Here is a 51,859-nt window from a genome sequence, read left to right as displayed (position 1 = left end):
GAGACACCACCTGAAATTAATTAACTAAATTATACAGGAAAACAGGGTACCTTTCCTCAGAATTGAGGTAAGGTACCCTGTTTGTATGATTTGGACTTTTTCAGCGGCCTCGCTTAACCGGCAGCCTGTTGTTATTGTGCTCTCGTTCTTCGTCAGCTTAACGCACAAAAGTTAATTTATGGAATATATTTAGGTTGTAGAATCAGGTCATTTTCATCAAGATTTAGCATGGGTAGATTTTTAAGTGGTTTTAGTTTTTTGTCATCGACTTTCGAATTGCAGCAACACTTAGTATAAGGAGCGGATACAGGAGCCCAATGGTTAAAGCGTAGGATACCCATGTTTTGGTATCAAATTCTGTCATATATGCAACATTTGGATAGACTACGAGCGAATAAACAACCAGAATCATCCCTAATGGTAAAACGATAGGACGATAATCTTTTATATTTAAAACCTGAGCGAGTCCCATAACGAAGCTATAAAAATACAAGGTTGTCTTGTAGTAAACAGTTAAAAACCATATCCCCGCTATAAGGATTTCAAAACGTTGCAAAAAATTACCAATGTTGATCTGTTTAGCCAAAGCGTAGCTTGGATACATATGTCTTTCTGTCATATGAGCCCCCAATACTGATATGCATAAAAACGTGATAATGACGAAAAATACTCCGCCCATTAAGGTAGCAATCAGAAAAGCTTTTTTTGCTTTGCGAAATTGATTGACATGAACAGGAAACACCATAAAAAGCACGATAAAAGGAAGGGAAGAAGTACTTGCCACCGATAAGGCTGCTTTTATAAGTGGTTTCCCTCCAGCAGTGAAAAAGGGCTGCATCTTTTCAATTCGAACGTCCGGTAAAAGACAAATAACCAATATAATAAAGAGCATAACGATCCACGGAAAAAAAATCTCTGCAGCACGGACTATAGTTTCGAGTCCAAGACGCACCCCCATTACAACTACGGTTGCAAATATAATATTGATAGCTTGAATAGGCGTTTCTGGCATCACTTGTGTGTTTATAAAATTTCCTAGTTCAAACAAAACTGTAGCTGCTCCGATGAAAGAAAAGAAAATTAAAAATAGGGAGATCAGCTTCCCGAGCCATTTTCCAAACACTTTTTCATTATATTTAACTATGGTCATGTCGGGAAAATAATCACTAACTCTGTTGTATAAGTATACGACTAACAAATTTATGGCAACTCCCAAAATAGCCGCGAGCCATGCATCTTGTTTGGCAGTAGCAGCAAGCCCCGATGGACCAATCAGGATTGTAGTCCCAATTGTAAAGATTACCACGATTACAGCAAATTGGCGCACTGATATTTGAACGTCTTTCAATAAAATTCCCTCACCTAGTGATTCCATTTATTGATACTATTCCCTTATTTCTAACAATCACACTGCAAAATCAGACTATATTTTCAGTTATATTCATTTAGAATCAAAATGAATGGAATTTATTGTTTCATATTCGCTTCATTAATTGCGAACAACTACCTTCGTTTTAACTGGTATGTGATCATACAGCCATTTTGCATCTGAGATTGTTAGACGGAAACAACCATGGGAAGCCTTTTGACCAAGTTTTTTTGCTTCTTCTTCAATTACATTCCCGCTCTTATCCATAGCCACTGTATGGAACAAAAACTCACCGTGGTTCTTCCACGAAACATAGTACTTCGCGCCTTCATGTTCGGACTTGTTATAAAACCATTCTCCTCTTTCTGACTGGACATAGAAAGTACCCTTAGGAGTTGAATTGTCTGGAGACGTATCTAGCCCTGAAGAAGTCACCATGGTGTATAATGTACGTTCACCATCTTTAATGTAAACTCGTTGTTTGTCAATAGAGACATCGATCCATACAGCTTCCTCCTTCAGGAGCTTGGGGTATTCTCCTCCGGAAGGTTGTGTCCAATCTACTACTGGTTGGGAATCTCGGGAAGGTAATTCACTTATAATTTGAGACGACAACGGTTCATCTGAAGAGGTTACGGTTGCATTTGCGGTTGCATTTGCGGTTGCATTTGCCGTTGTCTTCAATTCTGTCACTACCGCTTTAGCGGACTGGCAACCACTCAAAACTGTACTAACAATAATCAGAATTCTAAAAAGCGAATACAAACGATACATAAATTAGCCCTTCCTTTATAGATGAGTAATATTTCACGCATACAGTCTTATAAGGAATGAAATGATTTATAACTTTTTGTGCCCTATGAATATCATGCGTGGAGATAGATTCTCATCATGCGATTGGCCTTCATAACTACCGTAAACTTTATCAACAACTAAATTAGCGCGATTCATCATTTCCAACATCATACGTTTATCGTAGAGCTTAATCTGCTCCAAGTAGTTACGATCAGGTGCTCCTTTTTGAAAAATCGTAATACGTTTGCAAACGAAACCCTCTTCTAAACTCCGTTCTTCCTTTATAACCAGCCCATCTTCTTCTCGTTCAGAAGCAGCAACCAAATGATTTGTCACATAACCTGGGTTTAAAAAATCAAGGATGTATTGACCTCCAGGCTTTAATAGTCTGTAGACTTCATGAAGAACTTTTTGATTTTCATTATCTGATTCAAAATATCCAAAAGATGTAAACAAATTCACGATAGCATCAAAGGATTGTTCCCGCGGTACCGCTCTCATGTCACTAAGAAGCCACTCAACTTTACCGTCCCGGTCATTGTTCTTAGCTTCTGACAATAAAACTTGAGACAGGTCAACGCCCGTTACTAGGTAACCAAATTCCGTTAATGCCATCGAATGACGACCTATTCCACAACATAAATCAAGAATTTTGGCTCCCTTTGGTAATAGCAGCCATTCGACCATTTCTTTTACCTCGTTGTAAGCTCCTTGAATATCCCTATGTTTATAAACCGTTAAATAATCTCTACCAAAGCTTTCATTATACCAATCTTTCATAATGACACCTCAATTAATTTGTGAGCGATCACAATTAAGTGCCTTAATAGCCACTTAAAACCGTAACGGGAATCCTGTCTTTCGAGGTTTGACTAGTCACTCTACCGACGCCTTTCTAAGTATGCTCATCGGTATGCAGTAAACTGCACGCAGTACAATAACCATACACATCGAGTTTGTAACTGATCGGTGTGAAGCTGTTCGTAACCATAGGGAGCTCGAAACGCTCCGTCTTAGCATTAATGGGAATCGTTCGCTCACAGTCAACACAGATAAGATGATATTTAGGATGCTCTGGATCAATCATGCGATAACGAACCTCATCTCCGAGCACAAAGGATTCAATAATCTTTAACTCAATAAAAAGCTTAATGTTTTGATAGACGGTACCATAGCTCAGTCCAAGGAATTGTTTCTCTAGCCTTTGATACATATCAATGGCAGACAGAGGTCGCGCAGACTCTAGAATTAAATGGATCATAGCTTTGCGTTGCTCGGTTAATTTTGAGCCTTTCATTACCAACTTTCGAAACGGCTCCTTCAAATCAAAACGGTGCTCAACCATTTATACGCTCTCCTTCCGCTGTCATACAAGCTCTCACTACTTACAAAATTTCAACCTGCTCCAACCGCCTGTCTTTCACCGGGCAAACTTCTAGGCTTATAAGCTTCATAACCATGAAGAATTTTATCGTAACTCCATTCACTATCTTCTATTATCATTTTACGTTTGGCTTTAAGGATAATTTGCTCGATATCGGCAAAGCTGCAGCCCTGCAACAGATCCTTCGATTGCTCAATGAGCGCGCTATTTGCTACCGAATCCCCGATTAATTTCTTCAGAAATAGCACCAGCTCTTCTTTGCCAGGCAAAGCATAATTCATACGTGTGTCAAACCGGCGCCAAACCGCATTATCCAATTCCTCTTCCAGATTCGTCGCAGCTATAAATGTGCTCTCCCCATGAAATTCATCGAGGCATTGAAGCAGGGTATTCACGACCCTGGCCATCTCTTTCACTTCATCGATCGAATCTCTCGCTCTTGCAATGGCGTCAAATTCATCCAGAAACAGCACGCATGGCGCTAATCGGGCAAATTCAAATATTTTTCGAATATTAGAACCTGTTTCACCAAGATGACTATGAATGATCGCATCCAACCTTACAACAATAAGTGGCAGTTCTAGACGATGAGCCAGGTAAAATGCAGTTAGCGTTTTCCCCGTCCCAGGAGGGCCAAACATAACGATTTTATTCGGAATGGGGACCTCCGCTTCCTCAAATTTCGCTTTCATACTTTGTATCGTTATGAACTCTTCTACAATTTCTTGATTATTTTCTTGGAGAACAATATGCTTAATTTTCTTTAAGCATTCATGGGGTGAATAGACAGTTGCCGTTTCTATCCCCTTGGATTTAGGCAGACGTATGTTTTTCTTAACGGTCACCTTTCTTGCTCCTCACTTCATTTATTGTATTGAACCAGCACTATCCTTAAATTCGAATGTTTCCGCACACTCCTGAAGCAGTCGACAAAAAGAACGGTTGTGACCTATGTAAAAGGATGAAAGATCATATCGATTCCTTCCAGGTTCAAAGGATACCAATACACGATGTCTCATGCGCTTCATGGTTAATTGGATAAATTGCTCAGCTTGCTCTGAGGCTATCATTGTAATATACGCATAGAGGGAATGGTCTTCTGGCTCATCGAGAGGGCTTACACCTGCACAAGAAAATTCAGTCGCAATGTCTTTCTGTTTAAGAAGTGTCAATGCGGGAAACAATTGCAGATCCACATGAATATTTCCAAACAATGTGGTCATCTTCGCCTGCCTGCGCTTCTTATCTCGATCTACCCATTGCAGTAATTCCTCCCCGCGACGATGCCACTGCGTTTTGGAGTGATGGCTCATTATGATTTCTTTATCCTCTTTGGCACTCAACCTCATCAGACAGCCAGACCTCCTTTGGATACCTCTTCATCAAATTCCTCAGCAAACAGAAAACCCGGACATGGTAGCCCGGACTTTCCAAGTTAATCTTATCGTGTTTCACGATGAAGCGTAACTCGATTCAATCGTGGACAAAACTTTTTTAGTTCAAGACGAGCTGGGTTGTTCCTTTTGTTCTTCGTCGTTGTGTAGTTTCTGTCACCTGTTTCTGTACACGCCAATGTAATAACAACTCTCATGCTGTTCACCTCCTATCGGTAATCTCTCTATATTGCTATTTCGGTAACGGACAGGCTTCTTCCAATTCCACCATCGAATTCGGTAATACATCTTCGAACTGATTCCAATCCCCTTGCATTTCAGCATCCGTTAATAAACAGGCATCCAACGAGGCCACGATTTCAGCACGATCCATTTCCATTCCAATAAAGACAACTTTGTTGATCCGGTCCCCATAGGTGTCATCCCAGTGCTTGATTTGATCGGCATCTTCCTCAAGAACAGCCTCTCTTTCGCCGTCCGGTAGCGCAGACACCCAATATCCTGCTGGACCGAAGCGAATGGAAGGACCTGCCTGACTTAAATTCTGAGCGAAATCGTTTCGCGTCGCCAACCACATGATTCCTTTGGCACGTACAATTTCTGCTGGCCAATCTTCCATCCAGTTCATCAGCCGCGATGGCTCGAAAGGCCTTACTCTTTCATAAACGAAGGAGGAAATACCATATTCGTCTGTTTCGGGCGTATGTGTTTCTTTTTCCATTTCCCTCATCCAACCTGCGGATGTACTAGCTTCATCGAAATTGAATAGATGCGTATTCAGAATCTCAGCTGGCTCCACCTGTCCGTTTACGGAACGAATAAACTTAGCTCTAGGCTGTAAGGCACGAAGTACACCCTCTAGCTCCTCCAGCTCCTCTTCTTCCAACATATCGCATTTATTCAATATGAGCACATCACAAAACTCAATCTGATCAATAAGAAGATCTACAACTTCCCGCGTGTCATCTTCCCCAACCGCTTGACTGCGTTCAAGCAATGTTTCTCCGGAGGAATAATCGGTCCAGAAGCGATAAGCATCGACCACAGTCACCATCGTATCCAGTCGGCAAAATTGAGTCAGATCTATACCTTTCTCTTCATCCAAGTAACTGAATGTCTGTGCAACTGGTAATGGCTCACCTACACCAGTTGATTCAATGAGGATATAGTCAAATTTCTCCTCTTTGGCTAGCCGTTCAACTTCTTTCAACAGATCCTCACGAAGTGTACAGCAGATACAACCATTGGACATTTCCACCAAGCTTTCACTCGTTCGAGATAGTCCATTGCCTTCTCTTATCAGATTGGCATCTATGTTGACCTCACTTAAATCATTGACAATGACCGCTACTTTCAAGCCATCCCGATTATGGAGCACATGATTTAGCAATGTTGTTTTGCCTGCTCCGAGGTATCCGCTTAATACCGTGACAGGTATTTTATTATTTGACATATTGCCACTCCTTAATATTTGTAAATTTTACGAATTATACGCAAGCAATAAGCAAACGCACGGTTTGCTTATTTTCTTATTCATTTAATGCTTTCTTCAATGCTTCGAGATTATTGCTCATAACACCAATGTAATCCAGGTTTTTCTTCTTATCCTCATCCGTTAAACCCTCAATTGGGTTAAGTACATCCGTTTTCGCGTTGATTTCTTTGGCTATCGTTTGAGCCACCTTGGGATCGACTAATGTCTCAAAGAAGATCGTTTTCACTTGGTTATCCTTGGCAAATTTGATGATGTCCGCCATCTTATCCGGTGCTGGTTCTTCCTCAGGCGAGAGTCCTGCGATTGGCACTTGTGTTAAGCCATACTCTTTTGCCAAATAACCAAAAGCAGCATGCTGCGTCACGAATTCTGTATGTTTGACATTTTTGAGAGCTGTTCGGTAAGATTCATCTAGGCTTTTAAGCTTTCCGATAAACACATCTGCATTTTTACGATACCCATCTTTATGTGCAGGATCTGCTTGTGTTAAGCCATTTACAATAGACTCAACCTCTTTTTGAGCGAGAACCGGATCGAGCCATACATGAGGGTCCAAGATTTTACCGCCATCTGACTCTTTATGATCCTCTTCTTCCTCTGCCAATCCTTCCATTAAATCAATACCTTTGCTTGCTTCAACAATGACTCGCTTCGTATTCTCGGCACTCTTCAGTGCTTGTTCTGCCCAGCCTTCAACAATACCGTTGTAAACAAACACACTCGCTTCCTTCACTTTTTTCATATCTTTCGCACTAGGCTCCCAATCATGAGGTTCAACACCGGGAGGGATTAAGGCCGTGACGTTGGCATACTCACCAGCTACCTGCTTGGTAAATTCATACATGGGATAAAAGGTTGTTACAACATTAAGCTTTCCATTGCTAGAAACGGTGTTTGAAGCACATCCTGTTAATAAAACAGTTGATAATGCGGTAAATGTGAGTGATTTGGCTACCCAAGTTTTTTTCATTTTGATAATTCCCCCAATTAATTTGAAATGATAAATAAGTTACATCGATTCGTTAGTCATTTGATGCATGCTGCCGAATGTGCTTTCTTCAGCTTGAAGCTTCTTTTTGTTGCTTGCTTTACTGAGCTTCACAACAACTTTTTTGATACTTAAACCAGCAATAAGAACGATAAGTAACAGAATTGCAATTGTTCCTCCTGGAGGAGTACTGAATTCATAAGATGCGGTTAGCCCGGAGAAAACCCCCAGCAAACCAATACCCATTGCAATAAAAAGGGACGAGGTGAAGCTAGGTGCTATGCGTATGGCCAGTGCCGCAGGAAGAACAATGAGTGCTGAAACAAGAAGCACACCAACGATAGGCATAGCGGCAGAGACAATCATACCGGTTAAGACACTAAAACCAAGGGAAATCCATTTCACTGGGAGTCCATTCGTCTTTGCTGTATCTTCATCAAATGTAATCTGATAAAGCGGACGACGAAATAGAAAGAAGAAAACGCCTCCGATCAAAGCAACGGCTAGCATAAGCAGGAGCTCAGTTTTATTCACGGCAACGACAGAACCGAATAAATAAGCAGAAAACCCTTTATTCATACTAGGACTAAGACTCATGATAATTACCGCTGAAGATAAGCCCCCGACCATGATAATCGCAACAGAAATTTCACTATAAGATTTATAAGACCTCCTTACATATTCAACAGCAATAGCACCCAAAGTTGCTACAACAAATCCTGCTAACGTTGGATTAATGTGCAAGTAGGCGCCTCCTGCTACGCCTGCCAAGGAGACATGAGAAAGCATATCTGCCATAAGTGCCTGTCTTCGAAGCATGAGATATACACCGAGAACAGAGGCAATAACAGCAATTAACCCACCGGCGCAAAATGCCCGCTGCATGAAGTCGTAGTGCAACATTTCCATCTGCCATCCTCCTTTCTCTCCAGTTCAATAATCCGATCAAGGTAAGGTGCTACTTCGGCAAGACCATGTGTCACCATGACAACGGTTCGCCCGTGAGCTTTCACTTGGTGGTGCATGAGCTGATAGAAACCGAAGCGACTATCCTGATCCATCCCTGTTGTTGGTTCATCGAGAACAAGCATATCGGGCTCCTGTGCAAGAGCTCTGGCGATGCATATCCGCTGCTTCTGACCGCCTGAGAGCTCTCCAATTTTACGCTTGCGTAAATCCCACATCCCCACCTGCCGCAGCGCATTCTCCGTCAGCACATCATCTTCCTTGTGAAGCTTTCGAAACCATGATCCGCTTGCATATCTGCCAGAACGTACAAATTCCAATATGGTACTCGGGAATCCACTGTTGAAAGCGGAAATCTGCTGCGAGACATAACCTACTTGCAGCTTCTTTCCCTCTTCATTCGAAGGAGAAAGGAAGACATTCCCCTTCCATGGTTGAATTAAACCCAACATGAGTTTAAGCAACGTAGATTTGGCTGCACCATTCGGGCCGGTCACAGCAACGAACTCCCCTGATTTGATCTCTACATTCGCATCTTGGATACAAGGAATATCGTTATAACCAAATTCGACTTGAGTTAAAGAAGACACTAACATACATGTAATCCTCCATTCATATATGTAAATATTACGAATATTAATCATAAAAGAAACGACTATTTTCAAAAGACTTCTTCGTATTACATGTAAAAATTACGATATATAATTACTTATTCGTAAAAATTCTTATTATGATGAGAAATATATCTTTTTTAAGAAGCTGTGTCAATAACCAATTTGAAAATCAGCCTGCTCCATTCCTTAAGTGAATGAAACAGGCTGATCACATCAATCCATTTTTTATTTTTAACCGTTTAATTGTTGACAATCATCACAAATGCCATAGATCTCAAATCGGTGGCTCGTAATTTTAAAATTACCGGGTAATGGCATAACTGCTTCCATTGGACAGTAATCAAACGTTAACGTTTTCTCACAGTGAGTACAAATTAAATGGTGATGATGGTGATTCAAGCAAGTGCTGCGAAATTTTAATCCCCCATCCATGAAATAGAACTGCTCTAGAGCCCCCATATCGCTTAACAAACGCAGGTTACGATAAACAGTATCAAAACTGACACTCGGATAGGGGATCGCCATTTGATCATAGACATACTTTGGAGATAAATATCCGTCGGACTTAGCAAAGATCTCTGCAAGCATGCGTCTTTGCTCTGTTATTCGCCATCCATTTTTCATCATAATTCCGATCATTTCTTCAACAGTTGTTTTGTCAGTCATGTCCCTTTTTCCCTTCTAAGTTGAGCGTATATCTCTAATAGTGATGCTTACGAATAAGTTAGTCAAGAAGGATACAGCTTAATTTGACAATCTGAATTCCGTACACCTATACTGTTAATTGTTAATATTACTATTAAGGAGTGGTTCAATGTCCAATCTATCTCAAGAAATCGATACCCGCATTCCGGTTACCGTATTGACTGGATTTCTAGGTGCAGGCAAAACTACCTTACTCAATCATGTGATGACTGCAAATCATGGTGAGAAAATTGCGATAATTATCAACGAGTTTGGTGAAGTTGGCATAGATAATCAACTGGTCGTTGGTGCAGACGAAGAAATCTTTGAAATGAATAATGGCTGTATTTGCTGCACCGTCCGTGGTGACCTAATTCGCATATTGGACGAGCTTATGGAAGCTAAAAATGGTTTAAACGGCCGTAAACAAGTCCATTTTGATCGAGTACTGATTGAAACTACGGGTCTTGCCGATCCTGCTCCTGTAGCGCAAACCTTCTTCGTCGATGATCAAATTGCTAAAAATTACAGACTTGATGCCATTGTAACGGTTGTGGATTCAAAGCATGCCGAACTGCAGCTTGACCGAGGACACGAAGCACAAGAGCAAGTTGCATTCTCCGATGTACTCCTTGTTTCCGAAGATGAACTTCTTAAGTTAGAGAAACGACTCCGCGCAATGAACCCAGCAGCCAAACAATACCGAACCGAGCAGTCGAGTATTGATATCCGTCATATTCTGTGGCTTAATGCTTTTGAATTGGATAAGAAATTGGAGTTAGATCCGGAATTCTTGGTAAACCACGATCATGACCATGATGATGAAGTAAAATCACTCTTTTTCCGTGAAGAACGTCCACTTGATCTAAATAAACTGGAGCAATTCTTAAAGGTTTGGTTACAAGAACATGGTACGGACACGCTTAGATACAAGGGTGTTCTCCAGATTAAAGGCGTAGAGCAGCGTGTCATCTTTCAAGGGGTACATATGCTATTTGCTTCTGCCCCAGATCGGAAATGGAAACCGAGTGAGGTTCCAATCAGCGAATTTGTTATCATTGGACGTAATCTCGACGAGGATTGGTTTAAGTCTGCGTTTGCAGGTTGCGTAGCTTAGCTTCAAGAAGGCTATATGTACAACGAAGAGGAGCCGAATGGCTCCTTTATTTCAATAACCTAATTTAGAAAGAGGTCAGAACTTATGTTAACCTCTGTGGACATACATCGTAGCGAGGCCCCAAGAAGCGTTACATGCATGGTGATTACAATTTCAGACACCCGTACACCTGAAACCGATCAAAGTGGAAAAATAATGATGAACATGCTCATGGAAGCCGAATATGAAATAGCAGGTTACGCCATTGTAGCAGACGACTACACGCTTATTCAACAAGCTATCCATCAATCTTGTGCCGACCCTCAAGTGGAAGCCATTCTGCTGAACGGTGGCACGGGAATTACCAAAAGAGATACCACATACGAAGCCGTGCGTGATCTTTTAGATAAAAAGATGCATGGTTTCGGAGAAATATTCCGTTACTTGAGCTTTGCAGAAGACATTGGGACAGCAGCAATTCTAAGCCGTGCAATAGCAGGAGTCTGCAACAACAAAGCAATATTCTCCATGCCAGGTTCATCTGGTGCAGTGAAGCTTGCATTAGGTAGAATTATTATACCCGAGCTGCGACATGTTATGTGGGAGATTTACAAGGATATCTGATTTCTCCCTCCTCCTACCTTCAGAGTCTCATTATACGAGGCTCTCCACCATGTTATCTAGAGATGCTTTAATCTCATCTCTGGAAAAGTTCTCTCCAATAAACACAGCTACATTAGGAACAATCGCTTTCGGATTTATTTTAATAAATTCAATTTCACGATAAGCATATTGGAATAAATGGAGGTTCGTTCCTGTCATATCTGCAAAATGCAAGATACCTTTAGCCCTGTAAACTTGTTTGGGGAGCTTGCTTATAACCTCTTCAAATTTATCCATTTCAATTGAATGTTCAAAATAGTGTGTATATACCATCACATGATCATGGGTATGATGATGACCACTCCCGTGATCGTCATGGTGGTTGCTCTCGCAGTCATGTGCATGTTTGTGGTCATGTTCACAGGCATTTCCCTGTTTATGCTCTCCATCACTTGTATGTAGATGCTTATCTTCGCTGCGGCTTAATCCTTCAAGCACATTTATGTCAATGTTGCAGTACACCGTACTATGAATAGATGCATAGGGGTTCCAACCGCGAATGATACTCTCTAACCCGTGGAAATCCTCGGATGATATCTTGTCCATTTTATTGATGATAAGCAGTGATGCACAACGGATCTGATCCTGCATAAGGCGATAGGTTTTGCTATTACTGCCACGGCTTAATGCGAGAAGATGCGGAGCATCAATCACCGTAATGAGCGACTTCAAATCAACTTCCAATATCAGTGAAGCATCCGTAACGCCTTCAATAATTTCGATAGGATTGGCTACACCGGTTGATTCTATAAAAATCACGTCTGGATGATGCTCCAGATATAAACTTTGAATCGTCATAGCCAAATCGCCACGAATGGTACAGCAAATGCAGCCACTGAGCATTTCTGCCATTGGCACCTCATCACCTACGATCATTCCGTCTAGATTGACATCTCCGATTTCATTCATGATAACAACAGGTTTTTTGCCTGATTCGGTGTAATAATCCAGTGCCTTCTTTAGCAAGGTGGTTTTCCCACTCCCTAAGAACCCTGAGAAAATATGAATTGGTACGGTATTGTTCATTTGTTGTTCCCTCGCTCATTTATATTTATTTGTAATTTTTACGATATTGAGATAAAACGAAGCTATTTCCGTTTTCATTCAAGCTATGCCTTAAGAATGCCTTCGGCTGAACTACCTGAAGAGACAAATTGTTCGTTGAATGAATAAACAACCTTCTCCTCCAGCATATCACCAGAAATGTGTTTGCGAACCAATTCTTTAGCTATTTCTGGTGTGATGTTTTTGTACCAAATACCTTCTGGATATGCGATTACCACACAAGCATCAACACATCTGCCATTGCAGCGAGTGCGAGTAGTATGAATCCACTTATTGGCTCCAAGTTTTGCTATTTCTTCCCGAATGGCTTGGGTGACTTCTTCTCCCTGACTATTCATACAGCTTTCCCCGTTACATATGAGCAAATGACACTTTGTTTCCTGCAAATTCCAAGTTGTCATTGTTTAGTTTCAACCTCCTTAATTTTTATTTGATACACATTTAAGCCAGAAACAATAATTATATGTAATAATTACGATTATAATTATCTTACTACGACACGTCAAATATAAGTCACGTCGCTGCTCAAATCTTGCAGCCAACCTGATTTTAGACTACAATTTAATTCGTAAACATTACTTTTAAATCTCGTGTAAAGGAGTCCTCCTCTTGAGCAAAGTTCCCGTAATTGTTATGAGTGGTTTTCTCGGCAGCGGCAAAACGACATTGCTGATCCGCATGCTACAAAAGGCTGCCGACTTCAACCTTCTGCCTGCTGTTCTTATGAATGAGCTGGGGAAACAAGATGTGGACGGACATCTTCTCCAAGAAGTCTCACCTGATGTGAACCTCGCCAAATTACTAGATGGATGCATCTGCTGCTCGAAGAAGAGTGACATTAGCGGTTCCATTAAACAACTGCTAGTACGTAAACCTGATGTCATTCTCATTGAATTAACTGGTGTTGCCAACCCCGAGGAAATCGTCGATGCTCTCACGGAACCCCTATTGCTTCCTTTTGTGAAACTGCATAAAGTTATCACCGTACTTGACGCTGAACATGTACTTGACTATAACAGTATCTTCGCCTCGGACCGTGAGCTTGTTCATACGCTTCGCCGACAGATGGAAGTTGCGGATCTGCTTATTTTAAACAAAATCGATTTAGTCACAGACAAACAACTAAAGACTATTGAAAAAACAATTCGAAAATACAATGAACGCTCTTTGTTACTGCCAACAGCACATAGCAAATTCGATTTAACCTTAATTTTCGGTGATCTTCATCCAAGGCAAACACTGCCAGTTGGTTCATCAACTTTTAACAGAAACTTGACCATGCAAAAAACCTTGAAAACCTTAAAATCAACGGATGAATCTACCACACCTACCGCATCTTTTTCGCGTATTCAGAGCATTTCCATCCCGATTGCGACTGAGCTTCTTATGAACCAACGCTTTATTGAGCGTTATTTAGCCGAGTGGGGTCCTAAACTTCTTCGCGCTAAAGGTTACTTATTCATCGGTACTAAACGTGAACCGTTTCTCATGCAATTTGCTGGCAAACGCATAAACTGGCAACCAACAACCTATCAGGGAACTCCTTATCTTGTTCTTATTGGCTTAGATTTGAATGTGAGAACTCTCGAGGAAGATTGGGAGAGACGTTTAATCGAATTGCATGTGTAAATCCCTTTGAAATAATGCAGCCTCTAGAAACTCACATCTAGCAGGCTGCTATTTTTAATTACATGTAAATATTAAATTAAAACTGTCCTATTTCACTTTATCCTTTCATACGTTATAATAGTAATTATTTTGATTAAGGAGTTAACAATGCCGAATACGATCTATAAGACTACGATGCAAATTATGGCGTTCATTTGCTTCATCCTAATTGTACTGCTTCTAAAAGATATTGATTTTTTTTCTAGTTTTTTTACAATTGAGCATCTACAAACATTTAAAACCATTTTTATCAGCATTCTCCTAGAAGCGATGCCGTTCATTTTACTTGGTGTATTACTTTCTTCTTTACTCCAAACATTCGTGTCTGAGAAAGCGATTCAGCGATTTATTCCCAAAAACCCCCTACTTGGAATCCTTTTCGCATGCCTGCTTGGTATTCTTTTTCCGATGTGTGAGTGTGGTATGATTCCCGTAGTTCGAAGACTTATTCTCAAAGGTATGCCCGTCTACATCGCTGTCGTATTTATTATTACCGGACCGATTATTAACCCTATTGTGTTCGCGGCTACTTACATGGCTTTCCGCAATCATCCATCAATTGCCTATTCTCGAATGGGACTAGCTTTCCTAGTGGCCATTATTATCGGATTAATCCTTTATCGTTTTGTCAAAAGCAATCCGCTGCGGATCAGTCGTACAAGTTTTGCTACCGGGCCAGAGTTGGAAAGCCATCAACATGCGGGAGGCATTTCAAGTAAATTAAACACTTTTTTCGTCCATGCTTCCAATGAGTTTTTTGACATGGGGAAATATCTGGTCTTCGGTTCCCTGCTTACAGCCATCATTCAAGTTTTTATGCAACGTGAAAGTCTGCTTGCCATTGGTCAAGGTCCACTCTCATCTCACATTTTTATGATGGGCTTTGCGTACATACTTTCCTTATGTTCAACCTCAGACGCGTTCGTCGCGTCTTCTTTTCAAACGTCATTTACATCAGGTTCATTGCTTACTTTCCTTGTATTCGGACCCATGCTTGATTTCAAAAGCACGCTTATGCTGCTTTCGGTGTTTAAGTCCAGATTCGTCTTGCTTCTCATACTCTTAATTTCAACTATAGTTCTCGCTTGTTCACTGTTTTGGGAGCATTTTTTATCTTAAAATTAACCTTTAGGAGGTATACCCTTTGAGTCAAATTCGTATAACCAGCTTTCATTATTTCCTTCGTACGATCATTTTACTTGGCTTTTCCGGCTATATTGTGTACCTTTCCAAATCAGATGCTCTTCAATATTACATCGCTCCGCGAATGATGATCTACGTTAAAACGGCTTCGGTCATCTTATATATCATAGCTAACTTTCAAGCCTATCTGGCACTTCGAGCCTACTGGGGTAGGCCCGTTGCCTGTGAATGTGAGCAGCCTGTTACGCGATCAGGCATGCGTAATACAGTTGCTTACGGACTTCTAGTATTGCCTCTGATGGTCGGCTTTTTACTACCAGATACAGCCTTAAACAGCGCCATGGTTGCTGCCAAGGGAATTAATCTTTCGGCAGGCACATCCAGTTTTGCCAAACCCAAAATAACTACAACTGCCGAAATATCCAGCCCGAGTCCAACTGTGAATGGTTTAGGAGTGGCCGTATCCCCGAGCCCTTCAACTGTCACACCCGATGATCCTAGCAAGGTTAAGGTTCTTCCTAAACCTGCTACTAGCGTTAAAACGCCGCCATTCGCTCAGCCAACTGCTCAACCTGAAGCTCCGCCTGTCTCTCAACAAGATACAGAAATCGAAAAATTATTCAAAGCTCCAGACGAATGGAACGAAGATTTTGCGAAGATGGGCATCATCCTCTATAAAAAGGATCGTATCGTTGTACAACCTGACATCTATATGGAAATCCTGTCAACCATTGACCTCTTCAAAGATAACTTTATAGGCAAAAAAATTGAGCTTACCGGCTTCGTTTATCGCGAGGAAAAAATGACAACGAACCAATTTGTTGTTGGCCGATTTGCGGTAAGCTGCTGCTCAGCAGATGCTTCTCCCTATGGCGTAATGGTCGACTTTCCTACAGCACAAAACTACCCAAAAGATATGTGGGTTAAAGTTACCGGAACGATTCAAAATGGAAACTATAATGGTAACGACATATTCAAAATCGCTGCCACCCAAATTGAGAAAATCGCTGCCCCTAGTTCGCCTTATGTTTATCCGAATTTCGAACCGCTTAAAGTGCTGAAGTAGTTGCGGAAGAGTGATTATCGTCTGATTGATAAAAAAGTGACCCGAACTCCTTTAATAAAAAGGATTCCAGGTCATTTTTTTCTTAGGCCCCCGACTTCTTGCGCACCGGGTATAACATCGTAAAGTCGAATGTTTCGATATCCGCATAAGGGATCGGTAAGTGTGCTCCACGCCACCCGCGTCCCGCTCTTGTCAGGCGTCATCCCCGTTCGCTTAATGAGGATCCCGATCGATTTCGCGGCAGCCTGTTTTATTATTGAGCAATAAGTTCTGCTTTTGTTGAATGAACTACAAGCTGACTGGTAAACCATGCAGACACATATGTATACAATCTGTATTCTGTTTTAATGTATTCATTGTTTTAGGATTTGGAAGTTTATATATTACCGAATAATCAACTTCGTGGTATTCTTCCCTCACCGAAAAAGCAAGTTTCTCAACATCTGTAGAGAATTCAGCATTAACACTTATTTTATTTCCCCGTGCATCTAGTCGAACCCATCTATCTATAGATTTCAGGAAAACGGCATTTAAAGCGTGTATGCAATACCCTGTATCTGGTGTATCGCCTAGTGTAAGGTGTTGATAACAAAAACCAGTGGGAATCCCTTTGCTCCGTAAGAGGGCACACAATAAATTAGATTTTGCGTAACAAATACCTTCCTTAAAATAGAGTACTTCCGATGCTTTACACGTTATTCGTGAACTTTGAATATCCCAAGAATGAGATATTTCATCACGAACAAATTCATAGGCTTTTTTCACAAACTCGTCTTCGTTAGATGATGTAGAAAATAACTCAGATGCTTTTTCCATTATATCACTGTGACTAAAATCAACTTCTTGAGTTTCTACCAAATAATCTACTAAAGAATCCGATTCAGTTATTAAGATCATCCCTTATCACCTTCGTAAGTTTATTTGCCTGACAAATTTTATCACATGACTATTGTTAATTTCATTTTCCTACCACCGGTAATTTCGAATCCATTATTTTCATAAAAGGAGATAGTTCTATCGAACTCTGGAAGATGTGGAGTAGCAACTTCTAGACGTTACCAATGTTTACCTTTTCCATATTCCTTGGCGGAAAATAATAATTTTGAGCCAACACCCTTTGAACGATATTCTGGATGCAATCAAATAGTTCGATGATAATAGGATAATCGGTTATTGTAGCTTCTTCGATTCGTAGCATTATAAAACCTCCTATTTTTAGAGTACATATTATCCAACTCAGAATTGAATAATTATACAAAATTATTTATTATTATTCAATCAATCTCATCCAAAAATAAAATTCTTTCTTTGAACTATATGACACAATCTGGTACAAGCTTCGTATATGCATAGCGACAATGAATCAGTATGACCAAATAATGGGTATGCTACCTGGACAAGCATAACCATACGATGAACAAGCGAGGTTATTATGAATCCAATCAATCAAGTGCGTTTATTTGTTGCTGTGCCGGTCCCGTCCGGAATAAAGCATGCGGTCGCCGGCTGGATCGATGAAATCAAACCGCATCTGCCTTTTCGCAAATGGGTCCATCATGAGGATCTGCATATTACGCTGCAGTTTCTTGGAGATACACCGTCAGACCGTGTCCCTCACATTACTCAAGCTCTGCAGGAATTATCGGCAGTATCTAGTCCTCTCTCGCTGCGTGTGGAAACCCTCGGCTTATTCGGCCGAACGACCCAGCCTTCTGTGCTGTGGGCCGGTGTCGGCGGTGACGTAGAAGGGCTTCACAGCTTACAGCAACGGGTAGCCGGCGTACTTACGCCGCTTGGCTTTACGCCTGAAGAACGCAAATTTCACCCGCATCTGACGCTTGCACGCAATTACACGGGTACGACTCCATTTGATCGTAATAAACTGAGTGATTTTCCGGTACCCCCTTCTCCCCAAGGAGACCTCCTCGATTGGATATCCAAAGAAGTTACACTTTATCGGAGCCACTTGAACAAGCGGCCAATGTATGAAACAATTTCGGTAACTTGAGGTTAGAATGAACCTAAAGAAAGGGTGGACGGTTTGAGCGTCCACCCTTTTCATTATTCAACTATCACACACCCATTCATTTACAAGCTTCATCATAAAAATCGAATGAACCGGGGGTGTATTGTAAAGTGAATTGTATTGAGCATATTTTTTATAATTTAGAATTGTCGGTATGGGGTTAACACGGTTGCCCCGGCGGGTCCAAGATTTTTTTGAGCTGAAGCATAAAACATTGAAAACTTGTTAAACTCAAGGTTCCAAATCAGTCATTGTTACGTTACTTTAATTTTCAAAAGTCTGGTTTTCGTGATCATTCCCGCACTCTCTAGAGTCCTCTTAGAAGCTTCGTTATAGTACCAACATCCACTTACAGGCTTAAAACCCTGCATATCACACCATTTCCTTAAGTGTACGATGATGGCTCTCCCAATTCCTTGCTTTCTATATGCCTCATTAGTAAACATACCTATGCTTGCTAATCCTTTGATCATCTTAGACTTCTCAACTACTCCGATTCCGAGCAGCACATCACCTCTATAGTAAGTGAAGAGTTCTCCTTCGGCAATCCGCCGTTCGTATTGGTCCAGAAAATCTCCACAAATTTGTTGTATTTGCTGCAGATCATCTAATTTAGCAGGGCGAAATGATTCATCACCTGAAACATTACTTTCTATTATCTCTGCTTGATTGTCTTGGAAAAAGTAAGCTTGTTTGTTGAACGTGAAGTCCTTATCTAACGCTAGACTTACAAATAGTTCATCGCAGGTCGGAACGAAAAGTGAGTTCACTGTATTACGTTCAAGCACTTGGCTAAACATCTTCTGCGAGTACATTTGGTAGGGGCGACTGATGTAGAATTGGGTTAGAAGTTCGTTATTGTGAATAGCATAGTAACCCACTACTGTTGATCCCTCTTGGATCATGTAAAAAGTCGATGCTAGGATATGCGCCTCCAAGAAGGAATCAAAAGGTGAAGATAACCCGTGGATGTATTCTTCAATAAGATTTTGAATTTCATTGATAAGACATTCTTTTGTAATCATCCCAAGCCATCCTTTCATGAGAGACCATTATTAATTCCATAGTAAATGATGCATTACATAAATTAAAGGGAAAGTATTCGTTAAACTAACCTATTGTGCGTTAGCCGTAACAATAACTATCGATCCCACATATTTTAGATTACTCTTCATATGATTTCGTTTGGCTCGAATATAAGTTACATGTACTTTATCTCTGAAAATAAGTATTTAATTTTTTTAAGAATAGGGTGTGATTCTTATTTTATATATTCAATATGAAGTTGAGCAAAATGAAGGCCTTTGTAATCAACTTATGGGAATTTTCAGAACGATAGGAGAAGCCCTATTTTATTCAACTCAAAATGATTCAATAGGTATTATTATACATGATCTTCAAACCAGAACTTCGAGTGACACCATTGATTTCGATGTGAATTTTTCCAAAATAAAATATGATTCCTTTGTTGATGTAGATGAACTGACCACTTTACTTTCGAATAGAAAAATATTAGTAAGCCGACCACAAGAAGTCAATAATCAAATTCAGAATAATATCATTTCCTGTAGGCGATATCAATTCCGACAGATGTTACCTGACGAAAGCAGAGATGCGGGTATATTTATTGCGAAATTTTTCCCTTTTGCAAAGAACATACGAAAGATCGCTAGTTGTATCCTTGGTTTAATGTCCTTTTATCCAAGATGGAAAGTTATTCAGCTAAGAATTGAAGATGAGTTAATCAACTTCCTTCCAGGACGAAATGCTGAATTTCAAAAACGTACGATTAATCAGCTTCAACAAACGATCAATATGATTTCAAGTACGCCAGATTTGTCTGCTGTTTATTTCGCTTCAGGGATAAGAGAAGAAAAATACAATGCTATCGTGCAAAGTATCAATCAAAAATTTCCGAATTTAATCCTAACAAGTAAAAAAGACATCTTAACGGATTACCCTGAAATTAAGAAAGAGTTAGATGCATTGTGTTTAGAAGAACAAGCGTTGGTTGATTGGTTGGTATGCGTAGGTGCCCCTTTTTTCGCTGGACCTCATACCTCTTCATTTGCTTACTTAGCAGGATATATGCGTCATTATCGTGGATTTGAAAAAGAAACCACCCATTTATGGCCAGAATATGAGCCATATTGGGAGATATGGTTTCCTCGTGTTTGAACGAGCGACGCCTCTGTATATCTGATTTTAACTAACTCTAAAAGGACCTATTCAATAAGTATGTAAATCTATGAAAAAAATACCTCAATGGGGAAACTGGCAAAATGAGAGTATTCTCGCATTTGTCAGATGCTAACAAAGAAGGGTTGCGGAGTGATGACTTCTTTAGAACCGATAAAATATTTGGAGACGCTGTCTGGAAAAGCCGCACATTTATTGTCATTTAATGATGGAAACCGTTATGCTGTAAAATGTAAAAATAATTTCCACGGAACAAGGGAACTGGTAAACGAATTCGTGATCGCCAGATTAGGGCATCACCTTTCTTTGCCTGTAGTGCCATTTAAAATGGTGAATATGACAGAGCAGCAAATTCAATATATACCCAAAAAGTTTTCCTCCAATTACAATTCGGGCACACAATTTGCGAGCCTATTTATAGACAATTGCAGAGGCCTTTCAAAGGAACCTCCTCATCCAACTAAAACGGAAATCAATAATAACCAGGTTTTGGCCGGAATTTTCGTATTCGACCATTGGGTGCATAATTCTGACCGTACAAAAAGCAACATTCTCCTGGAGCGGCTGCCGGAAGGAAAATATGATATTCATATGATCGATCACGGGAAATGTTTTCCGGGAGGATACAAATGGAACAAAGCAACATTGCAAAAGCACGGTAAGTTTAAAAAGGATTCTATCGTTCATATTTGGACTGTGGGCATGCTTGAAGATCCATCGATACTCTCTTCCTATATTGAACAGATCCTTGCTCTACCGGAAGCCCTTATTGAAGAAGTAATTCAGGAAATTCCTGGGGATTGGAGTGTGTCGATTCAAGACAGAGAGGCTCTTGTTACTTATCTCAAAGTTCAGAAAAAAACATTTGCCGATTCGGTGTTTCAATTTGCGAAAAAATATGGAAGGGCTTAATTTCATGACGGTGGCGTGTCCCTTCGAACATCCTTTTCCGTGGGGTGATAAGCGGACACCACAACCCCAGCTATGCTGGGGTTATCCGTTTGTGTGGAAATAATCCAATGTAATGATTTGATTTGATTCGTTCTTCGCTACATATTCCTGCGATACTGTCCGCCTACTTCAAATAATGCCGTTGTGATCTGCCCCAGCGATGCTACCTTGACCGTTTCCATGAGTTCTTCGAATAGGTTACCATTGCTGCGGGCCGTTTGCTTTAAGCGTTCAAGAGCCGCGTCGCATTCCAACTTGTGCTGATCTTTGAAGGCTTGAAGATTAAGGATCTGAGTTTCTTTTTCTTCTAAAGTTGAACGTGCCAACTCGATGTCATAAGCTTTGTCATTTGAATTCGGATTAAGGAATGTATTCACCCCGATAATCGGCATCTCCCCAGAGTGCTTCTTATGTTCGTAATATAGGGATTCTTCTTGGATTTTACCACGTTGATATTGCGTTTCCATCGCTCCTAACACGCCTCCTCGATCATGGATTCGCCCGAATTCAGCTAATACCGCTTCTTCCACAAGATCGGTTAAATCATCAATGATAAAGGCACCTTGAAGCGGATTTTCGTTCTTCGTCAAGCCTAATTCTTTATTGATAATCAATTGAATGGCCATTGCTCTGCGAACAGAAATCTCCGTCGGTGTCGTAATGGCTTCATCATAAGCATTCGTATGCAAAGAGTTGCAATTATCATAGATGGCGATGAGCGCCTGCAAGCTGGTACGTATATCATTAAAGTCCATTTCTTGCGCATGTAAAGAACGGCCTGACGTTTGAATATGGTACTTCAACTTTTGGCTTCTTTCATTACCGCCATATTTATTTTTAATGACAGTTGACCAAATGCGTCGCGCCACTCTTCCCATGACCGTATATTCTGGATCAAGACCGTTACTGAAGAAATAAGAGAGATTCGGCGCAAAATCGTCAATATGCATACCACGGCTCAAATAATATTCCAAAAATGTAAATCCATTGGCTAGTGTGAAAGCCAACTGGGAGATTGGGTTCGCTCCTGCTTCAGCAATATGATAGCCGCTTATGCTTACAGAGTAATAGTTACGAACCTTATTATCAATGAAGTACTGCTGAATGTCCCCCATCATTTTCAGAGCAAATTCCGTTGAAAATATACAGGTGTTTTGTCCTTGGTCTTCTTTTAAAATATCCGCTTGTACGGTACCTCGAACGGTTTGGAGCGTCCCTGCCTTGATTTGCTCATACTCCTCGTCATTGGGTAGATGGCCGTTATTCTTGGCAAACTTCTCCACCTGCTGCTGAATGGCAGTGTTCATGAACATGGCTAAAATCATGGGGGCAGGGCCATTAATGGTCATCGATACGCTAGTCGAAGGATGACACAAATCGAATCCAGCAAACAGCTTCTTCATATCCTCCAATGTGCATACATTGACACCGCTATTTCCTACTTTTCCGTAAATATCGGGACGATAATCGGGATCTTGCCCATATAAGGTGACACTGTCAAATGCCGTAGACAGTCGCTTCGCATCATCATTTTGACATAAATAATGGAAACGACGGTTGGTACGCTCAGGTGTTCCTTCTCCGGCAAATTGGCGCTTCGGGTCTTCATTCGTCCGCTTAAATGGGAACACTCCGGCTGTGTATGGATAATATCCAGGTAAATTTTCCTTCATAAGCCAACGAAGGATGTCTCCATCGTCTTCGTACCTCGGCAAACTGACTTTGGGAATCTTATTCCCGGATAATGTTTCGGTGTACATCTCTGATATGAGTTCTAGACCGCGAACTTTGGTGACAAGTTGATCTTGTTTGTATGCATCACGCATTTCCGGCCATACTTGAAGCAACTTCCTGCATTCAGGGTGTAGCATGGTATGATAATGGGCTGTCATTTCGTTCAAAGTCGCGATAAAAGCATGCGATTCTCCCATAGACATCAGTTGCCCCTGGTGGTCTGACAACATCATCTCTTTCGTTCCTCGCAGTTGAAACAGCTTACGAGCTATCGTGGCCTGCTCATCTGTAAACTTCTTATACTGCTGGATCGTTTGCACGATTTCGCCCAAATAACCAGTGCGGTCCGGCGGTATGATCATACTCTTTTTTGTAACTTTTTGAATGTTCGCTTTAACATTAGTAGGCCAATCTCCGCCTGTTTTTTCCGCAACAAGCTTCATGACTTTGGCAAATAACACATTCGTTCCATGATCGTTAAATTGACTGGCGATAGTGCCGAATACGGGCAGTTCCTCATCTGGTGTATCAAATAATTGATGACTTCTCTGAAATTGTTTACGCACATCACGCAAAGCATCTTCGGACCCGCGTCGTTCGAACTTATTGATGACGATAACGTCAGCGTAGTCAATCATTTCGATTTTTTCCAGCTGCGTAGCTGCCCCAAAATCACTTGTCATGACGTACATGGCCACATCGCATAGTTCTACAATAGCGGAGTCCCCTTGTCCGATCCCGCTTGTTTCCACTATCACAAAATGATACCCAGCTGCTTTGACAACTTCTATGGCTTCCTTCGTTGCATGGCTCAATTCAGACTTCGCCCTCCGCGTAGCTAAGCTGCGCATATAGACCCGAGGGCTGTTTACGGCATTCATTCGAATCCGGTCACCAAGCAGAGCACCGCCTGTTTTCATCTTGGAGGGATCGATAGAGATAATAGCAATGCTACGGTCCGGGTACTGCTCGAGATACCGTCGTACTAGCTCATCAGTCAGTGAACTCTTTCCGGCTCCTCCTGTTCCCGTAATACCAACTACCGGTGCGATTACTGCATTTGTTTGTACGTGTTGTAAAATAGGTAAGAATTGTTCCAGCTTACTGCTCTCAGCATATTGTTCGGCAGCTGTAATGGACCTTGCAATCGCTCCCCAATGCTTTTCCTTCAATAAAGCTAATTCCTCATCTAGTTGTATTGGAGTTGGGGTATCAACTTCTCTAATCATGTAATTTATCATGCCCTGTAGTCCAAGCTTACGCCCATCGTCGGGTGAAAAGATTTTGGCAATACCATATTGATGTAATTCTTTGATTTCAGAAGGAACAATGACGCCCCCTCCGCCTGCAAAAATTTTGATATGCCCGGCATTCTTTTGGTGGAGAAGATCGAACATGTAGGTCAAATATTCAATATGTCCGCCTTGATAAGTGCTTATTGCGATACCATGCACATCTTCTTGGATAGCCGCATTTACAACCTCATCTACGGATCGATTATGACCAAGATGGATCACTTCCACGCCCGATGCTTGTAGAATCCTTCGCATAATATTAATTGCAGCATCATGTCCATCAAATAAAGCAGCCGCCGTTACAAACCTTACATTATTATTGGGGCGATATACTTGTGTAATCACTGTTAACCCACCCTTTTTTGTCAATTTCGCCTTAGATAACGCTTTCATATTAGGTTTGCAAATTATTCTGAACATACAGTCTTGCAAGAGTCAATATCGATGTATCCGATTACTATGCATTTTAACTATAAATAATGTGAGTGAGTTCAAAGGACTAAAGTGAATAGTCCAAAATAATTCATGAAATAAGCCAAGCTAACTTGGGAAGTCGAAAATTTTCAACAATTTTCACCTCCACTTCTTAACACACAAAGATAATATTCCCAATTAGGAATAAAAAACAAAACGAAAGAACAGCCAGTCTTAGCTGCCTGTTCTTTCGCTTTGCTAATTCGACGCTGCTATTTCATAAGCTCCATATTATCAAAAGCAGCCCAGTTGTTCACGTTAGCGTCCGACCATACTCCTATTTCGATTTGGCCGTTCGTAACTGGAATACTATTAATGGTATACTTCGTCCAGCTCCCAACTGCACTGGAACCGATAACCGTATTCAGTTCAGATCCCCCGTAATTTTTCGCATACAGCTTCAATGCGTTTTGGCCTCCGCTGGAGCGTACCCAAACACTGAACTTGTATGTTCCGTTAGGCACCGTTAGCAATTGGCCTGACAACTGCTGATATGCGCTGGATGCCCAGTGCGTCAGTTTATAGCTGCCAACATAAGGATTATCCGTATCTACAGATTGCGCCAATGCGCCGCTGTGCCACTCCGTCCAGCTGGATGTGTTCCCTCCTTCAAAGCCCGCGTTGCTAAGCTCGTTCGTCGACACCAATTCGAAATTATCGAAAGCAGCCCAGTTGTTCGCAAAGGCATCCGCCCATACGCCGACCTCCATTTGGCCGTTCGTTACCTTGATGTTATCGATCGTGTATTTGGTCCATGCGCCTGTCGTATTGGAAACGACCTCTGCCGTTCTTTCACTGCCGCCGTAGTTTTTCGCATACAGATGCAGGGAACGTTGGCCTCCGCCTGAACGCGCCCAAGCGCTGAATCGGTATGTTCCGTTCGCCAGCGTTTTGGTTTGGCTTACCAATTGCTGATAATTGCTCGCCGCCCAATACGTCATTTTATAAGATCCATTATACGGAGCGCTTGTATCCACGCTAAGCGCAGACGTTCCCCCATTCCACGTCGTCCAGCCCGTGGAACTTCCCGATTCCAAACCGCCATTGGTCAGCTGATTGCCTGAGGTAGACCAAGATGTTGGAACAAATTCGATCAAATTAAAATTCCATCCTCCTGCTGCCGCCGATACACGCAATGTTTGAACGCCTGCGCTGAGAGTCACAGTGCTCGATATTGTCTGCCACGTTTGCCATCCACCTGTATTCGGTACACTTAGCGTCGCCAATGTCGTGGCGCCGTTCATTAATTGAACCGCACTGGTTGCTCCAGTTTGGCTGGCTACGCGAAGATTGACTGTATATGTACCTGCTGCCGGCACATTCATCCGATAGTCCATCCAGTCTCCCGTATCAATCCAACCGACATTTAATCCACCGCTCACATCCGTGGTTGCTTCACTTTGAACGCCGCTTGCAGCGTTAAAATTCTCCGCTTCTATCCTTCCGGGAAGTTCTTTGGTCTGTGTCGCCGCTGTATTCAAACCGTATCCAAATGGGAACAAAGGTGCATAATTCTGGTCGCCCGCATTCTGCTTAAATGCGCTGCCACTGACATCGAACGTTGACGGCCATGTAACGGGGAGCTTACCCGTGAAGTCGTAATCGCCAAACAATACGTCAGACAATCCATTGCCTTCCGTACCCGGCAACCATGCCTCTACGAATCCCTTCCAATCCGGAAGCCGGCTTGCAATGTTCATCGGTCTTCCCGACAGCATAACAACGATCGTTGGCACGCCGGAGCTCTTCACTTGATCAAGCACGGCTTGATCGCTGCTGCTCAAATTCAAATTAGCGATCGGTTGGCTCGTCCCCACGTCGCCATTCATCTCGGCATACGGACTTTCGCCGACAACGACAATCGCTACATCATTTCCCGCCGCACCTGTGCCGGTCGTCGAATACGTGACATTCGCCGAGTTGGTTACTGCGCTTTGAATTCCTTGCAGGATCGTCGTTCCGGGCGTGATGTTGCCGGGTGAACCCTGCCACGTGATCGTCCAGCCACCGGATTGATAGCCAATATCATTGGCCTTGGTCCCAGCTACGAACACTTTGGAGGATTTCGATAATGGCAGAATATGATTATCGTTCTTAAGCAGTGTCGCCGATTTTCGGACTGCTTCGCGAGCGGTGGCACGATGAGCAGATCCGCCGAATGAACCACTGGCTATGAGCGATCTGTCGGTATAAGGAGATTCAAATAATCCTGCTTCGAATTTTACCCGTAAAATACGGCTCACCGCATCATCAATGCGAGATTGAGCAATTTGGCTCGTGTTCACCAGATTTTTCACAGTGCCAATAAAGTTATTGCTTTTCCAGCTATCTGGCTCCATGAACATATCGATACCTGCATGAACACCTGCTTTAATAGACGACGAATAATCCGAGTAGCTATAATCGGACTGCAAGCGAGAAGTTCCGTTCCAATCTGAAACGACGATTCCGGAGAAGGCGAGTTGATCTTTAAGCACTTCGGTAATCAGGTGATAGTTGGCATGAGACGGTACACCGTTTACTGACCCCAAATCGACCATCACTGATCTTGCTCCAGCCTGAATCGCATCTTGATATGGCTTGATAAACGGCTGCAGATCCTGATCCGTCATCGGGGCATCCTTTTGGTCGTCGCCGTTGGTCGTATTGCCGTCCCCAATCCAGTGCTTAATCGTGCCTACAACTTTCGTTCCTTTCAGGAACGTGCTGTCTGTTGTAAGCCCTTGCAGACCTTGTGTATAGGCAGTTGCCATATCGCTGACTACATTGGGAAGTTCCGAGAACCCTTCAAATGTCCTGCCCCAACGGTCGTCCTGCGGCGCACAGACACAAGGCGAGAAATCCCAATTGACGCCGGTTGTTCTTACTTCCTCTGCGGTCGTTGCGCCAATCCGTTTCAGCAAATCGGTATCCCGGGTGGCCCCGAGTCCAATGTTATGCGGAAAAATGGTTGCTCCGTAGACGTTATTATGACCATGAACGGCATCAACACCGTACAAAATCGGAATCGCAAGGCGAGTCGACATTGCTGCGCTTTGATAACTGTCTACCATATCGGCCCATGCCGTTGGCGTGTTCGACGTCGGCGTCGAGCCTCCGCCGCTGAGCACAGAGCCAATCCCATACGTATTTACATCTGTAGTCGTCGTATTTCTTTCTACTTGCAGCATTTGACCGATCTTCTCGTCAAGCGTCATCCGGGGAAGCAAATCATTTAACCTTTGCGTAACGGTCAAGCTCGGATCCTGATACGGCAGCACGGTTGCGAAAGCAGCGGGCGGCACCATGACACCCAGCGACATGGTCATCGCGCTGATCATCGCAATAGGGACTGCCTTTTTTATCAGATTTACACGCTTCTTTTGGACAGTATTCTTCATACGTTCCTCCTTTTTATTCTGCTTGAAAATGAAGAGCCACCCCTACAGGGGAATATACACCAGTGTCTGCAGGGATGGCTCATTATGCTAAGTGATTCTGCCTTACTCGTATGCTCTGATCTCGGAGATCGACCACCAGCTGGTCGAGCTTCCCTTGAGTGTAACTCTAATATACTGGGCTTGTGTGATCGGGAAGTTAGCCGTAACGACTGCTCCGGTTCCCTGGCCGTTAGCTATCACTGTCCAATTGGCATTATCGTTCGACACTTCTATGATATACTCTCTAGCGTAATCGTTCGTACTGGTGCCTGAATCCATCACAATATGGTTAAACCATACGCTCGAGCCCAAATTCACCTTGTACCACTGTCCGTTGGCCTGTGCCGCACCGTTGCTCCAACGGGTGATAGCATTGTTATCCAGTGCATTGCCTGTCGAGCCGCCAGATTCCGTCGAGGATGCGGTTGCTGTAGCTCCGCTTCGGCTCTTCTCCAGCTCTCCGTAAATGTTAAGTTCCTGGATAGACCACCAGCTTGTCGAAGTGCCCGTCTGTACAACCTTCACATAGCGGGCAACCTGTGGCGCGAATTCCACAAGAACCGTCGGGCTGCTTCCTGTACCGCTTGCGACAGTCGTAAACGTCGTTCCGTCCGTAGACACTTGGATCTGAAATCCGCGCGGATAATCACTGGTTGACGATCCTGCATCGAGTAAAATACGGTTGAAGGTTTGATTTTGTCCCATATCGACTTTATACCATTGCCCATTGGCTTGTGCAGCTCCGTTGCTCCATCGGGTGCCGGTGTTTCCGTCAATCGCGTTTGCTGCTACATCTCCGAGCGTGTCCGTCGACGATGCGGAAACCGTCCAACCAGATCGGCTCAGCGCTTGCTCCGAGTAAACATGGAATTCGCTCATCGACCACCAGTCAGGTGAACTGCCGGTTTGAAGCACCCTGACATATTGCGCGTACTGCGGGTCGAACGTGATCGCCTGTTTCCAGCCAAAACCTTGGCCGGTACTTACGGTCGTCCACGTCGTTGCGTCATTGGATACCTGAATCTGATACCCGCGGGGGTAATCAAATTTATCCGTTGATTTCGTTTCGAATGAAATTTGGTCGAATACCTTCTTCGATCCCATATTGACTTGGAACCATTGTCCGTTAGACTGGGAAGCCCCTGTGCTCCAACGCGTTGTGGTCATCCAGTCCAATGCATTGGATGCAGATGAACCAGATTCAGTTGACGATGCGGATGCCGTCCATCCCATTTGGTCTAAAGGCACGGTAGCCATCCAAGACTGGCCTTGCGCAAACTTTTTCACGGTATTAATAAAGCTTGTGTTCGGTTGGAAATTACTTGTGCCGAATTGGCTCAATTTGGACGAAATGGTGGAAGAAGTGTCATTATTGATCACCGGAATCGGATTCGGGTTCGAGTTATACAATCCCCAATAGCCGCCAATCCCTTCATTCATGTCGCCTCTTACCTTATAGGACCAGTTGGTCCAGGATGCATGCAGAGCATTCAATCCGGACATCCATTTGGACCAAATATCATCATAGTGATATAACGAATACTCACCCAACAGAATTGGAGCATTCCAAGTGGAGTCGTTTTGATGCGCCGCTACTTCAGCAAGTTTACTTTGAACTACTGTATTCTGCGCATCCCAGTCTTTCCCACCCGGCATATCATATGGATGCATTTCATAGACGACGTTCGTCCAATTGTGGCTGCTCGTATTTAATTTAAACGTATCGTTCCAATCGAAGAACTGTTCAACATAAATCGTATGATCAGCATCGATCGCGCGAACTGTGTTATACAGTCTTTCGTAGTAAGCAAGTTTCTGCGCAGTATCGTCCGCATCTTCGCCGTAATCGATTAACGGTTCATTCATCAGATCGTAACCCGCGATAGCTGCATTACCTGCGAAATGGGTGGCGATCGTCTGCCACATAGCATTCACCATGTCCTGATACGCCGTATTCGTCCAGAATTCATTCGGATTCGCACTGAAACGACCGCAGCTTCCCCAAGGGCAATCGCCGCCGGGCAGCGTGTGTAGATCAAACAGGACATAGATGTTTCTTGCGGAGGCTTGGCTGACGAGCCAGTCAATTTTAGTCCAAGCGTTTGTCTTCCATGTGCCGTTCTCGTTAACTAAGACGTTCCAGGCAACCGGCAATCGAACCATGTTGATGCCAATGTTTTGGAGATTATCAAGGTCAGCCGATGTGATCCATGTATCTTGATGCGTCGAAGCCAAGCTGGCCGTCGTCGTTGCGCCAAAACGTGAGTTAAACGACAGATTCATGGACATTTCGTCATTGTTTAAGTTTACATTCAATTCACCAATGGACCACCAGTTGGAGGCGCTTCCGGTCTGCGTAATCTTGATGTAACGTGCGCTCACGGCCGCGAAGTTGATTCCGGTTACTTTCCTTCTGCCTTGCCCGCTGGCAACCTGCGTCCAAGTCGTTCCATCAGAGGATACCTGCACCGTATATCCTTGTGGGTAATCATTTTCGTATGAAGTATTCTTAGGTGTATCGAGCACTACCTGATTAAAGGTAAGATTAGCTCCCATATCTACCTGGAACCATTGTCCATTGGTTTGATTGGCGCCAGTACTCCACACTGTGCCTAGATCGCCATCCTTCACATTGCTGGGCGAAGTGCCCGATGCGCTTGAGGATGCGGAAATATTCCAGCCGGTCCGTTCTAATGCGTTGCCTGAGTAGATCGCCATATCGGCGATGGACCACCAATTCGCACTGCTTCCGGTTTGCACAATTTTGATGTACTGCATCCAGGAAGACCACCAAAATTCCGAATAGGTGATCCGTCCTGTACCGTAACCGCTTGCATATTTGGTCCAAGTAGTTCCGTCCGTCGATCCATACACTTCATATGCGTTTGGATAGTCGCCCGTTGATGTTGGACCCGCATCGAACAGAATTTTACTGACTTCTGTATTTTTCCCTAGGTTGAGGGTGAAGTATTGTCCGCCGGACTGAGCTGCTCCGCTAGTCCAACGCGTATTGACGTTACCGTCCAACGCATTGGATGTCGAGTATCCGCTTCCAGTCGACGATGCCGTTGCGGAAAAACTGCTGTTATTCAGTACCGGATCCGAGAAAACGTTGAACTCCGCAAGGGACCACCAATGAGATGAGCTGCTTCCGGTTTGCACAACCTTGATGTACTGTGCAACCTGAGGAGTGAACCGAACAATTACATTCTGCGCCGTACCTGAGCCTGTGGCTACGTCTTTCCATGTGCTTCCATCACTTGATACCTGAATTTGATAGCCAACCGGATCGTCCCCGGTAAATCCGGCCGCATTGATGTAAATTCGATTGAAGAACGTTGGCTTGCCCATGTTGACTTGCCACCATTGACCATTCGTTTGATTAGCGCCTGTATTCCAACGGGTAGTATTATCTCCGTCGACAGCACTTCCTGCACTAGCACTGTTCACAGATGCTGTTGCGCTCCAACTGGTTCGATCTGCTGCAAATTCTCCGAGCGGCGACATCCAATCCTCTTGCGCCAGCCATCCGCCAAGGTTCGTTCCGCGAAGATTCACGATATTACCTGTGCCAGAATTATTCTTAATGAATTTCCCATCTGTTTTCAAGAAATCCGTTGTGCCCAAGGTTGCATTAGCGACCTGCGACTTAGGTAATATAAGTAGGAATTCCATCACAAGAGCAATTGCAAGAATCATTGAGAAAAACTTCTTCTTATTCATAATTTCCTCCTTCTAAATAATGGCTAAAGTTGAGTTTTCTATTGTTGTACAGTTGGAGATAACAGTTACTCCAGATATAGCCAGCTTTTAAATTTACTTCCTCTTCCCACGAATTGTAATCGCTTTCATACTCTAGCTGACCACCACCTTTCACGCAAACATTTGTTTGAAATATCAATTGTTTTACTTTTCAGAATTACAGAGGTTTTACCGACGTACCGCTTGTACGCATCAGATATCATTTACAACACTAATAACTTATTTGGATGGTTGGACATCCTGCTTCATATACATTGTCCAACCATCAGTTACTATTATTTTCCTCAGATGTTGCCGTAAGGCTTTACTTCTAGCCATTCCACACGGATCGGATTTTCCTCCGCCTTAAGAACAATTCGGTGAATTCCCGAACCAAGCGGGAATGTCTCTTTCAAACTTGCGATCGTCCAGTAGTTTCCACTAACCTCAGTGAACCCGACTTCAGTGCCATCTACCGAAACTGCAATCCGTCCACTTTCATTCAATGCGAATAAGTGCAATTCAATACAATACAGCGACGTTTCGGGTGATGATGCGACTGTAACTTCATAAGCTAACCAGTCTCCAGCCGCTAATTGGATACACATCCGCTCATCCGTCTGCCAATTCTCTCCTCGTCCATGTTGAAAGTTCGCAACCCTTCTTGATCCTTCTTCAATAAAACGGATATCTGTGCCATCGTTGATACGAAATCCGATGTTTCGATCCGTACGTTTCGCGATACCAAAGCTTTCTCCTTCCCCTCTATACCCATAGAAAATAGCCGGAATGCGAACAGGAGGCTTCCGAAGAAGAGAATGAACGACATCTTCATGGTAGATGCAATTATAATAATGGATATTGTACAAATATTCCCACAATATACCTTGAGCCGTTGCTGCGTCTGGTCTAACCCCACCCTCCAGGTATTCGACCAACAGCTGCCACTCTGCCGGCATGTTGACCGAGCAGGGCGAATTGTCTGTGTCCATCTTTTTCCAAGTCCAAAAATTCCACGAGATGTCGTGGTCTTCGAACAAACGAAAAGCACCCGCATACCAATCTTTGTTATTCTCGCCCCCTTCCCCCATAAAGATCGGCACATTCCATTCTTGTCTCTTGTCCAAGTAAATCTGGATGCTCTCCGTATCGGGGTTATTCCAATATTTATGGAATTGCAGCATCAAGTTATTGTCGATTCTATCATCGAAAATCGACCAATCCGTCGCCCAATGAACCCCTTCCAAGATAATCATATGATGATCGTCTACTTCCCGGATTACATTCACAATCTCACGGTAAAGCGGCATCACTTCGTTGTTGTAAGCGGAGAACCATTCAGGCAGCGGTTCGTTCAGCAGGTCGTAACCTGCGACAATCCACTCGTCCTTATAGCGAAGCGCCAACATTTTCCACAACTCCACCGTAAGACGTTTATTCCGTTCATCCGTGAACAATTCCGGCTTATCATGCTCCGAATCGTCAATATTCGTTCCTGTTTGCCCGCCAGGTGCCCCATGCAGATCCAGAATCACATAAAGGCGATAAGTTCTACACCATTCGATGACCCGATCAATCAATTTCAGACTGCTTTCCTTACAGCGAGTCGGCTCGCCTTCTTCCAACAGAAATCTGGCACTGATTGGAACACGGACAGAATTAAATCCCTCAGCGGCGATTTTACGGATATCTGCTTCCGAAATATAACGTTCATAGTAGATTTCCCAAAACTGTTTGGAGTTTTCCTCACCGATCAGCTCTTTAATCATTTGTTCAATACGCCGAGGACGATCACCCTCATTTGGAAAACGCCACATGTAGCCTTCTGGAAGCATCCAGCTACCGAACCCGACGCCTCGCAGCAAAATCTCACGTCCTTGTCCATTCACTAGTTTCTTGCCATCGGCCTTCAAGAATCCGTTTACCTCATTGTCATTGTCATTGTCTCGTGCTAAAATGGTTATCCCTCCTCCAATTGATTTTTCGGATTTCTACGTTCGTTATTGCATTACCCTTTTATCGCACCGTCAGCGATACCCTTGAGAATGTATTTTTGCAGAAGCAAATAAAAGACAATTACCGGCAGCATGGTCAAAACCAAGGCGGCTAGAATGGCTGACCAATCATTGTTTCCATACTGGCCGAATAGCATATTGATGGATAACAGCAATGTATATTTGTCAGAATCGGTCATTATGAGCAGCGGCAACAGAAAATCATTCCACATCCATAACAAATTGAGAATCGCAATTGTAGCCGTTATAGGGAGCAGGAGCGGAAAAATGACGACGAAAAACAATTTAAATTCGCCGCATCCATCGATCACAGCTGCTTCATCCAAATCCCGTGGAATCGATTTCACGAATCCGTGATAGAGAAAGATTGCAAAGGCCACGCCCAATCCGATATAAATCAAGCCTAGCCCAACTAAAGATCCCTGTAAGTTTAAAACCTTGGCAATTTTAGTTAGCGTAATGACGATAGAATTGAACGGGATCAAGATCGATATGGCGAACAAGCCGAATAAAAAGCCACTTAACTTGCCCGAAGTTCGAGACAATTTGTAACCAGCCATCGAAGCACATACGATGATGCCTGACAATCCAACGATTGCAACTGCTGATGTATTCCATAAACTGCGCATAAAGTTGACTTTTCGGTAAGCATCTATAAAGTTGCTGAATTCAAATCGATCCGGAATGGCCAACATATTGTTCATCATGGCACCTTCCGTCTTTAGTGAATTTAACAAGCCCATATATATGGGGAACAGCGTAAAAACCGCAGCAGCAAGTAGGAAAAGAAAGATAAAGGCAGAGCCTATTCGGGGGCCTAACCTTTCATGAGTGATCTTCATGCCTCTACCTCTCTTTTCTTCATAATCAGCAATTGAACGAGGGTGATCACAAATACGATAGAGAACAAGATCATCGCTTTTGCGCTGGCGTAGCCGTATCGCGTATTCAATTTAAAAGCTTCTTCGTAAATATTGAGTGCGATGACCTGAGTGGCCCGGCCGGGTCCCCCGCCAGTCAGCGCAAATACGGCATCAAATACCTTAAATGATGAGTTTAGCGTAAGGAAAATACCTATCGTGAGTGCCGGATAAATCATTGGCAAAGTGACATTTCTGAAAACTTGAACCGGATTCGCACCATCGATTGATGCCGCTTCTTTCAGATGTGCTGGCACACCTTGAAGCGCCGCAATAAAAATAACCATGAGGTATCCGACCCCGCCCCAAAGAGAGAGGATTAGAATGGAATAAAAAGAGTATGTTGGATCACCGATCCATGAACGATCAAGAAAGCTAAATACTGTATGTTCGGCAATATAAGGTAACACTTTCGTGAAAATGAACAACCACATAAACCCGCCGATGATCAGACTGATCATATTGGGCATAAAGAAGATCGTTCGGAACCAAGCTTTGCTGCGACCCATCGATTCAATAAAAACCGCCAGCAGCATGGCAAATGCATTTTGTAGGACAACCATAACCACAACAAATTTCAGCGTAAACCAAAGCGACTTTAGAAAATTAGGGTCATCCGTCAACGCCTCAATATAATTAGAGATCCCAACCATTTTGTACGTAGGATTAAGTCCATTCCAATCCGTCAAGCTGTACCCAAAGCCCCCGAAAGCGGGGGCGAGTACAAATGCGGAGTAGATTAGAAGTGCAGGTAATACGAAGGCCAACAGTATGGCCGTTTGTTTTTGTTTTTTCGTTAACACCATCATTTACCACTCCCGCTCAACCGTTAGCCATCCTTTATTTGTTAGTCTTGTTTGCATTCGCCCACGTTTTGTCGAGCTGATTAATGAATTCTTCTTTCGTCACGCTTTTTGCATAATAACTTTGAAGCAATTTGGCTTGCTCATCTGTTACTGCTTGAGGCAGCGGTAAATCTTGATAGGATTTACCTTGGGAAACGTACGTAGTAGCTTCATCGACCCAAGGAAAGGATTTATACTGATGTACTTTCGATACGGGGTTGAATTTCAATTGTTCAAACAGTGCGGAGGAATCCTTCTCATCCAGAATGTAGTTCAGCAAATCTAGCGCCACTTCTTTATTCTTACTAGTAGGTGAAACAGCAAGAGATGTTGAGGTGGAGAGATTGATCATCGTTCCTTTTGGATTATTGCTTACCGGTAGTGGTGCAACGCCAAGTTCAAAGTTTGGATTGACCTTTAAGATCGCTTCCGACTGCCATGGACCTTGTACCCACATAGCTGCTTTGCCGTTCGCAAAATCCGTGGAGCCTGCTGCGCCGCCGATTTCAAACGGTTTCGCAGTACCGTTCTGCATAATGATGTCGATAATATTGAAGATATCTGCCACATCTTTATAAGAGCCTGCACCTTTATTCATTTTCTCAATCCAGTCCGGGTGCTCAGAGTTTACAATACCTCCAAGAGACAGCGCTGTCATAAGCTGAGGGATCCAAGATTCCTGGAAGGACAACTCAAATGGAGCTACTTTGCCTGCTTTCAATTTTTCAACAACCGCTTTCATTTCATCCAATGTTTGCGGTGGTTTCAGCCCCATGTCGTTGAATATTTTTTTATTATACAGATAGCCCCATTCCAAGCTCTCGAGCGGAAGAGCTACAACTTTACCATCGTAAGTAACCGTCTTCTTTACACCATCATACAAATTGCCAACAAACGGCTGACTCGACAGATCGGACAGGTAACCTGCTTTGTAGTAAGTTGGTACGTCAGCAATCGCATGCAGCGTAAACAGGTCTGGTGCATCATTGGATGCTAGGCGAGTTTGCAGAATTTGCTTAGCTTGATCGGGATTTGGCATTTCCAGTTTAATATCAACATCAATGTTTTTCGTTGCTTTTTCCTTTGCTTTAAACTGTGTGAAATATTTATCGAACTGATCCTTAAATCGTGGGAAGCTCATAAAGACTTTCAGCTCCACTTTTTGTGCTGGCTGTTCTGCCTTCGGTGTTTCCGTGAGCTTTGCGCTGCTGCTTGCAGCAGGAGTAGAAGTGGAGCCGCACCCTGCTGCAACTGTCAGAACAGAAGCGAGTACAATGCTTAATTTAAGCGCTTTCTTCATTTTTCATTACCCCCTAGTTAGTTAAGTACATTTCTAGTATAGAGGCAATTGCTACCCGCATCATTCCAATATATTAGCATCTTTTATTGCAATATATTGATATGCTTAATCCTCTTTCCGTAATTCTCCGGGTGTGTAACCGAAGTGCTTTTTGAACACTTTGTAGAAATAAGCAAGATTCTCGAAGCCTGTCATGGTTGCCGCATGTTTGATGGAAAAACCTTGCTCCAGAATAAGCTCACGGGCTTTCTCCATACGTTTGCGAACAATATAATCGGAGACATTTTCACTGATAAAGCTTTTAAAAGCACGGCTAAGGTGCTCTTTACTGACAAAAAAATGCTGAGCGATCGATTCAAGCGAAATAACGTCTTGGAAGTGACGATCAACATAGTTTTGCACCTCGGTTAGGTCAAGGCGGTTCCTATTTTTGCGATACACTATGATAGCTTCAATGGCTTCCTTAAACAATTGTCCAATGTCCATGATGACATCTGACAGGGAATTCCAATGAACAGATACAGTCTTCTCTGGGAGGCCATTGCTCCATACATCATGGATCCCTACTTCGTTTTCAGTCATAAATTCCTCCAGCATAAGAATAAAATCATGACTGATTTTATTCAGCATGCTATTGTCCTGTACTTCGGGAAGACTAGTCTCCAAAAAAACTTTCAACTTCTCCAAGAACTGTATGGCGACCCCCAAATTTAGATCAATTAAAGCTCCGTAGATTTGTCGTCGGTAGGCCAGATACGTATCCAAAACACCACTTTCCATAAATACTAGCGGTGTATTCTCCACTGATCGTGCTTGCTTTAGTTCAAGAACACACTGTGCCAAGGCAGCATTCAAATCATTCGGATCGATCGGTTTAAGCAAATATTCGATCGCACGGGAGCGAATGGCTTGTCTTAAATAGATGAAATCATCATAGCCGCTCATAACAATAATCTTGAGAGTCGGAAACCGCTCGTTCAGTTCCTTCAGAAGTTCGACACCCTCCAATCCTGGCATTCGCATATCCGTTACTACAATATGAGGCTTGAGCTCTTCGATCAACTTTAGCGCCCTAGTCCCATCCTCCGCCTCTCCAATCACGTTAATCTCCAGCTTTTCCCATTCCCCAAGCGCCTTGACGACTTCACGCGCCCAGGGTTCATCATCCACGATTAAAATGTTATACATGTCATCTACCCCCTTATCCCGTTACAGGTATCGTCATGACGATAAGCGTCCCGACTCCTTTTTCGCTAAATATCTTGATGCCATACTTCCTTCCGAATTGAAGCTTTAGTCGGGCATTGACGTTTCTCATGCCAATTCCCCTTCTTTTTCTCGATTCCTGCGATTCGTTCCTAATCTCCTTCGTCCATAACCCCATCTTAAGATCATCCCGAAGATGTCGCAATTGCTCTTCCGACATACCGACGCCTTCATCTTTTAACATCACACCAATTCGGTTCCCAATTCGCATTACACGTACTTCTACTTTCCAGGCTCCTTCCTTACGTTGCAGTCCATGCTCGAAGGCGTTTTCCACAATTGGTTGAAACGTAAATTTAGGAAGTCTTGCATCCAGCGTTCTTTTATCTACGGAAACCAAAACTGTACAACGGCCGATGAAACGCTGCTCTTGAATGAATAAATAGTTTTGCATGTGTTTTATTTCATTTTCCATGGAAACCATATCTCCATCTACACTAATTGAATAGCGAAGCAATTCGCCGATGACCTGAGTAATCCGATATATCTCTGGAGCGTTTTTCGTAAGCGCCATTCCGCCAATGACCTGAAGTGTATTATGAAGAAAATGCGGATTAATTTGAGCCTGCAAGGCAATGAGTTGTGCGTTTTTCACTTCAATTTCTTGCTGATACTCAAACTCAATTAATTCCTTAATACGCTGCATCATCGAATTGTACCCATGCTCCAATAGCCCGATTTCATCTTTGTTTTCGACAGACCTCATCTCAAAATTATGAATCTGTGTCATTCTCATTGTCCTCGCAAGACTAATAATCGGCTTCGTGATTCGAAGGGACATGAGAATAGAAAGAAGTACCGAAACCACTGCGAACAAGCTTCCAGTTAATATCCCTGCCTTGATCGTCGCACGGGCACTTAGAGTAACCATTTCCAGCGGTATAGCCTTAACCACCATCAATTGACCGTCCCCCACACGCTTCTTAAAGAAAAAGTACTTATTCGTTTTCTCAAATTTTAAATCTGAATGCTGTACATCGAGGTGGCGAAGCTGATCTTGCATTTCGTCCGAATCGACTGTGGAGGTAGAACCAGACAATAGTTCACCTTCATCATTCATTAGAAACACGGAGCTTTCCGACTCCGACTTTAAGATATGGGTCACTTCCTCCCATACATCCCCGTTGATCCGAACGGCCAGCCCTCCAAGCAGCTTGCGATCTTCGAATCGGTTAATACTGTGATAAGCATAAATACCACCATTGTCTGATTGCTTGAAATACATATTGACCGGGGTACGCTGCATCCGGCTCCAGGGACCTTTCTCGATATTAAGAAAGGATACCGTCCCACTATTTGCATAATTCACAGAAAAAGCTTTCTGATCTGTATGGATATACAGGGTCAGGTCGTCCACTTTTCGGGAATTGGCATGGAAAGAGGTAGTCAACGTATTCTTAATATAATTTTGTGTCTTATATTGCACGCCTATGTCCAGACTTTCCATATCATTAAAACTAGCGAGCAGTTGCTGATCAATCTGTAACGTATAAAACATAATATCGATTGTTTGTAACAGTTCGTACAAATACTGGTCCGCCCACATCATACGGGATGTATTGGCGTTGATAATCTCTTTTTCCACCGAATTTCGTGTGTTGTTCGTAGCGACCCACGTCACGGTAATAACCGGCAACGTCGTCAGGCAGATCATCAAAATGAGTAATCGAAACCGAATGCTTATTCTCTTCACATCCTCATTCCTTTCCGTAAATGAAAAAAAGCGAACGGGTTCAGAAGCAAGTCCCTTATTTCCTGAATTTTAACTCTATTCTTCGTCCAACCGATCAACTCCTCTGTACTATCGTATACAACTAAATTATTCGAATCTTCTCGCTTGCAGCAAGTGCTATGTTTTTACTCGACTTTAATAAACAAAGAGGAAAAAGCTGAATGACAAGTAACTCGGTCATCCAGCTTTTTCTCCTAAACAGATATTCTTAATTTGCGGTTATTACTGATTAATTTGTTGGAATCCTGCCTGTTATTTCAAATTGTTATATTCTTCATCTGTTACGGGTTCCAACCATTCCGTATCGCCGTTATGGACATTCGTACTTATCGCGATATGTGTAAACCAACTACCCGGTGTAGCACCATGCCAATGTTTCACATCCGGAAGGATCTTTACAACATCCCCTTCATGAAGCTCCTGTACCGGTTTGCCTTCTTCCTGATAATATCCTTTGCCCCCGGTAACAAGCAGAATCTGGCCACCTGGATGCTTATGCCAATTGTTTCTTGCGCTTGGTTCAAATGTTACATTTCCTATCGGGCAATTAAAAGTGCTGTCATTAGAAACCAGCATTTCAAGCCATGCTGCCCCTATGAAATAGTTATTCGTAATTCTTTCACCTTTCGGAAAGATTACACTTTCATTCATATGAGTTGATTTATCCATGTTTATTCTCCTCGTATAATAGTTAGCTTGTTCATAATCTCATGCGCCCACACATCTTAATATAACGACAGTTAAACCAAGACCAATTGCCATACCCGGCAGCACTTCAAACATAACAATGGTGCCTGACACCGCGTTTGCTGCAATTGCTGCTGTACCAAAAGTAGCAACAAGTCTCAGTACAATAATTCTTCCCAGAGAAAACAAGCCATTTTCCAAACCATATGGAATTCCAATTCCTAAGATATAGATGGATTGCTTTTTGTTTAAAGCCAATGTGATAATAATGACTGCCGCCGCGATGCGTGTTATTAAGGTCGGTATAGCAGACACCTGCAGTTCCAAAGTGGAATCCGTAAATAAGTACAGCGACGGTTTTATCAAATAAATCATGAGCATAATGATGATGGAAACTGCACATGAAAACCATACAAGTTGATCAGTAAATGAAATTGGGTTAACCAATTGAAATTGGCCAACCCATTTTTCATCAGTACAGATTACAAGGTAGACATGTCAATTACGAATCGATAACGCACATCTCTACGGAGAACACGCTCAAACGCTTCATCTACTTGATCAGCACTGATCACCTCAATTTTAGGGGCAATGCCGTGCTGAGCGGAGAAATCGAGCATCTCTTGCGTTTCCCGGATTCCGCCAACGAGTGAACCTGCAATGCTGCGACGCTGCATGATTAATGAAAATACATGGTAGTTATCTGGCTGGCTCGGTGCACCAACATTTACTAGCGCTCCATCTACACGAAGCATGGATAGATACGCATTCACATCGAGATTTGCAGACACTGTGTTTAAGATAAGGTCAAAACGACCAGCCAACTCGGTAAATGTAGCGGCATCACTGGTTGCAAAGTAATGATCTGCGCCAAAACTCAAGGCTTCGTCTTTCTTATTTAATGACTGACTCAAGACCGTTACTTCAGCACCCATGGCATGCGCATATTGGACCGCTAGGTGGCCAAGACCTCCCATTCCCACAATGGCAACTTTCTTACCTGGGCCAGCGTTCCATTTTTTCAAAGGAGAATACGTGGTGATACCTGCACACAATAGTGGGCTTGCAACATCCAAATCCAGAGCGTCTGGAATACGGACAACGAAATCTTCCTTTACAACGATTTTCTGGCTATATCCACCATATGTTGGATTGCCATCGTAATCTAATGAGTTATATGAGTTGATAACGCCTTTCGTACAAAATTGCTCCTCGCCGCTGAGGCAGTATTCGCATTGTCCGCAGGAGTCAACAAAGCATCCAACACCAACGTGATCGCCAACGGCAAATTTCGTAACCTCTGATCCAACTGCTGTTACGACTCCGGCCATCTCGTGACCGGGAACCATTGGGTACATTCCGCCTCCCCATTCACCGTAAGCATTGTGAATGTCAGAGTGGCAAATTCCACAAAACTTAATATCGATTAAGACGTCGTCCTGTCGTAATTCTCTACGCTCAATAGTAGTTTTTTCAAATGGCGCTTTTGCAACGGGGACACTTAGAACATGAGTTTTACACATGATTTTTATCTACTCTTTCGCTCCTGGAAAATTGAGGCCGCCGCTAAATTCAGCCGCCTTACTATATTGAACAATAATACATTAATGTTCATTTGTATATTATTATACATGGATATATGATGCTTGCAATTGTCAAATGAATACGATTTGTTCAATAATAAACAAATCAATTTAAATGTTTTATTATCTTTCACCCCCTTAACTGATGCGGCACATTTATGCCGCTATGACAAGTGCTTCATCAAGCCGTATTTAGAAATTGAACATTTGGTGGATCATGACAAACACCGGATTGTCGTCTTTGCTTTCAGCCATCTTAATGCGGAACCAGGTCATTTGCTCGTCAGAGTACCAAGCACCTTCGCCAACTTCCGGTTTTTCTGAACATACGTCTCCTGCGACAAGAGGATAAAGTTTTCGAGTGCCACAAACACGCTCTCTTATATAGTAGAGTTTACAGTCTGGAGTTAACTCCAAGTCAATACTAAACTGCATCAGATTTTGAAAAGATTTCCGTACAGTTTTTATATGTATCAAATACTTCCCTACGATGGGCCGAAACAACGAGATTTGTGGGTAACTATTAAACTTTCAATCAATAATATACCTTGTATTATTAATGAACACTTGTGTATAATTATTAATAGATACAGATATTAAACGAAAGAATATGGTGATATCAATGCCTAAAGTCGATAGAAGAATTCTCAAAACACAAGACGCATTAATGAAAGCCGTTATTGAGCTAATGTCTGAAAAAAATTTTGATGACATTACCTTACAAGATCTTTCCGACAGGGCAAATGTGAGCCGAGGAACTATTTACCTTCACTATTTAGATAAGTATGATTTGTTGGATAAGCTTATAGAAACACACATCAATGAACTTCGCGAAATGTGTAAAGCGGCAGCAGATTTGGATTTTATTAGTGGGTCACTGATTTGGACCGAATATTTTGATCAGAATTACACATTTTTTTCGATGATGTTAACGAGTAAAGGAGCGCCATATTTTCGTAATCGGTTCCTTGACTTTCTTCTCGAAGAATTTAAGGATGAGGTGGATGTAACCACAGGAAAAAACGAGGGATTAAATGAAGATGTTATCGTTAGGTTTGTTGCATCGGCCTACGTAGGGGTAGTGGAATATTGGTTCACCAATGAGAAGCCTTTCCCCCATCATGTTTTGGCAGAACAACTGGGAACATTGTTAGAAAGGATCTGTAATTAGAACCGACTTAATAAAGCCGAGCTCCTTCATCGGAATCTCGGCTATTTATTTAGCTCAATCTCCTCATTTTATTAGGCACTACGTTTATCCATCACTTTACAGTATGAAAATAAGGGCTAATGTAAAACAGATTTGGGACCTGTAAACAAATAAAGAATGACGCTTTCATGGCGGTTCGGAACGTTACCCTATAACAAAGAAAAGCCGCTATTTAGCGACTTTTAATGAAATAATGTTCTGGTCATCTGAAAAGCGAAACGAAAACACATAGCTGTTGGTCTCTCGATGAAAATCATGACTTTTGCCCATACACTACCGTAAGATCTGCAATTTTGTTCTGAATCCGCTCGGGAATCTCCTTCAGCAGCTGAGACCAAGGCACAAAAAGTTCTTCGTCCAAACGGTATTCCTTGTATACCAAGGCGGGTGTAAACGCACAAGACTTCAAATAGGTTTCAACCAGCTTGTTCGTTTCCTCATTCGTCGTTAGCGTTCCTTCCAGAAAATACGGAACGGTCAAACCATCAATACCAGCATCTTCATTCACAGCAGTCATAAAGTGTGGAACGAGCTCCAAAAACTCTGCAACTGGACAAAACGCATGCTTCCCAGGCTGCGAAAACAGCCGCACATGCGTCCCGTCGAGCAAATTGCTACGGTCCTTCAGCAGCCCCTTCAAATACTTACCGTGAAAGCTCGCTTCACAATCGATGACATTTCCATCATGGTCTATGAACACCCATACATGCTCCAATTCATACAAATGCTGAATATCATAATCCCAATAAATTGCGTATTCAATAATCTTCTTTAAACGTTGGTCTTGGAATGAAAACGATCTTCGAAACGAAGGGGAGACCCCCGCTTGTTCGAAAACCGTTACCCCGACCCGAACCGGGAAAAAGGGCTCATTTTTATCAAAGAAAAGATAAGGCGCGTAATCCTGAATAGTTTGCTTATCCATTGGATGATTCCTCCTAAACAATTCAACGAAGCGGATATAACTATAATAGCATTCCAACGGTTTACAGCATAGAACAAGCTTAATATCCCTCTATGCCCCTTCCAGAGCAGATCGCAAATCTTCCATTAAATCAACTGTATCTTCAAGGCCTACTGAGATGCGAATCAAATGTTCAATTCTAGGGTTGTACGTTTGTTCACCCTTTGAACTCGATTTAACAAATTCCTGATGTAAGATCTACGAACGTAACTCGTAATCCGAGCGTAAAGCCCTTCATATTTTCCGTTTCTTCCGTTACGTTGATGCCTGCACGCGTATCTAATATCCCTGGGATACGATCTCGAAAACAAAGCAATTGATCCAGCAATTCCTCTTGCTTGACTGACGTGAGATAAGAAAGAGTGCCGTTTCATCTTTTAAATGAAAAGAAGACGAGCAAGCTGCCAAAAAAGCGCGATGCTAAAATGACATCGCGCTTTTTTGACCTGGGCTAGTCCAAATTCAATCCTAGAATACCCAATATTTAACTACTAACAAGCTGTTTTTTGTTTAGTCCAAGCGTCTCAGCTGTTGAAGTATGAATTTCGTGAAGAAGCTCTGGATTTTTCATGAGTGACATGCCATAAGATGGAATCATTTCTTTAATTTTCGGTTCCCACTCTTTCACATGTTCCGGGAAGCATTTTTTAATGACCTCAAGCATAACGTGAACAGCAGTAGAAGCACCTGGAGAAGCACCAAGTAATGCTGCAATCGATCCATCAGCGGCACTAATGACTTCCGTACCAAATTGAAGAGTGCCTTTGCCGCCAGCTTCAGTATCTTTGATTACTTGCACACGTTGGCCTGCTACTTCTAAATCCCAGTCCTCGCTTTTGGCGGTCGGGATAAACTCGCGTAACTCTTCCATGCGCTTTTCTTTGGATAACATAACTTGCTCGATCAGGTATTTGGTCAGTGACATGTTTTTTGCACCTGCCGATAACATCGTTACGAGATTATCCGGTTTTACGGAAGTGACCAAATCAAACATGGAACCGGTTTTTAAAAATTTTGGTGAGAATCCGGCAAACGGTCCAAATAGCAACGATTTTTTATTATCGATAAATCTAGTGTCAAGATGCGGAACAGACATTGGAGGAGCTCCAACTTTAGCTTTACCGTATACTTTTGCATGATGCTGCGCTACAACATCCGGATTTTTACACACCATAAAAATTCCGCTTACTGGGAAACCTCCAATATGTTTTCCTTCAGGAATACCGGATTTTTGCAATAAATGAAGGCTTCCACCACCGCCACCGATAAAGACAAATTTTGCATTATGGCGTTCAATGCCACCGCGGTCATTTCGGATTTTTAATTCCCATGAGCCGTCGAAAGAACGTTTCATATTCTCAACGCAATGTCTGTATTTGATATCGACGTTTTTGTTCTTTAAGTGGTCAAACAAAATGCGCGTTAAAGCACCAAAGTTGACATCCGTGCCGGAGTCAATTTTTGTTGCCGCGATAGACTCACTCGATGGACGATCTTGTATGATAAGCGGAATCCATTCCATTAGTTTAGCAGGGTCATCGGAAAATTCCATCCCTTGAAACAGAGGATTTTTGGACATGGCTTCAAAACGTTTCTTTAAAAACCTAACGTTTTGTTCCCCTTGTACCATACTCATATGAGGCAATGGCATGATAAAGTCTTGCGGATTACTTATCAGCTTGTTGTTAACAAGATAAGACCAAAACTGCATGGAAAGCTGAAACTGCTCATTAATTTTGATAGCATTGCTAATATCTACAGATCCGTCTTGTTTTTCGACAGTGTAGTTAAGCTCACACAGAGCCGCATGCCCTGTTCCTGCATTATTCCATTCGTTCGAACTTTCCTCTCCTGCATTTTCAAGCTTCTCATACACTGTAATTTCCCATTCCGGTACTAATTCTTTCAGAATTGTCCCTAACGTCGCACTCATGATTCCGGCACCAATTAAGATGACATCTGTTTTAGTTTCTCTGTTGCTCATTTTTACCATCCTTATATCCTAAAATTTGCAGAAAAGCTGTAGGCGCTCCTGATTATGCGCTACTGCAAGACAGGGGGCGACCTTGTCACACCTTTTCTGGAACAATTACAACCCTTTAGATAAAATATTTATTATCTATTATATGATAGTTATAAGGTATCGACAAGAAGTGCGGTGAAGAAGAGTTATTGGAAAACCCTAATGGCGTGAAATCACTTGGTTTCGTGCATGGTGTAACCTTTGCTAAACTTCGACCTGCGTTGTTCTACATCTATGCACCATGCAAATCTTCCCGCGCGTTCACAATTCGGAAGCTATCACCTGTGTCTTCCATTTCGTACAGCTTGCACCTCGATTCAGGCATTTTGAACGGCTGATGGAGGATTAACATCCAGGTTCCGTCGAATGTTCGGAACAGCATCCCGTGACCACTGTCTTCTTTCACTAAAGGGGGGAGTTGTTCCCAAGGGCCTTCCAGTTTGCCTGTTTTTGACCGCGCGATTGTCTGCACATAACTGCCCGACTGATAGCTCGACCATAGCATGATTAGACGACCGCCAGAAGTACGATATAATTGGCATCCGTCCGTTATGTAAACTCGAATGTTGCCGTGAGGCAGTACATCTTCGTTTTTCCAAGGTGCTTCTGAAGCGTTGAACAAACGAATCGGATCTCCGACAGCTTCGGATAAATCATCCTTTAATCGAATGGCTGCGATCGTACCGTCAATCGTCTGAATCCATTCATGACAATAAACCATCCACGGGAATCCGTCTTCATCCACATATAATGTTCCGTCTAGTGTCATCAATGATTCCGGTAGAACATGTGTATCATCTTTCAACAAACGGAACGGACCTTCCGGCGACTCGCTAACGGATATGACGGTACCCCTCCAATGCTTGGAATAGCCATTTACAGGTTCCCCACCAAGACGTCTGTCATTATTGTGCAACGTGACGAACAGGTAGAAGAGCCCATTATATTCGTGAACTTCAGGCGCCCAAGCTCCATGCTGCGGATGGGCCCACACGCCGTCAGGGACGGTAAATACAACATAGGGTCCCTCCCACTCGGATAAATTGTTGCTTTTGTAAATGATGACCCCGTAACGTTCCATTCCGTGTAACCGAGGTGCCCCTCCGGTATACAAATAATAAACACCCGTTCGGCTGTCGGATAAAACGAAAGGATCGTGTGCGGGAATATCGGCCAGACGGTGCCCCTTTTGAGGATTATTTACATCACATGCGGAATTATAAGCAGGCAATTGGAATCAACTCCTTTTTTAGCTCTACGTCCTCAATTTGAACCATGAACCCCATATCCGAATGAGCAATAGTTCTTGTCCCAACTAAATAACCAGTTTCTGGATCAAAGGGTCCTTGTCCAGCAACATATCAACTTTCTTTCATACTAACATTTTCAGCATCAGGATTGCGGGATTTTTCCGCTCCAAGTGTATAGGGATGTTATTTCCTTAAACTCTCTTTAGTTAAAAAAGAACAGCTGCCGCGGCACCTGCTCATTCATGGTATTTTACTCTAAAGACTACCCAGCTTAAACTACTTGAAAAATCGGACGTTCTTTGATGAAGTGAACAGGAATCTCTGGGTACATGTTTTTAAGCTTATCGGCTAGAAGCTCCATACCCGGCTCTTCACTCTCCGCATGGCCAAGGACGATCAAAGCCTTGTGTCTTCCTTGATAGACAGCATCCCTTACGTACTCAGGCGTTTCCCATTCCGGACCTTCCCCGTATACAATAAGATCCAGCTGCTCTCTTTCAAATAGCGGGAGCACATTTTGAGCTCCACCCCGATAACCCGCGAGCAAGCCGATCTTCGAACACTTCATCCCAAGATCACCTTGTACTCTTACATAAGTAATTCCGAGCCGGTTCTTCACATGTTCCGCGATTCCACTTACCGTATCCGTGGGAATTTCCAGAATGGAGGATACTGCGTGATGCTCACGTACGTACGGTATCCAATCGAATGCCTGAATCAGACCCGCCATGACACCATCCGGCTGATAGCGATGCAAGTAATCATGAAACCGGAAAAGTGCGATCCCCGATGCTTCCAGCAGTCGTCTCTTTTCCTCATAAACCGGGTCTTCTTTAAGGGTTTCCCTATCATCAATATGCGAAAAGAATGGACCTTCGTGAGCAACAATGAGATTCGCTCCTCGCTGAATTGCTTGCTCAATGACAAATTGCGTCGGCATGAAGGTCGTCACAATCCCGGTTACCTCTGTTTCAGGTTTGCCGAAATTCAGCATATCAACGGTTTGCCCGAGCCTTCCGACCGGAGCAATTAACGCCTCAATAACCGCTTTTATATTTACACGCATTGGTAGTCCCTCATATCACTAATGTACTTACTGCTTCCTGACATCTCAGCCTTACTACGCAGCTAAACCAATAATACCATAATCAAACAATTGACTGCATTAGATAAGACCCATTTGATGCGCATTGGTTCACCTGAGAAGTAAAAAGCTTAGTCTGTGTGGCCACGGGCTCCAGACTAAGCTTTTTTTATACTTATACCAGCTATATCGTTCTGTTCTTTCACTCGTAAATATTTGTATTAGAAGGTGTAACCCATGTGCCGAACCAAACAGCTCCAAGATCGTTTTGCGGTTTAACGCGGTAACTCGACCGATACCTCGCGGCGAGCTGCTGCCGATCTCAGCACCCCATCGATGATAGCTTGCTGGATGAGAATTTGATCACCAGGAATCGGAGCTGGTCTGCAGTCACGAACTGCTTCGGCAAAATCATGCACTTTCTGATCGAACAGATTCAATTTATGCTCGACTAGTGGAATTGGAGTCGACGTATGGCCGCCGAATTCATCGTGATATAGCGTGATGGAACCAACTGATCCATCCCAAACACCCGACCAAGGCCCAACACCTGCCGGTGTGACTTTAAGGCCTCCTTCTGTACCGAGGAACATCGTCGCACCGAGCGTATCCATGTGCATCGCCCAAGATATTTTAAACTGTAGAACTAGATCGTTCTCGAAGCGTACCATCGCTACACCGAAATCTTCGACTTCGAACTTGCTCGCTTCCGGATGATACAATGAATTTGTACCGAAATGGTTAGAAGTGAATGCAGATACTGTAAGTGGACGAGGGTATCCAAGTGTATTTAGCGCCATGTCCAGCGAATAACAGCCAATATCGGCCATCGCACCGGCTCCAGCGAGCTTTTTATTGATGAATGTGCCTCCTGGCATGCCACGGCGACGTCCTCCGCCCGTCTCAACGTAGTAGACTTTACCAAGGCGACCGGATTGCACAATTGTTTGCAGAAGTTTCATATTTGGATCGTAGCGAGGCTGGAAGCCTAGCGTTAATATTTTCCCGCTTTCCTTTGCTGCCTGAGTCATTTCTATTCCTTCTTGAAGGGTGACTGACATCGGTTTTTCAAGCAAAACGTTTTTGCCCGCGCGCAAAGCATCGACCGTCGTCACATGATGCGACACGTTCGGCGTACAGATGCTGACGCCATCCAACTCCATGCGCAACAGATCAAGATGGCTGTCATAGGAAGCTGCTTCCGTCAAGCCTTCCGCCTGCGCAAACGCGAGCGCCTTCCCCTGAATAATGTCTGCCACGCCTACAATCTCGACATACGGCAACTTTTTGTACGCGGCTATGTGGGCTTTAGCAATGCCACCGGTTCCGATTATCCCAATACGAAGTTTTTTGCTCATTGAAATCACTTCTTCCTATGAATGTGTATGAAGTCAATCTTGCCATGAAATGCGATACAGATTGACGATAGCATATAGAAGGGACAAAGTTTAGTTCAAGTTGATGTCATGGGATGTGTAATTTTGCGACATTCGGAACATCGATGACTTCAGAATTCCCAAATTCTTCCTTGCCAATGAGGAAAAGTTCTTAAACCCCCTTCGCTGAAGGGGGCTCTTTACTTGCCTATTCTCTTCAACTGCCTGTTTGAATTCACATCTCGGTCGTGGTCTACTTCTGATCGTATTGCCCTAGTTTTTTAAGCAAAACATCTGATGATACATACGGCATCCCCGCACTTACCCGGGTGATTTCGTCACTACTGCCTGTGTTAATACCTTCTCTTGTTGTAAAAAACAACGAAAAGCCAAGCTGTTTCGCATCCTCAACAACCGACTCGTTGTATTCCCCTAATGGGAAACAGAGGAATGAAAGCTGATTGTGAAGTTTGGTTTTCAATAGCGCCTCACCCAGCAGTAAATCCTCTCTTACACGCTGCTTCATCTCAGCTACGGATTCCACTCGTTTCTCTTTTGGCAGGAAGATCCGATTGGTTAATGGAGGAACTAAATTCCCAGCCTCATCACGCCTTTTCTGATGAAGATCATACGTATGCGAGTAAAAGCTAAAGCCATCTCGTTTCATTTCAAGGATCTGACTCCAGGTCAGAAATGGTAAGGAAGGATTGTCGGAGTCAACATCGCTCACAATCACGAAATTCGTTGCCGGCAACCCCATTTGCTTAAGCAAAGGATATGCCTTTTCATAAAAAGACCGGTACCCATCATCAAATGTGATCACAACTGCGTTCGGAGGTAACGTTTTCCGATGCGCATGGAAGCAGGCATACTCTTCAATCGATATGACGTTATAATGTTTATCTTTTAAAGCTTGAAGATGCTGTTTAAATTTGTTGGGTGTAATCGTGATGAAAGATTCCTGATCATCCAAATGATGATAAGTTAAAAACAGCACTTTGTTTGTATAATGAATTGTTTTCGATTCAATCGGCGAGGATGTGGATGCGCTTACAAGTTTAGTTGAACAAATCGTGTCTAATGGGCTTCCTTGCTGTCCCGCCTCCGTCCAAATCCCTGCGAGGAGAAGCATTAAAATGAAGTAAGCGTGCAAATAGGATCAACCCTCCCCTAGCAATTCCAGAACCATCCCTAAAATATACTCTCTTGAACAAGAGTTAGAACGCCTCTTCCCAACGTACAAAAAACAAGCACCGCGGTTTACGGAGGCCGCTGAAAAACGTCTGTTTTTAATTTTGTGAAGAGGACCTAAATAGATAAAGGCGAATTTCCATTCAATATCTGAATGAGAATTCGCCTTTATTATGGTTTTCTT

Annotated in this window: 48 protein-coding genes; 9 read left to right on the top strand and 39 right to left on the bottom strand. The window is 42.9% G+C overall.

Annotated features, from left to right (window positions below):
• Positions 1-250 precede the first annotated feature (250 nt).
• The 12 genes from AC58P7_RS30860 to AC58P7_RS30805 all read right to left on the bottom strand — a co-directional run bounded on the left by AC58P7_RS30860 (position 251) and on the right by AC58P7_RS30805 (position 9,671).
• Positions 251-1,375: a GerAB/ArcD/ProY family transporter gene (locus tag AC58P7_RS30860; RefSeq protein WP_497349824.1), complete on the bottom strand. Its 1,125-nt coding sequence runs from the start codon at positions 1,373-1,375 to the stop codon at positions 251-253.
• Between the two features lie 114 nt (positions 1,376-1,489).
• Positions 1,490-2,143, bottom strand: coding sequence for a L,D-transpeptidase (locus tag AC58P7_RS30855; RefSeq protein WP_497349822.1), 654 nt, complete (start codon positions 2,141-2,143; stop codon positions 1,490-1,492).
• Between the two features lie 66 nt (positions 2,144-2,209).
• Positions 2,210-2,944, bottom strand: coding sequence for a class I SAM-dependent methyltransferase (locus AC58P7_RS30850; RefSeq protein ID WP_497349820.1), 735 nt, complete (start codon positions 2,942-2,944; stop codon positions 2,210-2,212).
• Positions 2,945-3,059: 115 nt separating this feature from the next.
• Entirely contained in the window at positions 3,060-3,461 is a 402-nt protein-coding gene (locus AC58P7_RS30845) for a Fur family transcriptional regulator (protein WP_497349819.1), read from the bottom strand.
• A gap of 98 nt (positions 3,462-3,559) precedes the next feature.
• Positions 3,560-4,393, bottom strand: coding sequence for an AAA family ATPase (locus tag AC58P7_RS30840; RefSeq protein ID WP_497349817.1), 834 nt, complete (start codon positions 4,391-4,393; stop codon positions 3,560-3,562).
• A gap of 21 nt (positions 4,394-4,414) precedes the next feature.
• On the bottom strand, positions 4,415-4,897 hold the full coding sequence (locus tag AC58P7_RS30835) for a hypothetical protein (RefSeq protein ID WP_497349815.1): 483 nt from the start codon (positions 4,895-4,897) through the stop codon (positions 4,415-4,417).
• 92 nt (positions 4,898-4,989) lie between these two features.
• A complete protein-coding gene (gene rpmG, locus AC58P7_RS30830) occupies positions 4,990-5,139 on the bottom strand; it encodes a 50S ribosomal protein L33 (RefSeq protein WP_171636579.1) in 150 nt (49 codons plus the stop codon).
• Between the two features lie 35 nt (positions 5,140-5,174).
• Positions 5,175-6,395 (bottom strand): GTP-binding protein, encoded by a 1,221-nt coding sequence (locus AC58P7_RS30825; RefSeq protein WP_497349813.1) that lies wholly within the window; start codon positions 6,393-6,395, stop codon positions 5,175-5,177.
• A gap of 76 nt (positions 6,396-6,471) precedes the next feature.
• Positions 6,472-7,407: a metal ABC transporter substrate-binding protein gene (locus tag AC58P7_RS30820; RefSeq protein ID WP_497349811.1), complete on the bottom strand. Its 936-nt coding sequence runs from the start codon at positions 7,405-7,407 to the stop codon at positions 6,472-6,474.
• A gap of 39 nt (positions 7,408-7,446) precedes the next feature.
• A complete protein-coding gene (locus AC58P7_RS30815) occupies positions 7,447-8,334 on the bottom strand; it encodes a metal ABC transporter permease (protein WP_497349810.1) in 888 nt (295 codons plus the stop codon).
• On the bottom strand, positions 8,280-8,987 hold the full coding sequence (locus AC58P7_RS30810) for a metal ABC transporter ATP-binding protein (RefSeq protein WP_497349808.1): 708 nt from the start codon (positions 8,985-8,987) through the stop codon (positions 8,280-8,282). Before AC58P7_RS30810 ends, AC58P7_RS30815 begins: the two co-directional genes overlap by 55 nt.
• Before the next feature lie 249 nt (positions 8,988-9,236).
• Positions 9,237-9,671, bottom strand: a complete 435-nt coding sequence (locus AC58P7_RS30805) for a Fur family transcriptional regulator (RefSeq protein WP_497349806.1) — start codon at positions 9,669-9,671, stop codon at positions 9,237-9,239.
• A 148-nt stretch (positions 9,672-9,819) separates the two neighbouring features.
• Between AC58P7_RS30805 and AC58P7_RS30800 the strand changes: the two genes are divergently transcribed.
• Positions 9,820-10,806 (top strand): CobW family GTP-binding protein, encoded by a 987-nt coding sequence (locus tag AC58P7_RS30800; RefSeq protein ID WP_497349804.1) that lies wholly within the window; start codon positions 9,820-9,822, stop codon positions 10,804-10,806.
• 138 nt (positions 10,807-10,944) lie between these two features.
• Complete coding sequence (locus tag AC58P7_RS30795; protein WP_497349802.1) at positions 10,945-11,409, top strand: MogA/MoaB family molybdenum cofactor biosynthesis protein; 465 nt, start codon at positions 10,945-10,947, stop codon at positions 11,407-11,409.
• 30 nt (positions 11,410-11,439) lie between these two features.
• Here AC58P7_RS30795 and AC58P7_RS30790 read toward each other — a convergent pair whose 3' ends face one another.
• Positions 11,440-12,474 (bottom strand): CobW family GTP-binding protein, encoded by a 1,035-nt coding sequence (locus tag AC58P7_RS30790; protein ID WP_497349800.1) that lies wholly within the window; start codon positions 12,472-12,474, stop codon positions 11,440-11,442.
• Positions 12,475-12,557: 83 nt separating this feature from the next.
• A complete protein-coding gene (locus AC58P7_RS30785; protein WP_497349798.1) occupies positions 12,558-12,914 on the bottom strand; it encodes a (2Fe-2S) ferredoxin domain-containing protein in 357 nt (118 codons plus the stop codon).
• A gap of 208 nt (positions 12,915-13,122) precedes the next feature.
• Here AC58P7_RS30785 and AC58P7_RS30780 point away from each other — a divergent pair, with 208 nt between their 5' ends.
• From AC58P7_RS30780 to AC58P7_RS30770, 3 genes are all read left to right on the top strand, one after another.
• Positions 13,123-14,142: a CobW family GTP-binding protein gene (locus tag AC58P7_RS30780; RefSeq protein WP_497349796.1), complete on the top strand. Its 1,020-nt coding sequence runs from the start codon at positions 13,123-13,125 to the stop codon at positions 14,140-14,142.
• Between the two features lie 147 nt (positions 14,143-14,289).
• Positions 14,290-15,300, top strand: a complete 1,011-nt coding sequence (locus tag AC58P7_RS30775; RefSeq protein WP_497349794.1) for a permease — start codon at positions 14,290-14,292, stop codon at positions 15,298-15,300.
• A 25-nt stretch (positions 15,301-15,325) separates the two neighbouring features.
• Entirely contained in the window at positions 15,326-16,390 is a 1,065-nt protein-coding gene (locus AC58P7_RS30770) for a TIGR03943 family putative permease subunit (RefSeq protein ID WP_497349793.1), read from the top strand.
• A gap of 288 nt (positions 16,391-16,678) precedes the next feature.
• Here the strand turns inward: AC58P7_RS30770 and AC58P7_RS30765 are convergent, their stop codons facing one another.
• Entirely contained in the window at positions 16,679-17,287 is a 609-nt protein-coding gene (locus AC58P7_RS30765) for a transglutaminase-like domain-containing protein (protein ID WP_497349791.1), read from the bottom strand.
• Positions 17,288-17,438: 151 nt separating this feature from the next.
• Positions 17,439-17,588 carry a hypothetical protein gene (locus AC58P7_RS30760; RefSeq protein WP_497349789.1) on the bottom strand — a complete coding sequence of 50 codons (150 nt, stop codon included), beginning with the start codon at positions 17,586-17,588 and terminating at the stop codon, positions 17,439-17,441.
• 234 nt (positions 17,589-17,822) lie between these two features.
• On the opposite strand from AC58P7_RS30760, the gene thpR reads away from it, so the two are divergent.
• On the top strand, positions 17,823-18,398 hold the full coding sequence (gene thpR / locus AC58P7_RS30755; protein ID WP_497349787.1) for an RNA 2',3'-cyclic phosphodiesterase: 576 nt from the start codon (positions 17,823-17,825) through the stop codon (positions 18,396-18,398).
• A 272-nt stretch (positions 18,399-18,670) separates the two neighbouring features.
• Here thpR and AC58P7_RS30750 read toward each other — a convergent pair whose 3' ends face one another.
• Positions 18,671-19,441 carry a GNAT family N-acetyltransferase gene (locus AC58P7_RS30750; RefSeq protein ID WP_497349785.1) on the bottom strand — a complete coding sequence of 257 codons (771 nt, stop codon included), beginning with the start codon at positions 19,439-19,441 and terminating at the stop codon, positions 18,671-18,673.
• 229 nt (positions 19,442-19,670) lie between these two features.
• On the opposite strand from AC58P7_RS30750, the gene AC58P7_RS30745 reads away from it, so the two are divergent.
• Together AC58P7_RS30745 and AC58P7_RS30740 are read left to right on the top strand one after the other, a co-directional pair.
• The gene (locus AC58P7_RS30745; protein WP_497349783.1) at positions 19,671-20,594 is read left to right on the top strand and encodes an O-fucosyltransferase family protein; all 924 of its coding nucleotides are present in this window, start codon (positions 19,671-19,673) and stop codon (positions 20,592-20,594) included.
• A gap of 156 nt (positions 20,595-20,750) precedes the next feature.
• Positions 20,751-21,527, top strand: coding sequence for a HipA family kinase (locus AC58P7_RS30740; RefSeq protein WP_497349827.1), 777 nt, complete (start codon positions 20,751-20,753; stop codon positions 21,525-21,527).
• Between the two features lie 137 nt (positions 21,528-21,664).
• On the opposite strand, the gene icmF is transcribed toward AC58P7_RS30740, so the two are convergent.
• From icmF to AC58P7_RS30675, 13 genes are all read right to left on the bottom strand, one after another.
• Entirely contained in the window at positions 21,665-24,940 is a 3,276-nt protein-coding gene (gene icmF, locus AC58P7_RS30735) for a fused isobutyryl-CoA mutase/GTPase IcmF (protein ID WP_497349782.1), read from the bottom strand.
• Between the two features lie 341 nt (positions 24,941-25,281).
• Complete coding sequence (locus AC58P7_RS30730; RefSeq protein ID WP_497349780.1) at positions 25,282-28,449, bottom strand: glycoside hydrolase family 3 N-terminal domain-containing protein; 3,168 nt, start codon at positions 28,447-28,449, stop codon at positions 25,282-25,284.
• Positions 28,450-28,551: 102 nt separating this feature from the next.
• Positions 28,552-32,211 carry a discoidin domain-containing protein gene (locus tag AC58P7_RS30725; protein ID WP_497349779.1) on the bottom strand — a complete coding sequence of 1,220 codons (3,660 nt, stop codon included), beginning with the start codon at positions 32,209-32,211 and terminating at the stop codon, positions 28,552-28,554.
• 323 nt (positions 32,212-32,534) lie between these two features.
• A complete protein-coding gene (locus AC58P7_RS30720) occupies positions 32,535-34,142 on the bottom strand; it encodes a cellulase family glycosylhydrolase (protein ID WP_497349777.1) in 1,608 nt (535 codons plus the stop codon).
• A gap of 95 nt (positions 34,143-34,237) precedes the next feature.
• Positions 34,238-35,086 carry a carbohydrate ABC transporter permease gene (locus AC58P7_RS30715; RefSeq protein ID WP_497349775.1) on the bottom strand — a complete coding sequence of 283 codons (849 nt, stop codon included), beginning with the start codon at positions 35,084-35,086 and terminating at the stop codon, positions 34,238-34,240.
• The gene (locus AC58P7_RS30710) at positions 35,083-35,970 is read right to left on the bottom strand and encodes a carbohydrate ABC transporter permease (RefSeq protein WP_497349773.1); all 888 of its coding nucleotides are present in this window, start codon (positions 35,968-35,970) and stop codon (positions 35,083-35,085) included. Before AC58P7_RS30710 ends, AC58P7_RS30715 begins: the two co-directional genes overlap by 4 nt.
• Positions 35,971-36,004: 34 nt before the next feature.
• Positions 36,005-37,309: an ABC transporter substrate-binding protein gene (locus AC58P7_RS30705; protein WP_497349771.1), complete on the bottom strand. Its 1,305-nt coding sequence runs from the start codon at positions 37,307-37,309 to the stop codon at positions 36,005-36,007.
• A 105-nt stretch (positions 37,310-37,414) separates the two neighbouring features.
• On the bottom strand, positions 37,415-38,497 hold the full coding sequence (locus AC58P7_RS30700; protein WP_497349769.1) for a response regulator transcription factor: 1,083 nt from the start codon (positions 38,495-38,497) through the stop codon (positions 37,415-37,417).
• Between the two features lie 13 nt (positions 38,498-38,510).
• Positions 38,511-40,268: a sensor histidine kinase gene (locus AC58P7_RS30695; protein ID WP_497349767.1), complete on the bottom strand. Its 1,758-nt coding sequence runs from the start codon at positions 40,266-40,268 to the stop codon at positions 38,511-38,513.
• 291 nt (positions 40,269-40,559) lie between these two features.
• Positions 40,560-40,976, bottom strand: coding sequence for a (R)-mandelonitrile lyase (locus AC58P7_RS30690; protein WP_497349765.1), 417 nt, complete (start codon positions 40,974-40,976; stop codon positions 40,560-40,562).
• A gap of 39 nt (positions 40,977-41,015) precedes the next feature.
• Positions 41,016-41,360 (bottom strand): hypothetical protein, encoded by a 345-nt coding sequence (locus AC58P7_RS30685; protein WP_497349763.1) that lies wholly within the window; start codon positions 41,358-41,360, stop codon positions 41,016-41,018.
• Between the two features lie 116 nt (positions 41,361-41,476).
• Positions 41,477-42,517, bottom strand: coding sequence for an NAD(P)-dependent alcohol dehydrogenase (locus AC58P7_RS30680; protein ID WP_497349761.1), 1,041 nt, complete (start codon positions 42,515-42,517; stop codon positions 41,477-41,479).
• 252 nt (positions 42,518-42,769) lie between these two features.
• A complete protein-coding gene (locus tag AC58P7_RS30675; protein ID WP_497349759.1) occupies positions 42,770-43,012 on the bottom strand; it encodes a hypothetical protein in 243 nt (80 codons plus the stop codon).
• Positions 43,013-43,199: 187 nt separating this feature from the next.
• On the opposite strand from AC58P7_RS30675, the gene AC58P7_RS30670 reads away from it, so the two are divergent.
• Positions 43,200-43,748 (top strand): TetR/AcrR family transcriptional regulator, encoded by a 549-nt coding sequence (locus tag AC58P7_RS30670; RefSeq protein ID WP_497349757.1) that lies wholly within the window; start codon positions 43,200-43,202, stop codon positions 43,746-43,748.
• Between the two features lie 292 nt (positions 43,749-44,040).
• On the opposite strand, the gene AC58P7_RS30665 is transcribed toward AC58P7_RS30670, so the two are convergent.
• The 9 genes from AC58P7_RS30665 to AC58P7_RS30625 all read right to left on the bottom strand — a co-directional run.
• Positions 44,041-44,712: a hypothetical protein gene (locus AC58P7_RS30665; protein WP_497349755.1), complete on the bottom strand. Its 672-nt coding sequence runs from the start codon at positions 44,710-44,712 to the stop codon at positions 44,041-44,043.
• 90 nt (positions 44,713-44,802) lie between these two features.
• Complete coding sequence (locus AC58P7_RS30660) at positions 44,803-44,889, bottom strand: hypothetical protein (protein ID WP_497349825.1); 87 nt, start codon at positions 44,887-44,889, stop codon at positions 44,803-44,805.
• A 37-nt stretch (positions 44,890-44,926) separates the two neighbouring features.
• On the bottom strand, positions 44,927-45,079 hold the full coding sequence (locus AC58P7_RS30655) for an antibiotic biosynthesis monooxygenase family protein (protein WP_497349753.1): 153 nt from the start codon (positions 45,077-45,079) through the stop codon (positions 44,927-44,929).
• A gap of 156 nt (positions 45,080-45,235) precedes the next feature.
• The gene (locus tag AC58P7_RS30650) at positions 45,236-46,735 is read right to left on the bottom strand and encodes a malate:quinone oxidoreductase (protein ID WP_497349751.1); all 1,500 of its coding nucleotides are present in this window, start codon (positions 46,733-46,735) and stop codon (positions 45,236-45,238) included.
• Positions 46,736-47,006: 271 nt separating this feature from the next.
• A complete protein-coding gene (locus AC58P7_RS30645) occupies positions 47,007-48,005 on the bottom strand; it encodes a glycoside hydrolase family 43 protein (RefSeq protein WP_497349749.1) in 999 nt (332 codons plus the stop codon).
• A gap of 290 nt (positions 48,006-48,295) precedes the next feature.
• Positions 48,296-49,090 carry a Nif3-like dinuclear metal center hexameric protein gene (locus AC58P7_RS30640; RefSeq protein WP_497349747.1) on the bottom strand — a complete coding sequence of 265 codons (795 nt, stop codon included), beginning with the start codon at positions 49,088-49,090 and terminating at the stop codon, positions 48,296-48,298.
• A gap of 293 nt (positions 49,091-49,383) precedes the next feature.
• Positions 49,384-50,466 (bottom strand): Gfo/Idh/MocA family protein, encoded by a 1,083-nt coding sequence (locus AC58P7_RS30635; RefSeq protein ID WP_497349745.1) that lies wholly within the window; start codon positions 50,464-50,466, stop codon positions 49,384-49,386.
• 271 nt (positions 50,467-50,737) lie between these two features.
• Positions 50,738-51,616, bottom strand: coding sequence for a polysaccharide deacetylase family protein (locus tag AC58P7_RS30630; protein WP_497349743.1), 879 nt, complete (start codon positions 51,614-51,616; stop codon positions 50,738-50,740).
• Positions 51,617-51,643: 27 nt separating this feature from the next.
• Positions 51,644-51,859: hypothetical protein (locus AC58P7_RS30625; protein WP_497349741.1), on the bottom strand; the 216-nt coding region annotated here is incomplete at its 5' end.

This window comes from Paenibacillus sp. J22FR5, from assembly GCF_059691975.1.
The sequence above is the reverse complement of the archived record's forward strand: the minus strand, read 5'-3'. Positions and strand labels throughout refer to the sequence as shown.

Bases quoted from the DNA above. Each gene is read 5' to 3' on its own strand.
- AC58P7_RS30860 (WP_497349824.1), bottom strand. From the start codon at position 1,375: ATGGAATCACTAGGTGAGGGAATTTTATTGAAAGACGTTCAAATATCA.
- AC58P7_RS30805 (WP_497349806.1), bottom strand. From the start codon at position 9,671: ATGACTGACAAAACAACTGTTGAAGAAATGATCGGAATTATGATGAAA.
- AC58P7_RS30775 (WP_497349794.1), top strand. From the start codon at position 14,290: ATGCCGAATACGATCTATAAGACTACGATGCAAATTATGGCGTTCATT.
- AC58P7_RS30785 (WP_497349798.1), bottom strand. From the start codon at position 12,914: ATGACAACTTGGAATTTGCAGGAAACAAAGTGTCATTTGCTCATATGT.
- thpR (WP_497349787.1), top strand. From the start codon at position 17,823: ATGAATCCAATCAATCAAGTGCGTTTATTTGTTGCTGTGCCGGTCCCG.
- AC58P7_RS30820 (WP_497349811.1), bottom strand. From the start codon at position 7,407: ATGAAAAAAACTTGGGTAGCCAAATCACTCACATTTACCGCATTATCA.
- AC58P7_RS30690 (WP_497349765.1), bottom strand. From the start codon at position 40,976: ATGGATAAATCAACTCATATGAATGAAAGTGTAATCTTTCCGAAAGGT.
- AC58P7_RS30845 (WP_497349819.1), bottom strand. From the start codon at position 3,461: ATGAAAGGCTCAAAATTAACCGAGCAACGCAAAGCTATGATCCATTTA.
- AC58P7_RS30740 (WP_497349827.1), top strand. From the start codon at position 20,751: ATGACTTCTTTAGAACCGATAAAATATTTGGAGACGCTGTCTGGAAAA.
- AC58P7_RS30680 (WP_497349761.1), bottom strand. From the start codon at position 42,517: ATGTGTAAAACTCATGTTCTAAGTGTCCCCGTTGCAAAAGCGCCATTT.
- AC58P7_RS30765 (WP_497349791.1), bottom strand. From the start codon at position 17,287: ATGATCTTAATAACTGAATCGGATTCTTTAGTAGATTATTTGGTAGAA.
- rpmG (WP_171636579.1), bottom strand. From the start codon at position 5,139: ATGAGAGTTGTTATTACATTGGCGTGTACAGAAACAGGTGACAGAAAC.
- AC58P7_RS30800 (WP_497349804.1), top strand. From the start codon at position 9,820: ATGTCCAATCTATCTCAAGAAATCGATACCCGCATTCCGGTTACCGTA.
- AC58P7_RS30810 (WP_497349808.1), bottom strand. From the start codon at position 8,987: ATGTTAGTGTCTTCTTTAACTCAAGTCGAATTTGGTTATAACGATATT.
- AC58P7_RS30760 (WP_497349789.1), bottom strand. From the start codon at position 17,588: ATGCTACGAATCGAAGAAGCTACAATAACCGATTATCCTATTATCATC.
- AC58P7_RS30730 (WP_497349780.1), bottom strand. From the start codon at position 28,449: ATGAAGAATACTGTCCAAAAGAAGCGTGTAAATCTGATAAAAAAGGCA.
- AC58P7_RS30665 (WP_497349755.1), bottom strand. From the start codon at position 44,712: ATGGATAAGCAAACTATTCAGGATTACGCGCCTTATCTTTTCTTTGAT.
- AC58P7_RS30725 (WP_497349779.1), bottom strand. From the start codon at position 32,211: ATGAATAAGAAGAAGTTTTTCTCAATGATTCTTGCAATTGCTCTTGTG.
- AC58P7_RS30635 (WP_497349745.1), bottom strand. From the start codon at position 50,466: ATGAGCAAAAAACTTCGTATTGGGATAATCGGAACCGGTGGCATTGCT.
- AC58P7_RS30815 (WP_497349810.1), bottom strand. From the start codon at position 8,334: ATGGAAATGTTGCACTACGACTTCATGCAGCGGGCATTTTGCGCCGGT.
- AC58P7_RS30650 (WP_497349751.1), bottom strand. From the start codon at position 46,735: ATGAGCAACAGAGAAACTAAAACAGATGTCATCTTAATTGGTGCCGGA.
- AC58P7_RS30640 (WP_497349747.1), bottom strand. From the start codon at position 49,090: ATGCGTGTAAATATAAAAGCGGTTATTGAGGCGTTAATTGCTCCGGTC.
- AC58P7_RS30675 (WP_497349759.1), bottom strand. From the start codon at position 43,012: ATGCAGTTTAGTATTGACTTGGAGTTAACTCCAGACTGTAAACTCTAC.
- AC58P7_RS30630 (WP_497349743.1), bottom strand. From the start codon at position 51,616: ATGCTTCTCCTCGCAGGGATTTGGACGGAGGCGGGACAGCAAGGAAGC.
- AC58P7_RS30835 (WP_497349815.1), bottom strand. From the start codon at position 4,897: ATGAGGTTGAGTGCCAAAGAGGATAAAGAAATCATAATGAGCCATCAC.
- AC58P7_RS30710 (WP_497349773.1), bottom strand. From the start codon at position 35,970: ATGGTGTTAACGAAAAAACAAAAACAAACGGCCATACTGTTGGCCTTC.
- AC58P7_RS30715 (WP_497349775.1), bottom strand. From the start codon at position 35,086: ATGAAGATCACTCATGAAAGGTTAGGCCCCCGAATAGGCTCTGCCTTT.
- AC58P7_RS30825 (WP_497349813.1), bottom strand. From the start codon at position 6,395: ATGTCAAATAATAAAATACCTGTCACGGTATTAAGCGGATACCTCGGA.
- AC58P7_RS30750 (WP_497349785.1), bottom strand. From the start codon at position 19,441: ATGATTACAAAAGAATGTCTTATCAATGAAATTCAAAATCTTATTGAA.
- AC58P7_RS30850 (WP_497349820.1), bottom strand. From the start codon at position 2,944: ATGAAAGATTGGTATAATGAAAGCTTTGGTAGAGATTATTTAACGGTT.
- AC58P7_RS30670 (WP_497349757.1), top strand. From the start codon at position 43,200: ATGCCTAAAGTCGATAGAAGAATTCTCAAAACACAAGACGCATTAATG.
- AC58P7_RS30705 (WP_497349771.1), bottom strand. From the start codon at position 37,309: ATGAAGAAAGCGCTTAAATTAAGCATTGTACTCGCTTCTGTTCTGACA.
- AC58P7_RS30855 (WP_497349822.1), bottom strand. From the start codon at position 2,143: ATGTATCGTTTGTATTCGCTTTTTAGAATTCTGATTATTGTTAGTACA.
- AC58P7_RS30790 (WP_497349800.1), bottom strand. From the start codon at position 12,474: ATGAACAATACCGTACCAATTCATATTTTCTCAGGGTTCTTAGGGAGT.
- AC58P7_RS30795 (WP_497349802.1), top strand. From the start codon at position 10,945: ATGGTGATTACAATTTCAGACACCCGTACACCTGAAACCGATCAAAGT.
- AC58P7_RS30700 (WP_497349769.1), bottom strand. From the start codon at position 38,497: ATGTATAACATTTTAATCGTGGATGATGAACCCTGGGCGCGTGAAGTC.